At 34.6% G+C, this 57,671-nt stretch carries 43 protein-coding genes and 1 other RNA gene; 23 read left to right on the top strand and 21 right to left on the bottom strand.

Features of this window, described 5'->3' with window-relative positions; translation table 11 throughout:
• The first annotated feature begins 76 nt into the window (after positions 1-76).
• Complete coding sequence (pdxH, locus tag ACHRWY_RS25705) at positions 77-721, top strand: pyridoxamine 5'-phosphate oxidase (protein WP_395358543.1); 645 nt, start codon at positions 77-79, stop codon at positions 719-721.
• 163 nt (positions 722-884) lie between these two features.
• Positions 885-1,388 (top strand): CAP domain-containing protein, encoded by a 504-nt coding sequence (locus ACHRWY_RS25700; protein WP_395358541.1) that lies wholly within the window; start codon positions 885-887, stop codon positions 1,386-1,388.
• A gap of 127 nt (positions 1,389-1,515) precedes the next feature.
• Here ACHRWY_RS25700 and ACHRWY_RS25695 read toward each other — a convergent pair whose 3' ends face one another.
• From ACHRWY_RS25695 to ACHRWY_RS25680, 4 genes are read right to left on the bottom strand one after another with little or no spacing between them, the layout of a single operon-like run.
• Positions 1,516-3,459 (bottom strand): OmpA family protein, encoded by a 1,944-nt coding sequence (locus ACHRWY_RS25695; RefSeq protein ID WP_395358539.1) that lies wholly within the window; start codon positions 3,457-3,459, stop codon positions 1,516-1,518.
• 12 nt (positions 3,460-3,471) lie between these two features.
• Entirely contained in the window at positions 3,472-4,389 is a 918-nt protein-coding gene (locus tag ACHRWY_RS25690; RefSeq protein ID WP_395358537.1) for a type IX secretion system membrane protein PorP/SprF, read from the bottom strand.
• A 37-nt stretch (positions 4,390-4,426) separates the two neighbouring features.
• Complete coding sequence (locus ACHRWY_RS25685) at positions 4,427-11,701, bottom strand: gliding motility-associated C-terminal domain-containing protein (RefSeq protein ID WP_395358535.1); 7,275 nt, start codon at positions 11,699-11,701, stop codon at positions 4,427-4,429.
• Positions 11,702-11,737: 36 nt separating this feature from the next.
• Complete coding sequence (locus ACHRWY_RS25680; RefSeq protein WP_395358533.1) at positions 11,738-12,289, bottom strand: hypothetical protein; 552 nt, start codon at positions 12,287-12,289, stop codon at positions 11,738-11,740.
• 498 nt (positions 12,290-12,787) lie between these two features.
• Here ACHRWY_RS25680 and ACHRWY_RS25675 point away from each other — a divergent pair, with 498 nt between their 5' ends.
• The 7 genes from ACHRWY_RS25675 to ACHRWY_RS25645 all read left to right on the top strand — a co-directional run bounded on the left by ACHRWY_RS25675 (position 12,788) and on the right by ACHRWY_RS25645 (position 19,236).
• Entirely contained in the window at positions 12,788-13,273 is a 486-nt protein-coding gene (locus ACHRWY_RS25675; RefSeq protein ID WP_395358531.1) for a SixA phosphatase family protein, read from the top strand.
• A 5-nt stretch (positions 13,274-13,278) separates the two neighbouring features.
• Complete coding sequence (ppk1, locus tag ACHRWY_RS25670) at positions 13,279-15,363, top strand: polyphosphate kinase 1 (RefSeq protein WP_395358529.1); 2,085 nt, start codon at positions 13,279-13,281, stop codon at positions 15,361-15,363.
• A 29-nt stretch (positions 15,364-15,392) separates the two neighbouring features.
• Positions 15,393-16,283 (top strand): Ppx/GppA phosphatase family protein, encoded by an 891-nt coding sequence (locus tag ACHRWY_RS25665; RefSeq protein WP_395358527.1) that lies wholly within the window; start codon positions 15,393-15,395, stop codon positions 16,281-16,283.
• Positions 16,284-16,407: 124 nt separating this feature from the next.
• On the top strand, positions 16,408-16,989 hold the full coding sequence (locus ACHRWY_RS25660) for a TMEM175 family protein (protein ID WP_395358525.1): 582 nt from the start codon (positions 16,408-16,410) through the stop codon (positions 16,987-16,989).
• Positions 16,990-17,002: 13 nt separating this feature from the next.
• Entirely contained in the window at positions 17,003-17,563 is a 561-nt protein-coding gene (locus tag ACHRWY_RS25655) for a Crp/Fnr family transcriptional regulator (RefSeq protein WP_395358523.1), read from the top strand.
• A 59-nt stretch (positions 17,564-17,622) separates the two neighbouring features.
• Complete coding sequence (locus tag ACHRWY_RS25650) at positions 17,623-18,654, top strand: saccharopine dehydrogenase (protein WP_395358521.1); 1,032 nt, start codon at positions 17,623-17,625, stop codon at positions 18,652-18,654.
• Positions 18,655-18,657: 3 nt separating this feature from the next.
• Positions 18,658-19,236 (top strand): NAD(P)H-dependent oxidoreductase, encoded by a 579-nt coding sequence (locus tag ACHRWY_RS25645; RefSeq protein WP_395358519.1) that lies wholly within the window; start codon positions 18,658-18,660, stop codon positions 19,234-19,236.
• 65 nt (positions 19,237-19,301) lie between these two features.
• On the opposite strand, the gene ACHRWY_RS25640 is transcribed toward ACHRWY_RS25645, so the two are convergent.
• Both ACHRWY_RS25640 and dnaX read right to left on the bottom strand, forming a co-directional pair.
• Positions 19,302-19,676: a DNA polymerase III gene (locus tag ACHRWY_RS25640; RefSeq protein ID WP_395358517.1), complete on the bottom strand. Its 375-nt coding sequence runs from the start codon at positions 19,674-19,676 to the stop codon at positions 19,302-19,304.
• A 275-nt stretch (positions 19,677-19,951) separates the two neighbouring features.
• A complete protein-coding gene (dnaX, locus tag ACHRWY_RS25635; protein ID WP_395358515.1) occupies positions 19,952-21,037 on the bottom strand; it encodes a DNA polymerase III subunit gamma/tau in 1,086 nt (361 codons plus the stop codon).
• A gap of 256 nt (positions 21,038-21,293) precedes the next feature.
• Here dnaX and ACHRWY_RS25630 point away from each other — a divergent pair, with 256 nt between their 5' ends.
• The 3 genes from ACHRWY_RS25630 to ACHRWY_RS25620 all read left to right on the top strand — a co-directional run bounded on the left by ACHRWY_RS25630 (position 21,294) and on the right by ACHRWY_RS25620 (position 22,706).
• Positions 21,294-21,740, top strand: a complete 447-nt coding sequence (locus ACHRWY_RS25630; protein WP_395358513.1) for a nuclear transport factor 2 family protein — start codon at positions 21,294-21,296, stop codon at positions 21,738-21,740.
• 108 nt (positions 21,741-21,848) lie between these two features.
• Positions 21,849-22,328, top strand: a complete 480-nt coding sequence (locus tag ACHRWY_RS25625; RefSeq protein WP_395358511.1) for a BON domain-containing protein — start codon at positions 21,849-21,851, stop codon at positions 22,326-22,328.
• 6 nt (positions 22,329-22,334) lie between these two features.
• Positions 22,335-22,706, top strand: a complete 372-nt coding sequence (locus ACHRWY_RS25620) for a LysM peptidoglycan-binding domain-containing protein (RefSeq protein ID WP_395358509.1) — start codon at positions 22,335-22,337, stop codon at positions 22,704-22,706.
• Positions 22,707-23,103: 397 nt separating this feature from the next.
• Here the strand turns inward: ACHRWY_RS25620 and ACHRWY_RS25615 are convergent, their stop codons facing one another.
• Positions 23,104-23,397, bottom strand: a complete 294-nt coding sequence (locus tag ACHRWY_RS25615) for a hypothetical protein (RefSeq protein ID WP_395358507.1) — start codon at positions 23,395-23,397, stop codon at positions 23,104-23,106.
• Positions 23,398-23,521: 124 nt separating this feature from the next.
• Here ACHRWY_RS25615 and rnpB point away from each other — a divergent pair.
• From rnpB to ACHRWY_RS25600, 3 genes are all read left to right on the top strand, one after another.
• An RNA gene (rnpB, locus tag ACHRWY_RS25610) (RNase P RNA component class A) lies at positions 23,522-23,839 on the top strand.
• A 368-nt stretch (positions 23,840-24,207) separates the two neighbouring features.
• Positions 24,208-25,458 (top strand): cation:dicarboxylate symporter family transporter, encoded by a 1,251-nt coding sequence (locus ACHRWY_RS25605; protein WP_395358505.1) that lies wholly within the window; start codon positions 24,208-24,210, stop codon positions 25,456-25,458.
• 142 nt (positions 25,459-25,600) lie between these two features.
• Complete coding sequence (locus ACHRWY_RS25600) at positions 25,601-26,518, top strand: ketopantoate reductase family protein (protein ID WP_395358503.1); 918 nt, start codon at positions 25,601-25,603, stop codon at positions 26,516-26,518.
• Positions 26,519-26,524: 6 nt separating this feature from the next.
• Here ACHRWY_RS25600 and ACHRWY_RS25595 read toward each other — a convergent pair whose 3' ends face one another.
• Positions 26,525-26,719, bottom strand: a complete 195-nt coding sequence (locus tag ACHRWY_RS25595) for a hypothetical protein (protein ID WP_055096600.1) — start codon at positions 26,717-26,719, stop codon at positions 26,525-26,527.
• Between the two features lie 225 nt (positions 26,720-26,944).
• On the opposite strand from ACHRWY_RS25595, the gene ACHRWY_RS25590 reads away from it, so the two are divergent.
• Positions 26,945-27,493: a hypothetical protein gene (locus ACHRWY_RS25590; RefSeq protein WP_395358501.1), complete on the top strand. Its 549-nt coding sequence runs from the start codon at positions 26,945-26,947 to the stop codon at positions 27,491-27,493.
• A gap of 33 nt (positions 27,494-27,526) precedes the next feature.
• Here ACHRWY_RS25590 and ACHRWY_RS25585 read toward each other — a convergent pair whose 3' ends face one another.
• Both ACHRWY_RS25585 and ACHRWY_RS25580 read right to left on the bottom strand, forming a co-directional pair.
• On the bottom strand, positions 27,527-28,216 hold the full coding sequence (locus ACHRWY_RS25585) for a response regulator transcription factor (RefSeq protein ID WP_395358499.1): 690 nt from the start codon (positions 28,214-28,216) through the stop codon (positions 27,527-27,529).
• A gap of 13 nt (positions 28,217-28,229) precedes the next feature.
• The gene (locus ACHRWY_RS25580; protein ID WP_395358497.1) at positions 28,230-29,588 is read right to left on the bottom strand and encodes a sensor histidine kinase; all 1,359 of its coding nucleotides are present in this window, start codon (positions 29,586-29,588) and stop codon (positions 28,230-28,232) included.
• 269 nt (positions 29,589-29,857) lie between these two features.
• On the opposite strand from ACHRWY_RS25580, the gene ACHRWY_RS25575 reads away from it, so the two are divergent.
• Complete coding sequence (locus tag ACHRWY_RS25575; RefSeq protein WP_395358495.1) at positions 29,858-31,972, top strand: TonB-dependent receptor domain-containing protein; 2,115 nt, start codon at positions 29,858-29,860, stop codon at positions 31,970-31,972.
• A gap of 53 nt (positions 31,973-32,025) precedes the next feature.
• Here the strand turns inward: ACHRWY_RS25575 and ACHRWY_RS25570 are convergent, their stop codons facing one another.
• Both ACHRWY_RS25570 and ACHRWY_RS25565 read right to left on the bottom strand, forming a co-directional pair.
• Entirely contained in the window at positions 32,026-32,628 is a 603-nt protein-coding gene (locus tag ACHRWY_RS25570) for an RsmD family RNA methyltransferase (RefSeq protein WP_395358493.1), read from the bottom strand.
• The gene (locus ACHRWY_RS25565; RefSeq protein WP_395358491.1) at positions 32,625-33,446 is read right to left on the bottom strand and encodes a DUF3822 family protein; all 822 of its coding nucleotides are present in this window, start codon (positions 33,444-33,446) and stop codon (positions 32,625-32,627) included. The genes ACHRWY_RS25570 and ACHRWY_RS25565 overlap by 4 nt, the downstream gene beginning before the upstream one ends.
• 306 nt (positions 33,447-33,752) lie before the next feature.
• On the opposite strand from ACHRWY_RS25565, the gene ACHRWY_RS25560 reads away from it, so the two are divergent.
• The 3 genes from ACHRWY_RS25560 (at position 33,753) to kdsB (ending at position 36,962) form a co-directional block, all read left to right on the top strand.
• Positions 33,753-35,177 (top strand): ATP-dependent RecD-like DNA helicase, encoded by a 1,425-nt coding sequence (locus ACHRWY_RS25560; RefSeq protein WP_395358489.1) that lies wholly within the window; start codon positions 33,753-33,755, stop codon positions 35,175-35,177.
• Between the two features lie 115 nt (positions 35,178-35,292).
• Entirely contained in the window at positions 35,293-36,123 is an 831-nt protein-coding gene (gene ygiD / locus ACHRWY_RS25555) for a 4,5-DOPA dioxygenase extradiol (protein ID WP_395358487.1), read from the top strand.
• A gap of 104 nt (positions 36,124-36,227) precedes the next feature.
• Positions 36,228-36,962, top strand: a complete 735-nt coding sequence (gene kdsB, locus ACHRWY_RS25550) for a 3-deoxy-manno-octulosonate cytidylyltransferase (protein ID WP_395358485.1) — start codon at positions 36,228-36,230, stop codon at positions 36,960-36,962.
• 268 nt (positions 36,963-37,230) lie between these two features.
• On the opposite strand, the gene ACHRWY_RS25545 is transcribed toward kdsB, so the two are convergent.
• The 8 genes from ACHRWY_RS25545 to ACHRWY_RS25510 form a co-directional block, all read right to left on the bottom strand.
• Complete coding sequence (locus tag ACHRWY_RS25545) at positions 37,231-39,642, bottom strand: thiamine pyrophosphate-dependent enzyme (protein WP_395358483.1); 2,412 nt, start codon at positions 39,640-39,642, stop codon at positions 37,231-37,233.
• Positions 39,643-39,830: 188 nt separating this feature from the next.
• Positions 39,831-42,581, bottom strand: a complete 2,751-nt coding sequence (locus tag ACHRWY_RS25540; protein WP_395358570.1) for an aminopeptidase — start codon at positions 42,579-42,581, stop codon at positions 39,831-39,833.
• A gap of 303 nt (positions 42,582-42,884) precedes the next feature.
• Complete coding sequence (locus ACHRWY_RS25535; RefSeq protein WP_068845660.1) at positions 42,885-43,613, bottom strand: TIGR00730 family Rossman fold protein; 729 nt, start codon at positions 43,611-43,613, stop codon at positions 42,885-42,887.
• Between the two features lie 922 nt (positions 43,614-44,535).
• Positions 44,536-47,367 carry an excinuclease ABC subunit UvrA gene (gene uvrA / locus ACHRWY_RS25530; protein ID WP_395358481.1) on the bottom strand — a complete coding sequence of 944 codons (2,832 nt, stop codon included), beginning with the start codon at positions 47,365-47,367 and terminating at the stop codon, positions 44,536-44,538.
• 101 nt (positions 47,368-47,468) lie between these two features.
• Positions 47,469-48,422 carry a Fic family protein gene (locus ACHRWY_RS25525; RefSeq protein ID WP_395358479.1) on the bottom strand — a complete coding sequence of 318 codons (954 nt, stop codon included), beginning with the start codon at positions 48,420-48,422 and terminating at the stop codon, positions 47,469-47,471.
• A gap of 63 nt (positions 48,423-48,485) precedes the next feature.
• On the bottom strand, positions 48,486-50,270 hold the full coding sequence (locus ACHRWY_RS25520; protein WP_395358476.1) for a chloride channel protein: 1,785 nt from the start codon (positions 50,268-50,270) through the stop codon (positions 48,486-48,488).
• Positions 50,271-50,357: 87 nt separating this feature from the next.
• Positions 50,358-52,043: a gamma-glutamyltransferase gene (gene ggt, locus ACHRWY_RS25515; RefSeq protein ID WP_395358474.1), complete on the bottom strand. Its 1,686-nt coding sequence runs from the start codon at positions 52,041-52,043 to the stop codon at positions 50,358-50,360.
• Between the two features lie 41 nt (positions 52,044-52,084).
• Positions 52,085-52,669 (bottom strand): ACP phosphodiesterase, encoded by a 585-nt coding sequence (locus ACHRWY_RS25510; protein ID WP_395358472.1) that lies wholly within the window; start codon positions 52,667-52,669, stop codon positions 52,085-52,087.
• A 265-nt stretch (positions 52,670-52,934) separates the two neighbouring features.
• On the opposite strand from ACHRWY_RS25510, the gene glmM reads away from it, so the two are divergent.
• Positions 52,935-54,323, top strand: coding sequence for a phosphoglucosamine mutase (glmM, locus tag ACHRWY_RS25505; RefSeq protein WP_395358470.1), 1,389 nt, complete (start codon positions 52,935-52,937; stop codon positions 54,321-54,323).
• Positions 54,324-54,387: 64 nt separating this feature from the next.
• Here glmM and ACHRWY_RS25500 read toward each other — a convergent pair whose 3' ends face one another.
• Positions 54,388-55,275 (bottom strand): lysophospholipid acyltransferase family protein, encoded by an 888-nt coding sequence (locus tag ACHRWY_RS25500; protein WP_395358468.1) that lies wholly within the window; start codon positions 55,273-55,275, stop codon positions 54,388-54,390.
• 111 nt (positions 55,276-55,386) lie between these two features.
• Here ACHRWY_RS25500 and ACHRWY_RS25495 point away from each other — a divergent pair, with 111 nt between their 5' ends.
• Together ACHRWY_RS25495 and ACHRWY_RS25490 are read left to right on the top strand one after the other, a co-directional pair.
• Complete coding sequence (locus tag ACHRWY_RS25495) at positions 55,387-56,025, top strand: rhomboid family intramembrane serine protease (RefSeq protein WP_395358466.1); 639 nt, start codon at positions 55,387-55,389, stop codon at positions 56,023-56,025.
• A 52-nt stretch (positions 56,026-56,077) separates the two neighbouring features.
• Complete coding sequence (locus ACHRWY_RS25490; protein WP_395358464.1) at positions 56,078-56,767, top strand: SIMPL domain-containing protein; 690 nt, start codon at positions 56,078-56,080, stop codon at positions 56,765-56,767.
• Positions 56,768-57,671 lie beyond the last annotated feature (904 nt).

Here is a 57,671-nt window from a genome sequence, read left to right as displayed (position 1 = left end):
ATGAATTATAAGGGATAACAATTTATAAGGTATCCATCTAAAATCTAAGAAGTCTAACAATCTAATAATCTAAATAATGAACGATTTAAGTAATTATAGAAAGTCTTACGAGAAAAGCGAATTATTAGAAACTAATATTCCCGAAGATCCCATTAACCTTTTTAACAGATGGTTTCATGAAGTGGAAGACTTTGGCGGAAGCGGCGAAGTAAATGCAATGACGGTTTCTACTATTGGATTAGATGGTTTTCCAAAATCCCGAGTAGTGTTGTTAAAGAAATTTTCTGAAGAAGGTTTTATTTTTTATACCAATTATGATTCGGAAAAAGGAAAAGCAATTACGGCAAATCCGCATGTTTGCTTGTCTTTTTTCTGGCAGGAAATGGAGCGTCAGGTAATTATTAAAGGAATTGCTGAAAAAACTTCTGAAAATATATCAGATGGCTATTTTGATTCACGCCCTGACGGAAGTAAGTTGGGTGCTATTGTTTCGAAGCAAAGTGAAGTGATTCCGTCCAGGGCTTTTTTAGAAGAAAATCTAAAAAAACTGGAAGCAGCATTTGAAGGAAAACCAATTCCGCGACCTGAAAATTGGGGTGGTTTTTTGGTAACTCCTTTAGAAGTAGAATTCTGGCAGGGAAGACCCAATAGATTGCATGACAGAATACGTTATCAGAGTCAATCTGATTTTTCATGGAAGATCGAAAGATTATCCTCTTAATTGTAAGTTTTTTACATTTTAAATAATAAATATTATGTAGTTCATCGATTAATTTTGTAGTTTGACGATAAATTGAATATGTTTGAATAAGAAACAAAACGATTTATATAAATAAATTTAAAGGATTTGCCCCAACATCTACTTTAACAAACTGCTATTGATTATGAAAAAGATGATGCGCGCCATGATGTTCATTGTAACAATTGTTATGATGAACTCATGCTCAGCAGATAGTGCCGAGGGAACTGACAATAGTACTACAACCGAAGTCCTGATAAAAGATTACGCTTATAATGATTCGGAAATCCAAACGATGAAATTAATAAATGATTATCGGGTAAGCATTGGATTAAATGCGCTTCAAACCATAAATCATATTTCTTTTAAATGCGAAGAGCACAACAAATACATGATTCAGAACAATGTAGTTGATCATAATGATTTTACATCACGTTCCAATAATATTATTACTGTTTTAGGAGCTAAAAAGGTAGGTGAAAATGTGGCCTATAATTACAAAACTTCTGAAGCTGCCCTGAGAGCCTGGCTGGATAGTCCGGGACATAAAGAAAATATAGAAGGAGATTATACTCATTTTGGATTAGCCGTAACAACTGATGCTAAGACAGGGAAAAAATATTATACTAACATATTTGTTAAGATTTAAGAAAAATTATTGGACTGGTTGGTTTTTATTGGTCGTTGTAATTCAAAGAATTGCAACGACTTTTTTGTATAAAAAAAGCTGTCCAAATGCTCAGACAGCCTCTTAAGGTATGATAATGGCAAATTAATTATAGTGCGGTAATAATAAATTCGCTTCTTCTGTTCATTTGATGTTCTTCTTCTGTACATGGTACACCATCAGAGCATCTGTTCACCAGTTGTGTTTCTCCATAACCCTTGCCCGTTAATCTACCCGGAGCAATACCGTTTTTAACTAACCACTGAATGGTTGATTTTGCTCTTCGATTAGATAAAGCTTCATTGTATTGATAAGTCGCCCTGCTGTCAGTATGAGAGCGAATATCGAGTTTCATGGTTGGGTTGTTGTTTAAAACATCCAGTATTTTTTCAAGATCTAAAGCAGCTTCAGTTCTGATATTGGATTTATCCAGATCAAAATAGATCATTTTGATACCGAAACATTTTCCAAGATCATCACCAATAGTCACTTTACAGGTTGATTTATCCAGGGCAATAGGCAGGCTGGTTTTTCCGGTTATTTTTCCAATAGTAATGCTCACTTCTTTAGTGGTATAGTCTTGTTTTTCAGCTCGTACGTTGTATGTTTTGCCACATTCAACTGCAAAAGTATAAGCTCCGTCTGAATCTGAAATGGTGTTGCTTTTTATCCCACCCTGACTGTCATATAAAGTTACTTTTGTTCCCGGTAAAATAATGTTTGTCTCTGCATCGGTAATAATTCCGTTTAATTCCTGAATGCATTTTAGTCTTCGGGTTTCAAGGAATTTATAAATATCATCAGAGCCTTGTCCGCCATCTTTGTTGGAGCTAAAATAACCTAGTCTGGAAACCGGATCTATGATGTAAGCAAAATCATCTTTTGGAGAATTAATATCACTACCCAGATTCTGAATACCACTAACGGTTCCGTTGTCTTCAAGCTGCCCCACAAAAACATCCAGTCCGCCTAATCCGGGATGCCCGTCTGAGGCAAAATAGATTTCATTTTCACTGGTCACATACGGAAAAGTTTCCTTTCCTTCAGTATTAATAGTTTTACCTAAATTTTCGGGTGATCCAAAGCTGTCATTACTATTAATACTTACTTTATAAATATCAGATTGTCCTAATGTTCCCGGCATATCAGAGGCAAAATACAACGTTTTTTCATCGGGACTTAAGGCAGGATGAGCAGTGCTGTAATTGTCGCTGGTAAAGGGCAGCGCCATTATATTAGTCCATTTCCCGTTTTCAAGGCTGGCTTTGTATATTTTTATTAAGGTAATCTTGTTGTCATCTTTTCCTTTTTTTCCGTTTACATAATTGTTCCTTGTAAAATAAACTGTTTTGCCATCTTTTGTAAAAACCGGTGAGGATTCGTGAAATTTGGTGTTAATTTGAGATTTTATTTTGTTTACTTTAGAACTTGTATGAGTTGCAGGATCAACATCGGCAAAATAGAGATTGGTAAAATATTCACCAGTCCATTTGTGTTTGCGTTGAGAAAAATTCCCTGTATCTCTTGCCGAAGCAAAGTATATTTTGTTATCATAAACAAAAGATCCGTAATCAGAATACTTAGAATTGATTCCTGCATCTTCAATTTTATAACGTCCTGAATTGGCTTTAATCTGATCCAGGTAATTAACATCATCTTTATAAAGCTTTCCTCTTGAATCGTTTTTGTATTTGGCATTGAACTCTTGCAGGATCTTATTGGCTTTATCGGTTTGCCCTGTTGATTTTAAAGACTGTGCATATCGATAGTAATATTCAGGTTCTACATTAGTATTCATTCCAAATAATTCTCCATACCACTTGGCAGCACCATCAAACTCGGAATTAAAGTAATATGAGTTCCCTAGTTTTTTGAACATATCTTCAGATTTGTATCCTTTTTCGGCTACGCGTTCATAAGTCTTTATGGCATCGATATACGCATAACTGTCGTATTTTTTATCGGCAGTATTAATTTTTGACTGTTGCGAATAACTGTTGCATGAAAAAACAATTATAAAAGTCAGGCAAAAAAGAGAGGTATAATTTTTCATGATTATTTATTTTTAAAAGAAACGAGGGGTTGTCAGTTTACCATTGTTTTTGAAGAATTCATAACGCAGGAATATTTCGTGTGATCCTGAGTTATAATTGTTTAAGTTCGTGGTTTCACGATCATAACCATATCCTATATAAAGTCCGTCTGTGATTTGAAATCCCACCATGGCACTTAAAGAGGCACTCCATCTGTAGGCTAGTCCAACTACAAATTTATCCATGAACATGAAGTTGGCTGAAACATCTACCTGAAGAGGAGCACCTTCGACCATTTTGGTCAGTACGGCAGGTTTGAATTTGATGTATTGATATTTATCGAGATCAAATACATATCCCGCCATTAAATAATAATTGATTTTATCTTTGAAAATAGCAATATCATTATCATCGTAACGATTGGTTTCGATAAAGTTAGGTACCGATAAACCAATGTAAGCTTTATCAGAATGCCAATAGACTCCGGCTCCTACATTTGGAGAAAACTTATTGTTGAGGTCCTGAAACTGTGGATCGCCCTGATTTTCCGGATTTAGTTTGCTGATGTCCAGATTGAATAAATTGGCGGTTCCTTTAATACCAAAAGAAAGTTTAAAATCGGCAGAAGTCTGTACCGTATAAGAAAGGTCGACCGATAAATTGTTTTCATTGGTTGGACCAATTTTATCATTTACTAAAGATACACCTACTCCCAGATTACTATTGTTTATGGGCGAATTGACTGAAAAGCTACTGGTTTCCGGAGCTCCGTCTAGCCCAACCCATTGGGTACGGTATAAACCAAAAACACTTAAAGCTCCTCGTGATCCTGCATAAGCCGGATTGATATTTATGGTGTTGTACATGTATTGCGTAAATTGTGCGTCTTGTTGCGCATAACCGGCAATTGTAACCAACATAATGACGAAGAAACATAATTTTGTTCTCATAGTAGATATTATTATATTATTATTACTATCGTTTTTTTTATTTAGATAAATATAAATACCCATCTTTTTTATTGTTTTGAAGGACATTATTTCCGTCTAATGATTTGTAATTAATAATGTAGAAATAAGTTCCGTTTGGTAGTCCATCAGATTGTTTAATGGTGGTTCTTCCTCTTGATGTTCCGTCAAATGCATTGGATGTATTATTGTAATTATTAGTTTCAAAAACTAATATTCCCCAACGATTGTATATTTCGACATTATTTTCAGGATAACAAGTGGTATCATCAATATTATCTATTTTGAAAAAATCATTTATTCCGTCACCATTAGGAGAGAAAGCATTATGTACGACAACACTACCGCATGCCAATACTTTACAATCATCATTGATTTCCATAGTAAGTAGAATACTTCGAGGACAAATTTGATCGGTGATTTTATATTCAAAAGTATAAGTACCAAGTGCTAAACCAAGCGGATTAAAGTTGTTGCCTAATATACTATTGGTACCATTGGTATCTGCCCACGTTCCGTTTACAGGAGTGCCTTCCGGTAACAGTGAAAGCAAGTCTATAAGTGTAGAGTCATCATTACAGGCTTTAGCTGTAACGTTAGTAATTCCAGTTTCCGAAACGTTGCCTTTAATAGTAAAAATTTGTTTTAGTTCTGTTTTGTTGCCGGCACAATCTGTTAAAGTGTATGTTCTGGTCAGGATATAAGCATTTCCTTCGCAAGGGCTTCCACCATTATTAGAGTCGCTTATTGTAATATTTACAGTAGTACTACAGTTGTCAGCAGCATCTTTTATATCAGCAGGATGTCCTACTGGAATATCAGCTATACTGGACAAATTAGTCACATCAGCAGGAGCAGTTCCTGTGGGCGGAGTGGTATCTCTAACCGTAATAATTTGAGTATACGAAGCGGTATTTCCTGCACAATCGCTGGTAGTCCATTTGCGGGTTAGCGTATAATTGGTAGCGCATTCGTTCAAAATATTACTTTTGATTTCGCTGAAAACTATTGGTAAATTACCATTGCAGTTATCCGAAACCTCAATTGTGGCAGGCGCAGGAACAGCATTACAAGAAACAGTACGATCTGTCGGAAGATTTCCGATAAAAATTGGTTTAGACGTATCCTGAATAGTAATTACCTGGGTAAAAATATCAGAAGTATTTCCGCAATCATCTTTCACCGTCCAGGTATTGGTATAAGTTCCTGCATTCGAACAATTGGCAGAAGCTACAAAGACGCCGCTAACTTTTACAACATTCGACACATCGGAATCGCAAGAATCGGAAGCTGTTGGAAATAACGCTTGGGCGGAAGTCAAAGCTGCACTATCGCTGCATTCGATCGTTTTGTTTAAAGAAGCAATTGGAGTTGTCCATGTTGGAGCGGTTGTATCCTGAATAGTAATTACCTGAGTAAAAATATCAGAAGTATTTCCGCAATCATCTTTCACCGTCCAGGTATTGGTATAAGTTCCCGCATTCGAACAATTGGCAGAAGCTACAAAGACACCGCTAACTTTTACAACATTCGAAACATCGGAATCGCAAGAATCGGAAGCTGTTGGAAATAACGCTTGCGCGGAAGTCAAAGCTGCACTATCGCTGCATTCGATCGTTTTGTTTAAAGAAGCAATAGGAGTTGTCCATGTTGGTTTTGTATTATCTTCAATCGTAATTACCTGAGTAAAAATATCAGAAGTATTTCCGCAATCATCTTTCACCATCCAGGTATTGGTATAAGTTCCTGCATTCGAACAATTGGGAGAAGCTACAAAGACGCCGCTAACTTTTACAACATTCGACACATCGGAATCGCAAGAATCGGAAGCTGTTGGAAATAACGCTTGCGCGGAAGTCAAAGCTGTACTATCACTGCATTCGATCGTTTTGTTTAAAGAAGCAATTGGAGTTGTCCATGTAGGTTTTGTAGTATCTTCAATCGTAATTACCTGGGTAAAAATATCAGAAGTATTTCCGCAATCATCTTTCACCGTCCAGGTATTGGTATAAGTTCCTGCATTCGAACAATTGGCAGAAGCTACAAAGACACCGCTTACTTTTACAACATTCGAAACATCGGAATCGCAAGAATCGGAAGCTGTTGGAAATAACGCTTGCGCGGAAGTCAAAGCTGCACTATCGCTGCATTCAATAGTTTTGTTTAAAGAAGCAATAGGAGTTGTCCATGTTGGAGCGGTTGTATCCTGAATGGTAATTACCTGGGTAAAAATATCAGAAGTATTTCCGCAATCATCTTTCACCGTCCAGGTATTGGTATAAGTTCCCGCATTCGAACAATTGGCAGAAGCCACAAAGACGCCGCTAACTTTTACAACATTCGAAACATCGGAATCGCAAGAATCGGAAGCTGTTGGAAATAACGCTTGTGCGGAAGTCAAAGCTGCGCTATCACTACATTCAATAGTTTTGTTTAAAGAAGCAATTGGAGTTGTCCATGTTGGAGTGGTTGTATCCTGAATGGTAATTACCTGAGTGAAAGTATCAGAGGTATTTCCGCAATCATCTTTCACCGTCCAGATATTGGTATAAGTTCCCGCATTCGAACAATTGGCAGAAGCTACAAAGACGCCGCTTACTTTTACAACATTCGACACATCGGAATCGCAAGAATCGGAAGCTGTTGGAAATAACGCTTGGGCGGAAGTCAAAGCTGCGCTATCGCTGCATTCGATCGTTTTGTTTAAAGAAGCAATTGGAGTTGTCCATGTTGGTTTTGTAGTATCTTCAATCGTAATTACCTGAGTAAACGCATCAGTAATATTTCCACAATCATCTTTTGCTATCCAGGTATTAGTATATGTTCCTGCATTCGCACAAGATACAGATGGTACAAATTGACCTCCAGTTTTTGTATAGGTTACTATTGAACAATTTGCAGTAGCGGTTGGTGCTTGATTTTGAGCTGCCGTTAATCCCGCAACATCACTGCATTGCAAGGTTATGTTTAAAGAACCTGCTTGTGTAATCCAGGTAGGAATAGCAGTATCCTGAACTGTGATAACCTGAGTAAATACAGTAGACGTGTTATTGCAAATGTCAGTTGCAGTCCAGGTATTAGTGTAAGTTCCGGTACTTCCGCAACTTCCTCTTTGAAATTGTCCACTAGTTTTAGTATACGTTACATTTCCTCCACAATTGTCAGTAGCCATTGGTGCCTGATTTTGAGCAGTTGTTAATCCTGCCGTATCGCTACATTGTAAAGTAACGTTTAAGGCAGTAGAAGCAGTGGTCCAGGTTGGCGCAGTATTGTCAATAATCGAAATAACCTGAGTAAAAACAGTCGAAGTGTTCAGACACACATCTTTGGCAATCCAGGTATTGGTATACGTTCCGGAATTGGCACAAGAACCAGCTGCGAAAGTTCCGCTGGTTTTAGTATAGGTTACCGTTCCACCACAATTATCAGTAGCAACGGGTGCCTGGTTTTGGGCTGCTGTCAATCCTGCGGCATCACTACATTGTAAAGTAATGTTTAAGGCAGTAGAAGCAGTGGTCCAGGTTGGCGCAGTATTGTCAATAATAGAAATAACCTGAGTAAAAACAGTCGAAGTGTTCAAACACACATCTTTAGCAATCCAGGTATTGGTATATGTTCCGGAATTGGCACAAGAACCAGCTGCAAAAGTTCCGCTGGTTTTAGTATAGGTTACTGTTCCACCGCAATTATCAGTAGCTACTGGTGCCTGGTTTTGGGCTGCTGTCAATCCTGCGGCATCACTGCATTGTAAAGTAACATTTAAGGCAGTAGAAGCAGTAGTCCAGGTTGGCGCAGTATTGTCAATAATAGAAATGACCTGAGTAAAAACAGTCGAAGTATTCAAACACACATCTTTAGCAATCCAGGTATTGGTATACGTTCCGGAATTGGCACAAGAACCAGCTGCAAAAGTTCCGCTGGTTTTAGTATAGGTTACCGTTCCACCACAATTATCAGTAGCCACTGGTGCCTGGTTTTGGGCTGCTGTCAATCCTGCGGCATCACTGCATTGTAAAGTAACATTTAAGGCAGTAGAAGCAGTGGTCCAGGTTGGCGCAGTATTGTCAATAATCGAAATAACCTGAGTAAAAATAGTCGAAGTGTTCAAACACACATCTTTAGCAATCCAGGTATTGGTATACGTTCCGGAATTGGCACAAGAACCTGCTGCAAAAGTTCCGCTGGTTTTAGTATAGGTTACTGTTCCACCACAATTATCAGTAGCCACTGGTGCCTGGTTTTGGGCTGCTGTCAATCCTGTGGCATCACTACATTGTAAAGTAACGTTTAAGGCAGTAGAAGCAGTAGTCCATGTTGGCGCAGTATTGTCAATAATAGAAATGACCTGAGTAAAAACAGTCGAAGTATTCAGACACACATCTTTAGCAATCCAGGTATTGGTATATGTTCCGGAATTGGCACAAGAACCAGCTGCAAAAGTTCCGCTGGTTTTAGTATAGGTTACCGTTCCACCACAATTATCAGTAGCAACGGGTGCCTGGTTTTGGGCTGCTGTCAATCCTGCGGCATCACTGCATTGTAAAGTAACGTTTAAGGCAGTAGAAGCAGTAGTCCATGTTGGCGCAGTATTGTCAATAATCGAAATAACCTGAGTAAAAACAGTCGAAGTGTTCAGGCACACATCTTTTGCAATCCAGGTATTGGTATACGTTCCGGAATTGGCACAAGAACCAGCTGCGAAAGTTCCGCTGGTTTTAGTATAGGTTACCGTTCCACCACAATTATCAGTAGCCACTGGTGCCTGGTTTTGGGCTGCTGTCAATCCTGCGGCATCACTGCATTGTAAAGTAACATTTAAGGCATTTGCTGTGGTAGTCCATGTTGGCGCAGTATTGTCAATAATAGAAATAACCTGAGTAAAAACAGTCGAAGTATTCAGACACACATCTTTAGCAATCCAGGTATTGGTATACGTTCCGGAATTGGCACAAGAACCAGCTGCAAAAGTTCCGCTGGTTTTAGTATAGGTTACCGTTCCACCACAATTATCAGTGGCTACTGGTGCCTGGTTTTGGGCTGCTGTCAATCCTGCGGCATCACTACATTGTAAAGTAATGTTTAAGGCAGTAGAAGCAGTGGTCCAGGTTGGCGCAGTATTGTCAATAATAGAAATAACCTGAGTAAAAACAGTCGAAGTGTTCAAACACACATCTTTAGCAATCCAGGTATTGGTATATGTTCCGGAATTGGCACAAGAACCAGCTGCAAAAGTTCCGCTGGTTTTAGTATAGGTTACTGTTCCACCACAATTATCAGTGGCTACTGGTGCCTGGTTTTGGGCTGCTGTCAATCCTGCGGCATCACTACATTGTAAAGTAACATTTAAGGCAGTAGAAGCAGTGGTCCATGTTGGCACAGTATTGTCAATAATCGAAATAACCTGAGTAAAAACAGTCGAAGTATTCAAACACACATCTTTTGCAATCCAGGTATTGGTATACGTTCCGGAATTGGCGCAGGAACCTGCAGCGAAAGTTCCGCTGGTTTTAGTATAGGTTACCGTTCCACCACAATTATCAGTAGCAACGGGTGCCTGGTTTTGGGCTGCTGTCAATCCTGCGGCATCACTGCATTGTAAAGTAACATTTAAGGCAGTAGAAGCAGTAGTCCATGTTGGTGCGGTAGTATCCGTAATTGAGATTGTTTGTGTAGCTGTAATATTTCCACAACTTGTTGTAACTTTAAAAGTTCGGGTAACGATTGTAGGACAGGTACCTGTAGCAACATCAGAATAAGAAATGGTATATGTTCCTATAGACGCATTGTTGGGCAATGTTCCTCCGGCAGTTGTTAATTGTGCCAAAGTTATATTGGTACTTGCTGTGTTGTAGGGAAGACCTGTGATTGCTGCTGTTCCGCATCCGGAAATACTTGCGTTTGCAGGTGCAGTAAGAGCTGCAGCCGGACTAATTGAAACAGTGGAATCTGCCGAAGTTAATTCACAATTGGTAACTCCATTTTTTACTGCTACTTTATAAACACCACTAGCTGTGGCGACAAGTGTAGCAGAAGTTTGACCCGGTATTACAGCATTGTCTTTATACCAAACATAAGTAGGTGAAACCGCATTTGTAGTGGCTGTTAAAGTAGTCGATCCGCATGCGGTTAGCACTCCTGTAATGACTGGTGCGCAGGGAACAAAATAACTAGGGCTGCTAATTGCTTTAGAATCGGCGGCACAGGATGAATTTTGATAATTCAAAGTAGAAGTGCTCACAATTTGATTTCCGCAAGCAGTTCCGGTCGGAGTTAATTGATAATTTAAAGTAATCGTTTCTGAATTTAGAAAGTCAGTATTCCATGTTATAACCTGTCCTGATAATGAAGCCGTTCCTTTACTTGTTGTAATTGATCCTATAGTAAAACCGGGAATAACAGTTTCTTTAGTAATCAGACTTTGAGCAACCCATGAAATCTGAGTAGCAATCTGATTGTATATCGAAGTCAGGTTTGCACCACTTTGTGTAATGTAAGCAGCACTTCCTTGTATGCCGTCTAACGTATATTTTGCAATATTCTGATCGCTGTTGTTAGTGTTTATATTTCCGCTAATACCCCCAAAAAGACCAACAGAAAAGACCTGATTATTATAAACAACACTTGATTTTGTAGTCGTTTTGGCATTTGTAGCGGCACTGATAGCGTCAGTAACACATTGAGATGTTTTACTGATATTACAATTTGTATTTCCATTGGTACCGGTTACGTTTGTTACACCATCTGTCAGTAAAATGATAGCTCTGGCGGTGCTGCAGTCAAATCGGCCATTGGTTTCTAACTCCGTTTCAGATCTTACAATTCCTGCATAAATGTTGGTTGAATTGGTAGCCTGCAAAGCATTAATCTGATTTGTTATAAGTGTTACACCAGCTGCATTCAAATAGGTAAGCCCTATTTTTAAACTGGCAGTGGTACTGTAGGCTACTATTGCAATTCGATTTTGAGGATTTGCTTTTGCCTGCGTAAGAAATGCCAGTGCAGCATCTTTTGCATAATCCATAGAGGTTTTAAAATCTCCCGGAATAGTATTGCCCATACTGCCGGATATATCAATTGCAAGAATTACATCCGAATTTCGGGTAATTGGGTTCGCTCCTGTAATATCTACTTTTACATTCACAACACCGCAATTGCTTGCATTTGCTGTGACTGTTTTAGTAGTGGTAATGGATTGAGCCAAAACGAATGAAGATGACAGAAGAAATAATACAGCAAAGTATATTTTTTTTATATCTCGTAAATAATTGCTTAAAGAGAGTAGTAGTTTTTCCATTTTAAATTATTTTAAGGGAATAGCTGGTATATTTATTTAATCATTAACCGGATTAATGATGTAAGTATGTAAAACAGTATCAACCGCATAGTTGGTACAGTTTTTTGAGGTTGCGATAATCTGATTACAAGACCATTTTTGAATTGAAGTACCGGCAGGTACAGTAATGTGTATGTAGAAATTGACAGATTCTCCTGCATTTAGTGTTATTTCGCCAAGAGAATTTCTTTCGGAATCTATAAAATCAGTATTGATTATTACATTGCTTGTTGTAGAACTTGCGTCAGTATTAGTACAGGAAGCATTTATATTCTTACTCCTTAAAACAAAAGTATCTGTCGAAGAACTATTGTTAGTGAGTACCATTGAGTAGTAAGTTCCGTCAAGGGGAGTGCTTCTGATATTTCCATTATTTTCAACAATCAACAGCGCATTGCACGAACCGGATTGAGCAAATGATGTTGCCGCAATTAAAAAAAAGAATAAGGAAAATAGGTTTCTCTGAAAAATGTTTTTTTTGAAAGAAAAAATAAACTTACAATTGTGAACAAATTTCAATGCTTTTTCAAGAGTAGTTTTAGTTCTCATACCTTAGGTTTTTTGTTTATGATAGTGATCAAATTTTAACAGAATCAAAGTTATACAGAGTGTTTAATTTTGATTTTTTTTGTCTGTAACTAACCTAAAAACTCGTTGAAGTGTATTTTTTTTGTTAAATATTACCGAAAAAAGCATTTTTTTTTGTCATTTCTAACAAATAAAAAAGTAGTATTTTTTTTAATTTTTGATTAAAAATCTAAAAAATAGAATGTTTTAAATGATTAATAATCAGGTAATTAGTTAATTTTTTGTAAATATGTTTAAATCGACCAAGTGTCGGTTTTAAGGGATGAAGAGCATAATATTCTAAAAAAGGCAGCTTTTCTTTTTCGATGCTTTTTTGTAATATGAATTTTTTATTCTTGTTAAAATTGCCTTTAAATGTTAACAGAAATAAAAAAAGAAGACGGTTTAATATTTCTTTTGTAAATTAGAAGTTCAATTAAAATATGTGATCTCTTTAAGAGATTTCTAAACCTTTCGCTTATGAAAAATTTAATTTTAATACGTCATGCAAAATCAAGTTGGGAAGCTCCATTAAAAGATTTTGACAGACCTTTGATGAAAAGGGGAATTTTAGATGCGCATGATGTATCGGCAAATATTTCGAAATTTCTTCCTAAAACATATATTATCTGGAGCAGTACCGCAGCAAGGGCACAGGAAACGGCTCTTATTTTTGCACAAAATATATCCTATCCCATAGAAAGTATCGTTTATAAGGACGAACTTTATACTTTTGATGATAAACAACTCGAAAAGGTTATTAAATCATGTGATAATAGTTTTGAAAGCGTTATTCTTTTTGGACATAACGAGGCTATTACAAATTTTGTTAATAAATTTGGGGATGTTTTTATAGACAATGTTCCAACTTCAGGATTTGTATCATTACAATTTGAATCAGAAAGTTGGGATAGCATCCATAAAGGCAAAACTCATAAAACAATTTTCCCCAAAGATTTAAAATAAATAAAGTGTACGAACAGAAATATATCGATAGAGAAAAAAGTTGGTTAGCATTTAATGCAAGAGTGCTTCAGGAAGCCGCAGATAACACGGTTCCGCTTTTAGACAGACTGCGTTTTGTTGGAATTTTTTCAAACAATTTAGATGAGTTTTTTAGAGTTCGGTATGCTGCAATTCGTCGATTAAGCCTTTCCGGAATTTCTGGTGAAAAATACCTGGGCGGAGTTTCTGCTCACCAGTTAATTAAAGATATTACTGAAATTGTGATTCAGCAACAGTCTGAAAGCTTACGCATTTTAGGTAATATTGAAGCCGAACTCGAAGCCGAAAATATCTTTATTATAAACGAAGCTCAAATTACACCGGATCAGGAAAGTTTCCTGAAAGACTTTTTTACCCAAAGATTAAGCCCGGAACTAGTGACCATCATTTTGAATGATTTGGCCGAATTTCCAATTCTTAAAGATACTTTGGGATACCTGGCTGTTCGTTTAGAAATGAACACCAACGATGAAGTTCGTTATGCCGTTATCGAAATCCCGAAAACCATAAACAGGTTTGTTGTTCTGCCATCGCACGATGATAAACATTATGTCATTTTAATAGATGATGTTATTCGTTATAACCTGAAAAATATATTTAATATTTTCGATTATAAAAGTGTTTCGGCACATATGATCAAGATTACCCGCGATGCCCAGTTGGATATTGATAGTGATTTGAGTAAAAGCATGCTGGAGAAAATTGCAACATCAGTAAAAGACAGAAGAATAGGGGAGCCTGTTCGTTTTATTTATGATAATCTGATCGAAGAAGATACACTACATTTCTTCCTGGATAAAATGAAAATTGTAGAAACGGATAGTATAATTCCGGGTGGAAGATATCATAATCGAAGAGATTATATGAGTTTTCCGAACTTAGGAAGATACGATTTATTATACAAGCCCAATGAACCTTTACCAATTCCCGGTTTGAGTTTAGGGGGCAGTATTCTGGAAAAAATCAATAAAAAAGATTATTTATTACATGCACCATATCAATCCTTTTCATACCTGACTAAATTTTTACGTGAAGCAGCTTTAGATCCAAAAGTAACCAGTATCAAAATTACTTTATATCGATTGGCTAAGAATTCGCAAATCATTAGTTCATTGATCAATGCAGCTAAAAATGGTAAAAAAGTAACCGTTCAGATTGAACTTCAGGCACGTTTTGATGAAGCAACGAATATCTCGTATGCAGAACAAATGCAAACCGAAGGAATTGATCTTATTTTTGGAATAAAAGGACTTAAAGTACACAGCAAAATTTGCGTTATTGAAAGAGTTGAAGACGGAAAAACCCGTCGTTACGGATTCATTTCAACCGGAAATTTCAATGAATCAACAGCAAAAATTTATACAGATGTTACCCTTTTGACCTGCCATCAGGGAATTTTGAAAGACATTTCGAAAATATTCGAATTTTTTGATATCAATTACAGAGTGCACAGATACAAGCATTTAATTGTGTCGCCACATTATACGCGAACTAAATTCATAAAATTAATAGACCGTGAAATTCTGCATGCTTTAGCCGGTAGAAAAACACATATTAAATTAAAAATGAATAGTTTATCAGATTTTAAAATGATCGATAAATTATACGAAGCCAGTAATGCCGGAGTCAAAATTCAGCTTCAGGTAAGAGGAATTTGCTCATTGATTCCCGGAATCCCCGGAATGAGCGAAAATATAGAAGCCATAAGTATCGTCGATAATTATCTGGAACATTCCAGAGTTTATATTTTTGGAAATGCTGGTTTAACCGAGGTGTATATATCTTCAGCTGATTTTATGACCAGAAATCTTGATGGAAGAGTGGAGGTAACCTGTCCCATTTATGACCTCGAAATCAAAAAAGAATTAATTGATAATTTCAATATAGCATGGAAAGGGAATGTTAAAGTGAGATATCATTCCTATAAACTGGATAATAAATACAAGCCAAGAAATCATCATGCCCCATTTAGAGCTCAGCTTGAAACCTATAAATATTATCAAAATAAAATTTCGGTACTCGAACAAGTTCCACAAAAAATAGATTCATAAAATTGTAAAATTACAAATCATAAGTGAGCATGATTAATATAAGAAAACTAGCAGCAATAGATATTGGTTCAAATGCCATGAGGCTTCTGATATCGAATGTTGTAGAACAAGATGGCAAAGAGCCGCAATTTAATAAAAGTTCACTTGTTCGTGTGCCAATCCGTTTGGGACAAGATGCCTTTACGGTTGGAGAAATTTCAGAAGAAAATATAGATCGAATGGTGGATGCCATGAAAGCATTCCACCTTTTGATGAAAGTACATAAAGTAGAACGTTACATGGCTTTTGCAACCTCTGCAATGCGTGAAGCTTATAATGCAAAAGAAGTTGTAGCCCTGATTAAGAAAAAAGCCGATATTAAAATCGAAATTATTGACGGTAAAAAAGAAGCCGCTATTATTGCTTCTACTGATCTGCATCATTTATTAAAAACAGATGAAACCTATCTTTTTGTAGATGTAGGCGGCGGAAGTACAGAGTTTACACTGTTCTCTGATGGAAAATTGATCAATTCCAGATCATTTAAAGCCGGAACAGTTCGTTTATTAAATAATATGGTGCATGATGTGGTTTGGGATGAAATTGAAAAATGGATCAAAACCAACACGGCAGATTATGAAGAAGTAACCCTGATTGGTTCTGGTGGAAACATCAATAAATTATTTAAAATGTCCGGAAAACAACAGGAAAAACCATTGTCGTACATTTATATCAATTCGCAATATGCTTTCCTGAATTCCTTGACTTACGAACAGCGAATCGCCGAATTAGGACTAAACTCAGATCGTGCCGACGTTATTATTCATGCTACCAGAATTTATCTGAATGCCATGAAATGGAGTGGAGCACGTCAGATTTACGTTCCCAAAATAGGACTTTCTGACGGAATCGTAAAAGCAATGTACTACGGTAAGATTTAGTATCTAAAAAACAAACAAAATATTTTTGGAATTAGTGAAATTACTTCGTCCGTTTCCTTCGGTCGGGTCTTGGCAGCTTTTTTTAATATTTAAACCCATAGCATAAAGTAAAACTTATAGATCAATGAACAAAACCAGACTCGAAGCCTTTAGCGATGGCGTATTAGCTATTATCATAACTATTATGATCTTAGAGATCAAAGTGCCTCATGGACATGAGTTTGCCGATTTGAAACCACTTATTCCTAAGTTTTTAAGTTATGTTTTGAGTTTTATTTATGTTGGGATTTACTGGAACAACCACCATTATTTAATTCACAGTTTAAGCAAGGTCAACGGAAAGATCCTTTGGGCAAATCTGCATTTATTATTCTGGCTGTCTTTAATTCCAATAGCAACAGGCTGGATGGGAGAGCATAATTTCGCTAAAGCATCTATGACTTTGTACGGAGTTGTATTGTTGCTATCTTCAATAGCTTATTTTATTTTACAGAGAATTATAATTATTAGTGAAGGAAAAAACTCAATAATAGCCCGGGCAATTGGTAAAGATGTTAAAGGAAATGCTTCTTCTGTTTTATATATTATTGGAATAGCTTTTTCGTTTTATAACGAATGGGTTTCAGGTGCAGCTTATTTTATTGTCGCCCTGTTATGGTTAATTCCGGATAAAAGAATCGAAAGGGTTTTTGCTTCCAAAGAATAATTTTGGTTTTAATATGAAATCTGTATTTCAATCCATACAAATAATACCTCAGGCTGAATTAGATCTGTTAGAGGGTTTAATTACCACACGTAAACTCAAAAAAGGAGCGCTTTTATTGACAGAAAATCAGGTTTGTAACGAAATATATTTTATCAAAAAAGGTATTTTACGCTCCTATTTCTTTAATCATCAGGGAGATGAAATCACGAATTGCTTTGCTTTTGAAAACGAATTTATGGCGTCATTTTCAAGTTTTATAACACAAAATAATGCCGATGAAAATATTCAGGCATTAGTAGATACAGAGTTGCAGGTTATAAGCCGTGAGAGTTTAGAAAAGCTTTATAAAATAGGAATTCATTGGCAGGAAATTGGACGTAAATTAACTGAAATGGAGTATGTAACACTTCAAAAGCGAATGATTGCTTTTCAGAGATTATCCGGAACACAGCGTTACGAAGAGCTTTATCAAAACCATCAGAAATACCTTCAGCTGATTCCGCTTCAATATTTAGCTTCTTATTTAGGTGTTACTCCAAGACATTTAAGCCGTATACGTAAAGCAATTTTATAGGACATTTGTCCGGTTATAGAAAGACATCTCATCATTATTTTTGCTGAAAACAATATATAATGATGAGAAAAAATATTTTAGTAATTGGTGGAACCGGTTTAGTGGGTAAAGTGATATTGCGTATTCTTCAGGCAAGAAATCCTGCGTATAACTTGTTTGTAGGGAGTCGCCAATTAGGAAAAACTAATAACGATTTGGTTATTGATGTTAATAATCCTGAAACTTTTGATTGTATCGCACAAAATAAAATCGACCTGATCGTTTTGTGCACAAAAGATAGTGACAATGCTATTTTACAGTTTGCAATACAAAACAAACTAGATTATATTGACATTACAAAACCAACTTCTGATTTAACTGTTGCGTATGATTTAGCCAAAGCAAATAGCAAAAAAATAGCGAGCCGAATTGTTTTTAGTTCAGGGTGGATGGCTGGTATCGTGGGGAGCCTGATTGATTTTATGGAACCAGACAAACAGAAAATTCAGGAAACTAATATTTATATCTACTATTCTGTAAAAGATCAGGCAGGAAAAAGTTCAGCCAATTTTTTAGCTGAAAATATCTGTAAACCCTTTGTGGTTTATAAAAACAACCAACCCCAAAAAGTCAAACATTTTCTGGATTCCGAAAAATTTAATTACTCATTCGGAATTGGGAAGCGAAAAGCTTATAATCTGGATGTTCCGGATTTATTTATTTTGAATCAGATTGAAAAAATACCAACTGTTTCAGTTAAGATGACGTACAATTCTAAGTTTGTAACCAGTTTGATGGGGTATTTTCAATCGTTAAGGATTTTTAATATCATGTTTTTAAGAGAAAGACAATTACTTTTTGGTTCCAGTGGTAATGGAGATCAGACTGTTTTTGAGGTAATTATTAAAACGCAGGATAAAATAAAAAGAATTAGCTTGCAAAGTATTAAAGGTCAGGCTGAATTAACTGCATTTTCAACCGTTTTACATATCGAAAAAATGTTAAATGAAACTTTGAGCGGAGTTTATTTTAGTCATCAAATGCATTCGTCACAAGAAATTTACGAAGCACTAGATAATTATACTACCATTAACCTTAAAATAAGCGAATAGAAGATGAAAAAAATACTAATTATAAACGGACATCCAAATCCGTCGAGTTTTAATTTCGGTATAGCTGATATTTATAAAAAAGGCGCAATTCAATCCGGGGCAGAAGTAGAAACCATAACTATTGCAGAATTGCATTTTAATCCCAATCTGCAATTTGGTTATCAAAAAAGAACCGAATTGGAGCCTGATTTATTACACTCATGGGAGAAAATTCAAAGAGCGGATCATTTGGTCTGGATTCATCCGGTTTGGTGGGGTGGCCTGCCTGCTATTACCAAAGGATTTATAGATCGATTATTTTTACCGGGAATGGCTTTTCAGTATCGCGAAAACTCCGTTTGGTGGGACAAATTATTAAAAGGAAAAACAGCTCATATTATTACGACTTTAGATCAGCCGGGTTGGTATTACAGGTTGTTTTACGGAAGACCAAGTGTCAATCAGTTAAGAAAATCAACTTTAGAATTCTGTGGAGTAAAACCTGTAAGAGTCAGCTATATCGGAATTGTAAAAACGGCCGATGAAAAACAAAGAATAAAATGGCTTGAAAAAGTTTTTGATTTCGGACTTCGAAACAAATAAAAAAATCCTGTGAATTTTTATAGATAAAATTTAAAAAGCTACTGGTGAAAATTAGTGAAAATAAATTAAGAAGTTAAATCCAATCCAAATGTAGATCGTAAAAGGTCGAGATTTGGGTTGATTTCCATAAGACGGTTGTATCTGTCCTGGTCATTTAAGCTTCTTTTGATTTCAACAGCTTCATTTACATTAACCTGAATTGTAATGTTGTGATTGTGTAAGTGACCTTTTAAATGTCCTAAAAGACCATGAATCTGGCTTTCAAAATCCAGTTTAGAACCTTCATTTGGTAATTCAAGGGTAATAGTTGTTCCGTCTAAAGTTGGATCATTGATTAATAATAAGGCTTCCATGATTTTAAAGCCTTTATCTCCCAGACGTTGTGCGTATTTATTCCATTGCACTAACATTTCGGTCTCTGTAAAATCCTCTGTAGGCAATACAGAAGTAGGTTTTACATAAGTTTGTTTGTTTGCTTCAAGTTCTTTTTTCTTGCGAATACTTGATAAAGAAAAAGCAGAAATTTTAGGTTCGTTACTAACTTCAGGTTTTGGTGTTACCGGAGTTTCAGCAACTGTTTCAGTTTGCTCTTCAACATTCGGATTGCTGTTTTGTCCCGCGTTTGGAATTTGGGATCTGTTATTTGTATTTTCTGTTTGAGGTTTTGAAACTTCAACTATAGAATATCCGCCATTTTTATAATAAGTAGGTGGAATTATGAATTGCTCAACTTTTTTTTTTCTCCATCAAAGTTGATAGAGGCCAATTGCATTAAACATAATTCAACCAAAAGGCGTTGGTTTTGACTTAATTTGTATTTTAAATCGCAGTCATTGGCAATGTCAATCCCTTTTAGTAAAAAATCCTGTGAACATTTTTGTGCTTGTACACCATACATTTGCTGAGCTTGTTCACCTACTTCAAGCAAAGCGATTGTAGCAGGAGTTTTACTTACCAGTAAATCTCTGAAATGCGAAGCCAGACCGGCAATAAAATGATGTCCGTCAAAACCTTTTGCAAGGATATCATTGTAAGCCAATAAAAGATCCGGAATCTTATTTTCTAAAAGTAAATCGGTAATGCTGATGTAAGTTTCGTAATCTAAAACGTTTAGGTTTTCGGTTACAGCCTGACGTGTTAAGTTGGTTCCGCAATACGAAACCACACGGTCAAAAATAGACAAAGCGTCACGCATGGCACCATCTGCTTTTTGAGCAATAATGTGCAAAGCATCGTCTTCAAAATTAATTCCCTGGCTTGCTGCAACTTCTGCTAAATGTTCTTTAGCATCTTTTACAGTAATTCTTTTGAAATCAAATATCTGACAACGGGATAAAATCGTTGGAATAATTTTGTGTTTCTCTGTTGTTGCTAAAATAAAAATAGCATGTTTTGGCGGCTCTTCTAATGTTTTCAAAAAAGCATTAAAAGCTGCCGAAGACAACATATGAACCTCGTCAATAATATAGACTTTATACTGCCCGGTTTGTGGCGGGATTCGAACCTGATCAATCAGGCTGCGAATGTCATCAACAGAGTTGTTGGAAGCTGCATCTAACTCAAAGACGTTAAAAGCAAAATCTTCGTTAGGATCATCATATCCGGGCTGATTTATTTTTCGGGCCAAAATACGCGCGCAGGTTGTTTTTCCAACTCCACGTGGTCCTGTAAACAAAAGGGCAGAAGCAAGATGATTGCTATCTATGGCATTTAGCAAAGTGTTGGTAATGGCCTTCTGGCCTACAACATCCTTAAAGGTCTGTGGGCGATACTTACGGGCCGATACTACAAATTGTTCCATATTCTTTTTATTCGATAGCAAATATAGGCCGAAAATTGCCAATTCACAAATCTGAAATTCATAAATATTATAAGGAATTTTGAGTGTTTTGAATATGAGAAAGTAAGAGTCAATTTTAATATAAGTTTGACGAAATTCACGGACAAAACGAATTGTTGGGAATCAATCTGAACGTTGTTTTGTTTTAAACGCAGTCTTTAATTTAATTATATTTGAAATATTATAAAATCCATCTCATCCAAAATCCAGATTTTCTATGAAAAAATATCTACTATTCACAATTACATGCTTTTCTTTTCAGCTTCAGGCGCAAACAGCTCAGGATACACTTGATATAAAACGTGTTGCTCTGGCTTATATTGAAGCACAGCATACTCCAAATCCAAAATTGATGGAAAGCGCTTTGCATCCCAGATTAGTAAAAAGATCTGTTTTTAGAAATAAAGCGGCAAAAAAAGATTTTATCTCAGAATACTTCGCAGAGAACATGGTGATTCTGGCAGAAACTTATAATGCAAAAGGAGATAAGTTTCCTAAAAATCCCAGAAAAGAAATTAAGCTTTTAGATATTTCTGCAAGGACAGCTTCCGTTAAATTATTGGCCGATGCTTGGATCGATTATATGCACATTGTAAAAACTAATGGTGAGTGGAAAATAATAAATGTACTTTGGCAATATAATGATGTTTCACAGCATGAATAGATGGTTATTGAATAAATGGGAAAAATATAAATTTAATAATGTAATTATGTAAAATATTGATAATTAATTGGTTAATTTTATTGTTCGTTAACTAAAAAAGATATCATTATGAAAATTAAATCTATTTTATTAGGTATGGGTCTTGCTGTTTTGTTAGTGGCTTGTGCTCCTAAAGATGCAGATATTCAAAAAGAGATTGCTGCAAAAATAAGTGCTCTGCCAGGAGTAGAAGTGACTGTGGTAAAAGGTGTGGCTACTATTTCAGGTACTTGTAACGATGAGGCTGTAAAACAAAATGCAGAGAGCATTGTAAAAGGAGTTAAAGGAGTTAAAACAGTAGTGAATAACTGCGAAATTCCGGCTCCGGAACCAGTTGCTACAACAGCTCCGGTTGAAATTAATGCAGACAGCGTTTTAAATACTTCGGTAAATGAAGTAGTGAAAACCTACAAAGGTGTGACCGCTACAGTTAAGGATGGTGTAATTACACTGACCGGAGATATCAAAAGAGATCAATTGCCTAATTTGATAAAAAGTGTACAGGAATTGAAGCCTAAAAAAGTTGAAAATAAGCTAACTATAAAATAAAAGGCCATGAGTGTAAAAGATAAATACAAAGAGTTAACAGATTTGGCTAGCAATTTAGGTATAGCAAATTTGCAGGTAAGAGAGCAGGATAATGTACTGTATATTGACGGTACGGCAAAATCAGCAGAAGACAAAGAAAAACTTTGGAGTGCTTACGGAAAAATAGATCCTGATTTTAGATCGGCAGATGCAGTTATTAATATTGCGGTGGCTGAAGGGACAACTATAGAATATATCGTAAAAAGTGGTGATTCTTTATCTAAAATTGGAAAAGCACACGGCGTTTCATGGGAAGCAATCTTTGAAGCCAATAGAGATATTGTTAAAAATCCCGACCTGATTCAGGCAGGTTGGAAGCTAAAAATACCAACAGCATAATTTACTTTTATGTTGTTATTGAGAGTCCGTCTTATGACGGACTTTTTTTGTGGCTTATTGGGGAAAGATGGCAAGCGATGACACGTTTCCACTATCACGAAAATGCAGATTCATGACAGCTTTTTTGTCTTTTCGGGAAACATTTTTAACAGCAAAGAACACAAAGGATTTGCGCAAAGGCTACTCTTATTTTTGAGAAATGATGAAGATCTTTTTTAAATTTAAAGTTTGTTACAGTTAGTTGTCAGGGCCGGATTAGGTATCCGGCGATTTAAGTGATAATAACTAATAAAAAAGGAAAGTGAATTTACATAGGAATTAATCGTTTGAAAATAACAAATTAAGTATTTAGGTCGCTGAGTATAAAGTATTTTTAAACTCAGCGACTGATTGTTTGTTATCTTCCTCTTATACTCAAATCAAATAAAAACTTTGCAGTTTCCTGATCTGAGTCGGCGGAGAAGCCTGCGACATAAACGCCTTTTTTGCCTGATGTTGATTTAATTCCGTATACAACTGCCTCATCGCCAGGATCTGAATCCCCTTCGTATCGATACACATGGACAATTTCAAATTTTTCAGGATTTTTTTTAATGATGTCTGAGTTTAAATTAAAATCAAACGTAAATCCTTTTTCATTCAATTGATCTAAAGCTTTTGAAACAGTTGCGTAGTGATACATTCTAATCATGATAATTGAATTTTAAAATTATGGATTTTAAAGATAACTATTTTATAATTAAAATGTTATGAAATTGGTTCTAAAATCTAAAATTTAAAATCATTATTGTTAGTAGATAAATCGCTACTTTTGCGCCGCAGACCGCCTTATCGTCGTTCCGATTTATCGGGAGGGAGGAAAGTCCGGACACCACAGAGAAGCATAGCGGGTAACACCCGTCGGGGTTAGCAATAACTTCAGGACAAGTGCAGCAGAAAGTATGTACAGGTAATGCTGTAGTGAAAACAGGTAAACTCTATGCGGTGAAATACCAAGTATATCAGCATTTAAGGGCTTCTCGTCCGTTGTTGAAGGGTAGGTAGCTTGAGCTTATGAGTAATTGTAAGTCTAGATAAATGATAAGGCTCTGATTGATCAGAGACAGAATCCGGCTTATAGGTCTGCATTTTTTTTTTAATAGTACACCTCTTAATTGCGATTATTATTAATTTAAAAGATATGGAATAATAATTTACATTCTTACAGAATTATTGTTTCTTCCTGTTAAATAATGGGGCTCTTCGAAATCTTTTAACTATTCAGCTTCTAATTACTCTTAAATTAACCTTATTCTGTTATTTTAAAAACTTATAGAGCACGAAAACGTTGTAGTAAATAGTTTTATTTGATGAAAAATTAAATCATGAAAAAATATACTATTTTTAAAAGCGCATTCACATTCGCTCCTTGTCGTGAAGTAAATTCTTCAAAATCAGAAATTCAAATACTCACTGCTTTATTCTTTTTGAATAAAAATTGTGAAATAACTCCTCTATCTATATGAATATAACTACTCCCCAAAAAACATCTAAACCTAAAAAAGGTGTTTTGTATAGTGTAATGACCAATCTTACTTTTTGGGTGTTGATCGCTATTATTGCAGGTATCTTTCTTGGACATTTTTCACCTGAAAATGGTGTAAAAATGGAAATATTAGGAACTAAGTTTATTGCTTTAATCAAACTGTTTATCGGACCTATTATCTTTTTGACGATTGTTTTGGGGATTTCCGGAATGGGAAACCTGAAAAAAGTGGGACGAATTGGAATCAAGGCGCTCACTTATTTTGAAGTGGTTTCGACGGTGGCACTTGCGATTGGTGTTGGGGTAGCCTATTTTTTTAAACCCGGAAAAATTGATAAATCAGGATTGACCCTGGGAGATGCCAGTCAATATACAAAAGGCGCTGCCGAACATTTTTCGTGGTTGCATTTTTTCTTTTCGAATTTTACCCTGCAGGTTTTATTAGCAGCTATTATTTGTGGTATTGCGTTGAATTTTTATAAAAAAAGAGAACAAACGATTCTGGTTTTAGAACGATTTTCGAAAGTAGTTTTCCTCGGATTAAAATATGTTATGTATCTTGCTCCCATTGGTGCTTTTGGCGGAATGGCGTTCACGATTGGAAAATTTGGTTTGCAAACGCTTGTTCCCTTGGGAAAATTAATGTTGTGCGTTTATCTCACCATGGCCTTGTTTGTATTTGTAGTTTTAGGAAGTATTCTGAGATATTATAAAATTAGGATGCTTTCAATTCTGAAATATATAAAAGAAGAACTTTTATTGGTTCTTGGAACTTCCTCATCTGAAGCTGCTTTACCAAGTATAATGGTAAAACTGGAACAAATGGGGTGTAGTAAATCGGTTGTGGGATTAGTAATTCCAACGGGTTATTCTTTTAATCTTGACGGGACTTCGATTTACTTGTCAATGTCGGTAATATTTCTGGCGCAATTATATGATGTTCATTTGAATTTTTTCGAAATATTAAGTGTAATCGGAATTCTGATGATTACCTCAAAAGGTGCTGCAGGCGTTACCGGAAGCGGATTTATTGTTTTGGCTTCGACTTTAACAGCCTTGCATAAAATTCCGGTTGAAGGTCTGGCTTTTTTATTGGGAGTGGATAAATTTATGAGTGAAGCGCGTGCTATAACCAATTTGATCGGCAATACGGTGGCGACGATTATCATTTCGAAAAGTGAACGTGATTTTACAGAATTAAATTTGGATCCTGTTGTGGAGGAATAATGTTACCATCAAGTAAACACGATGAGACAGATTCGCTATTGCGAAAACACGGATTTTGACAGATTTTTTATTTTGTTTCACGTAGCTTTTGCAGACTAAAAGTGATTTTTATTGGAGTGGGGAATTTTTTTAATTGGAATTTATGAAAAGAATAGGAATCTTAGGACTCGGTGGAGTAGGTGGTTATTTCGGAGGACTTTTAGCGAAAGAGTATCACAAGTCTGATGAAATTGAAATTATCTTTATTGCCCGTGGTGCCACACAAAATGCTATTGCTGAAAACGGATTAAAAATCATAACCGATGATTCGGAAATGGTGGTTTATCCAAAGTTAGTCTCAGATCATCCCGAAGAAATTGGTGTTTTGGATTATTTAATTTGCGCTACTAAAACCTATGATATTGAGGAAAGTTTACTTAGGCTTGAAAAGTGTATTGTTCCCGAAACTACAATTCTTCCGTTATATAATGGTGTAGATGCGCCGGAACGTATCAAGGCGATATTTCCTCAAAATGATGTTTTGCAGGGTTGCGTTTACATCATTTCGATGATTACTTTGCCGGGAACGATTAAAAAAATGGGTTTTTATGAAAAACTGTTTTTTGGCTCGAAAGCAGCTTCCGTTTTAAAATTAAACGAATTGCAAAGTATTTTTCAGAAAGCTAAAATCGAAAGCTATTTAGTTGATAATATTGAAGAAACGGTTTGGGAAAAATTCATATTTATTTCGGCACTAGCTTCCGCAACTTCTTATCTCAATCACAATATTGGGCAGATTTTAAGCAATCCTGATGCTAAAGCCGTTTATGTAGAATTGCTTAATGAAATTGAATCAGTAGCGAAAGCAAAAGGCCTGAAATTGTCTGATGATATCGTAAACCAGACTATTATAAAACTAGAAAAATCGCCTAAAGAAGCGACTTCATCTATGCACAGAGATTATTTGGCGGGTAATAAAATAGAAGCATCTTCGCTGACAAAATTTGTTGTGAATGAAGGTGCCAGATATGGTGTAAAGACTCCTCTGTACGAGAAAATATCTAGTTCATTATTGTCGTAAAAAAAATTAAGCTTCGTCTTTTGTGGCGCGTACTAAACTGATTCCGGACATGAAAAATACGATGCCAAGTATACCGTAAATAATTAAGGATTTAATGTCTCGCGTTTCGCCTGATGTACCAGCAAATATTACAGCTGTGTAAATCAAACCAACGATTCCGAGAATGGTTAATAATCCTCCGAAAAATCTTTTTAGGTTCATGATGTTTGGTTTTAAAATGTTTCATTACAAATGTATTATGTAGTTTGTTTAAACTGTTATACAATTGATTCTAAAACTTATATCATTTACAGTCTTACCATTTAAATCGTAATAACTTTTTCTCAACTTACAGGTCAAATCTTTATTGTAGGAAAATGTTTTTGTTTTTAATTTGTTTGTATTGTTTTAATCTTATTTTTGATGTAACCTATTTAAAAACCAAACATGAAAAAAAATTACCTGTTCTTACTTTGTTCTGTTCTCTTTATGAATGCTGTTCAGGCGCAAGATGAAGCCCCGGTTTCTGTAGTTAAAAATCAGTTTAAGATTAATATGTTGTTTCCGGCATTTGTTTATGAGCATGGATTTGATGCTAAAAACACACTTTATTCTGAGGTAAGTTTAGGAGTTGGTTATCGCTACAGCAGTTATTATGATGAATCAAGCTGGTATATTTTTCCTACTATCAATGAACAATTTCGTCATTATTATAATTTAGAAAAAAGAGCGGGCAAAGGAAAAAGAACTGCTCGTAATTCAGGAAACTTTGTAGCGGCATCTGCTTACTATAATTTTAAGTCATTAAACACCAACGAAAAATACGGAAATTACGACCCTTCTTTTACCATAGCAGCACTGTGGGGATTTCAACGTACTTACAAAGGCAGATTCAATCTTGAGATACATTTAGGGCCCGGAGTAAATTTTGATAAATATGATACTGAATTTGTACCTGTTACTAATTTGACTTTAGGATGGGTTATCGGAAAATAATTCTTCCATAATATTTTAGAAAACCTTGATTCGTCAAGGTTTTTCTATTTTAAATTCTAACCCAATATTTCGGGTACTTTCAATTTTTATTTTTGGATCCGAATTAAAATATTTTCTAAGCCTGCTTACAAAAACATCCATACTTCGTCCTGAGAAATAATCATCTTTTTTCCATACAGACATTAAAATTTGGTCTCTCTTTAATAGCTGGTTATGGTTAAGATATAAATATTCAATAAGAGAAGCTTCCATTTCTGTGAGCTGCTGGACATGATTTTTATTATTTAGGGTCAATCTTTCATTATCAAAAATATAAGAACCAATTTCAATTATATTGTCTCCATTTAGACTTCGCTTTTGTTCGATTCTCTTTAGAATATTCTGCAAACGCAAAATGAGTTCGTCGACTTCAAAAGGCTTTATAATATAGTCGTCTGCGCCTAGTTTTAATCCAATGATCTTGTCTTCCTTTAACTTTCTTGCCGTTAAAAAAATAAATGGAATTTCAGGATTGATTGTAATTATTTTTTCGGCCAGTGAAAATCCATCCAGTTTTGGCATCATGACATCAAAAATGCAAATATCAAAAGTTTGGTTTTTAAAATAGTCCAGAGCTATCTCTCCATTTTCTGCCCAGATAACTTCAAATTGATGCAATTCTAAATATTTTTTTAAAATTCCGGCAAAATCAAAATCGTCTTCAGCTAAAAGTAATTTTTTCAAAATCATGTAATAATTAAGCTTTTAATAAAATAGTAAACTGGGTTCCTTTTCCTAAATCGCTCACAACGCTAACAGACCCCTGATGCGCTTTTATAATTTGATCGACATAATACAATCCTAAACCTAAGCCTTTTGTATTATGAAGATTGCCTTGTTCTACACGATAGAATTTTTCAAATAGAAGTGATTGTTTGTTCTTTTCAATTCCAATTCCGTCATCTTCAACACTAATGGAGAATTGATTTTGGACCATTCTTGTTTTTATCGTAATCTTATTTGAACCATATTTTACAGCATTTTCGAGAACATTTAAAAAAGCCGTTGTGAGATGGAATTTATCTAAAACCAAAATGGTTTTCTGCGTTTGAAAATCAGTTTGAAGATTGATTTTTGGATATGTAATCTCAAAATCATTCACGATTGTTAACAGAAAATCTTCTGTTTCTATTTTTTCTTTTTGCAATTCGATTCCATTTTCTGCCAAAGAATTTGCCATAACCTGATCGATTAAATTTTGTAAACGATTGTTCTGGCGCGAAATCGTATTAACAATTGCATTAAAATTTTCGTCATTATCCCTGATATCCTTTCGCTCTAATATTTTTGTTGAAATCCCTAAAGTGGTCAAAGGTGTTTTGAGTTCGTGCGTAATATTATTGATAAAATCAGTCTTAATATCGTTTACTTTTTTTTGTTTGATTAAGGCTTTTATAGCAATGACAAAAAGCGTTATCAAGGTTAATACAGAAAGTAAAGACAGCATTAAAACAAATGTCATTCGTCTTAAAATAATCATTTCCCAGTCGATTACAGACACGTACATCGAATCCTCTGTCAATAACTTGTAATTTTTATTTTCGAAAGTTCCGCTGGAAGTTCCAACATAATTTCGAACTAAAAAGGCATGGTTTAAAGAAGCCAGATTTCCGTATAATTTATTTTGAATAAAAGGCTTTTCAGAGAAAATGGTATCGGCTCTTTTGGTGTTTTGGTACAGCACAAATTTATTGAGTACAATAGCAAAATCTATTTTCAGGTTGGGTAAATCCCTTTTAAACTTACGCTGAATTTTCTGGGTTAATACATCATTATATTCGTTTTCGAGAATATATTTTTTTACATCAAATCTACTGGTTTTTCCCTGAAGATAATTTTCAGATAATTGTCTGTAAAGTGCTTCTTTCTTAGAAACAAGTACCGAATCAATATCACTGTAATTATTTGAGATTTGAGCAATTTCATTTTTGATTTCGGTATGAAACTGCGCCACTTTATAATCGTAAGTTGTTTTTACCAAATAGCATTGTACCGCTGATAAAACAATCAGGGCGACAACAGAAAAAGCGATTAATAAATTGATTCTTTGCTTCATGAGCTGTTTTTGTTATAGCACGCGAATGACGCGGATCAACTGGTTTAAATGGATGTATATCTTTAATGTGTGATGCAGGTTAAAGACTTTGTAGATTTTCTAAAATATTAAATCTGTTTAACCCGTAAAATCCCTGAGTTATTACCAATTCAAAAATAATGCTTTTATGATACAATTAGCACATTAACTCCCCATTAACCTTGAATTAACCTACGGAACCTTTTTTTAGAAGCATTTTTGCAGGATTAGAACTTTTAAATCCAGTGAAAATGAACCTTAATTTACTAGTGAAACTTTTTTTAATCCTCTTTTTGTTATTACTTTCTTTAACTGGATATGCCCAAACTGAAACTCGAAGAGACAGCCTTTCAAATAAATTAAATGAAGTTGTTGTTACCCAAAACAAGAAAACGTTTACCAATACAAATGGAAACATAAAAGTAGATGTTGCCAATTCTATTTACAATTCAATTCCGAACACGGTTGATTTATTATCGAAATTACCAACGGTTCAGGTCAGTTCAGATAAAGAAAGTATTTCAGTTGTGGGACGTGGAAATCCTTTGATTTATATCGACAATCAAAAAGTGGGAATGAACGATTTGAATGCCTTGGCTGTAGCCGATATTAAAACAATTGAAATTGTTCAGAACCCATCGTCTAAATATGAAGCAGAAGGTCGTTCTGTAATTTTGATTACAAGAAAATTTAGCAAAAAAGATAGTTTTAGAACAGAGATTTCTGAAGTTGCGTCTTTTAAGAAAAAGTACAGCAATTATCTTGGATTGAATACCAGTTTTAAAAAGAATAAAATCGAATGGAAAGCTAACTTCAATTACAATCAACTGCAACCCTGGGAAAATCATAGTATTGATTATCAGATCCCGGATGCCCAAATTACGTCTAAGTATGATGTAACTGCTTATTCGAAAAAAAGGCAATTTGTTTTTGGTGGCAGTTTGTTTTATAAGATAAACGAAGAGGATTATTTTTCGTTTAGTGTAAGTAGTAAACTTCAAAAAGATATTTTTCCTATCCATACGATAACCGATAATGAGAATAAGGATGTTATAAATCACGTAGTAACGTATAGTGATAATGACAGCAAAAAGAATTTTGTAAACTCATTTTTGAATTATACGAAAAAGATAAAAGCTATTGATATACAGATTTTTACCGGATTGCAATTTTCTAATTTCGATCAGGGATTATGGAGTCAGGTTCAAAATAATTATAACGAGACTCAATTTGAATTGGCACAAATTCGGGATCAGGAATTTAATGTGAATGTTTTTTCGGGGAAAATAGATATGGAAAAGAAGTTTAAAAATGAAATGAAATTCGAAATAGGAGGATTGTATGCTGCCGCTGATTCAAAATCAGATTCAGATATTCTTTATTATGAAAGTACTGAAAGTGAAATCAGTCATTATGATTTTAGAGAGCGAAATTTAGCAGGTTACAGTCAGCTTTCCGGAAAGATTAAAAAAGTCGATTTCTCTATTGGTTTTAGAGTAGAAAACACCAATGTAAACGGGAAATTCAAAACCGATGAAGTGCCTTTGATTGATAAAAATTACACTAATTTCTTTCCTAAAGCACAATTTTCAGTCGCCATAGACAGTACAAAAAACATTAGTATAAATTATGCAAAGAGTATTTCCAGACCTAATTATTCATCGTTAAGTCAGGGAACAACCTATATAAATCCATATTTTTTATATGCTAGAAATATTAATCTGGATCCAACAATTGTCAACGAAATTTCTTCGACATTTCAGTATGATAATAAATCAGTTAAATTCACATATTATCAAAATACAAATCCGGTTTATAATAGTTTCTTCTTTGATAAGGAGCTGAATATAATGACTTTTAAAGATGTGAATTTTGACAGGGAATCTGCTTTTGTTCTCGATTTCGAATTGCCTTTTACTTATAAATTCTGGACCATAACAAATTCTTTAGTTTTTGTTTCAGAGAAGATCGAAGATGCTTCGGCGGTATTTTTATCTTCAAAACCATATGCATATTATTACTCAAACAGCGAATTTAAACTTCCAAAAGGATATACGGCAGTTCTTGGTTTTAGGGGAGTTACGAAACAAAACAAAGGAGTTTTTGAGAGAAATGCCAGAGCAATGCTGGATATGTCAGTTTCGAAAACCTTCTTTAAAAACTGGAATTGCACGCTGAACTTCAGTAACGTATTTAAAAAGATAGATGAAGAAGAGGTTTTTACGATTAATAATATCAGTTCAAAAGCAAGATATTTGGTTGATGACCGGGAGATTTCAATTTCAGTTAAATATTCTTTTGGAAAGGTAAAAGAAACCGAATTTAAAGGAAAAAACATGGAGGAGAGCTCCGATCGCGTGAGATAAAAAATAAAATCCCCTGAAACTTTCAAGGGATTTTGTTGTGATTTATAAAAAGACTAACCTTCGTCTTCCTCTGTAGCTTTATCAAGTTTAATGCTCAGTTCCTCTTCGTCATCCGTTGAGTTGAGTTCAAAGAAACTAAAAAATGAACCACCGTAATTTTTCTGAAAAGAGAAATTGCTTAAATGTTCCATTTTAGTGTATTTAGAATGTTCAATGATCATCATTCCGTCTTCGTGAAGCAATTCTCTTTCAAATACCGTCAGGACTATTTTTTCAAATGCAGTCTGATCTAAACCGTAAGGCGGATCGGCAAAAATAATATCATAAGAGGTTTTGCAGTTTTCCAGAAATTTGTAAACATCACTTTTCGTTGCGGCGATGTCAAAATCATATTCTGATGAAACTTGTTTGATGAATTTTACGCATCCAAAATCGCCATCGACTGATGTAATTGGAGCACTTCCGCGTGAAGCGAATTCAAAACTAATATTTCCTGTTCCCGAAAATAAATCCAAAACCTTTAAGCTGTCAAAACTAAAATGGTTATTCAAAACATTAAATAATGCTTCTTTACTCATGTCAGTAGTAGGTCTTACAGGAAGGTTTTTTGGCGGAAAAATTCGGCGTCCTTTGTATTTTCCTGAAATGATTCTCATGATTGAAATAAGATATAATGTTTTTGATTTTGTGCAGTTGAAAAGCTGTTTTTTTGTTGTAATGTGCTTACATCCAAAAATGAAATATGACGAATGTATTTATAAGCAATCGCATAGAACGGATCGTTTTGATGTATTGTACCTAATAATTCAAGCGGAAAACTTTCCGGGTTTAAACTCAATTGTTCAGCTGTGAAAAGCAAATAATAAAGAAAGTCTTCGGGTGTGTGATACTCAAAAGAATTGAACAATAACAATTTTTGATTCTGTACTACGATAACCTCAAAATGATTTGGATTGAAATTCACCACCATTTTTTTCTGGTCGTTGTTTTTTGAACTTTCAAGAATTTTCTCGACCAGAATACTGTTGACATGTTTGTAATCGAATGAACCCACTGTATCAATTAAAAAATTATTGATATTGATGTACGGGATATAAACCGAATTCATATCATAATTTGAAATTTGATCGAAAGTAAAAAAATCAGTTTCAAAAACTTTTGTTGTGTATTGTAAATAGCTGCCTAAGAAATTTTCGTCGAACAAAGCAGTTGGTACAAAAGTCGAAAGATTGTTGTTATGAATGACCAAGATTTCGTCGTAAGTATCTTTTAATTCAGGATAATTTTTAAAAGCGCTGCTGTATAATTCTTCAATTTTAGATGCTTTTTGTGTAGTATCAAAATTGACTTCATTAAATGTTGTAATGGTATTATTTAAGGTATCAAAACAACAAAATGAAAAACCATTCAGGGAAACCTGAATTGAAAGCTTTTTGTAATTTTTGGAAGTGATGTTAGTATTTTGCAATGACATATTGATTTACAATTCGTTACCTGTTTTACAAGAAAGAATTTAAGGCGATTACAAACTTACAAATTAAAAAGGAACAATTACAATTGCAATTTCGAAAAACAGTTTTAATTGGATCTTAAAACAAGGTTAAATTTTCTTTATCCTATAAAGCATATAAGTGATTTGAAATTTAGTTTTTAGCTGAAATCAGATTGAATGCGAAAAGTGGGGCAGGCAAGATTTGAACTTACAGTACTTATATGGTGGGAAAAGATTAAATTGTCATTACCGTTAAAAAGCCCGTACTTTGTATTTCAATTTTTCCCTATGAATTCATCACTTTTTTACGGCGTTTTACAAAAACGATTTCCATTTGCGCCCACTTATAAACAGGATATTTTTTTTCAAAAAATCGCTATTTTCTTAACAGATACACATAACGATACCATTTTTGTATTAAAAGGATACGCAGGAACCGGAAAAACGACTGTAATTTCGACAATCGTAAACAACTTAGGGGATATCAATAAGAAGTTTGTTTTATTGGCGCCAACTGGTCGTGCGGCAAAAGTAATAGCCAATTATTCGAATACGCCTGCTTTTACGATTCATAAAAAAATATATTTTCCTAAAAAATCGGCTGGTGGAGGCGTAGCTTTTACCAGACAGTTAAACAAACATAAAAACACCATTTTTATCGTTGATGAGGCTTCGATGATTTCAGACAGCAACTCTGATTCGAAATTGTATGATAACGGATCCCTTTTAGACGATTTGATCTCTTACGTATATTCTGGAAACAATTGCAAAATGATTCTTTTGGGAGATACGGCACAGTTGCCACCAGTGAATTTAGATATCAGTCCTGCACTTGATGTGCAAACGTTAGGTATTCATTATAACAAAGAAATTGAGCATATCGAATTGGACGAGGTGATGCGTCAGGAAGAGAGTTCCGGGATTTTATTTAATGCTACTGAATTGCGTGAATTGCTAAAAGACAGTTTTATTACAGAGTTCAAATTCAATGTAAAAAAATTTAAGGATATCGTTCGGTTAACTGATGGGTATGATATTCAGGATGCGATTAATTCAGCTTACAGCAATTACAGTATTGAAGATACGGCTTTTATTGTGCGTTCCAATAAAAGGGCCAATCAGTACAACGAACAAATTAGAACCAGAATATTGTTTAAGGAAAGTGAGCTTTCAGTAGGCGATTTTTTAATGGTGGTTAAGAATAATTATTTCTGGTTAAAAGAAACCGATGAAGCCGGATTTATTGCCAACGGTGATATTATCGAGGTTTTAGAACTTTTTGGAATCAAGGAATTATACGGTTTTAACTTCGCAAAAGTAAAGATCAGAATGGTCGATTATCCCGATCAGAAACCTTTTGAAACAGTATTGTTATTAGATACCATTAAAAGTGAATCTCCGTCTTTGACCTACGAAGAGTCAAATCGTTTGTACGAAGAGGTGATGAAAGATTATGAAAGTGAAAGTACAAAATATAAAAAGTTTCAAAAGGTAAAAGAAAACGAATATTTTAACGGATTACAAGTCAAATTCTCATACGCCATTACTTGTCATAAATCGCAGGGAGGACAATGGAATACGGTTTTTATAGAACAACCCTACTTACCAAACGGAATCGATCGCGATTACATCAGATGGCTGTATACGGCTATGACACGTGCCAAAAATAAATTATATTTGATAGGATTCAAGGACGACAGTTTTGAAGAGTAAAAACACTAATTGCACAAATTAACACGAATTATTTTTTTAGATTTACCATTAGTGAAATCTGTGACTCGGGCGACAACGAACAGACGCAGAAAATTCGTGTTTATAACTATTTACAATGACAACACTAAACGACTTACATTCGATTTCTTCTACGTTTTCGAATACCGATAAAATGCCGGTTTTATTTTTAGGACACGGCAGCCCAATGAATGCCATAGAAGAAAATCAGTTTGTGGCCGGTTTCCGGGATCTGGCTAAAACATTACCGCAACCTAATGCGATTTTATGTATATCAGCGCATTGGTTTACAAATGGAACTAAGGTAACTTCGATGCAAATGCCAAGGACCATTCATGATTTTGGAGGTTTTCCGCAAGCCTTATTTGATGTGCAGTATCCCGCAAAAGGAAGCCCTGAACTGGCATTTGAAACCAAGAAAATACTAGAACCTGTTCTTGTAGATTTAGATGAACATTGGGGATTGGATCACGGTGCGTGGAGTGTAATTAAGCATTTATATCCGGAAGCAAATGTTCCGGTGATTCAGTTAAGTATTGATTATACGAAGTCGGGACAATATCATTTTGAGTTGGCGCAGAAGTTACAATCATTACGTCATAAAGGAGTTTTAATTATCGGAAGCGGAAACATCGTTCACAATCTGCGTCTGGTTGATTTTAGAAATTTTGATAAAGACAATTACGGTTACGATTGGGCAATTGAAGCACGTGAAACCATCAATCATTATTTGTTAGATGGGAATTTTCAACCCTTGATTGATTTCGAAAAAATGAACAAAGCCATTCAATTAGCGATTCCAACACCGGATCATTATTTGCCTTTGCTGTATACTTTAGGCTTAAAAGAAAAATCAGAAGAACTGGATTTGTTTAATGACAAATTATTAGCCGGTTCTTTAAGTATGACTTCGGTTAAAATTATGTAATAAAATGTTTTGAATCTATGTGATATCTTTGCACACTTGGTGTTATAGTTGTGCCACACAGCTTCATAGAGAATAAAAAAAATAGAAAATTAAAGATATTGAGAATGAAAATAATAGCTGTAATTCCGGCGCGATATGCATCAACACGTTTTCCTGCAAAATTAATGCAGGATCTTGGGGGTAAAACGGTAATTTTAAGAACATATGAAGCAACAGTTGCAACAAAATTATTCGATGATGTATTTGTGGTAACTGATTCCGATTTGATATTTGATGAAATTGTAAACCAGGGCGGAAAAGCCATTATGAGTATCAGGGAACATGAATCCGGAAGTGATCGCATTGCTGAAGCTGTTTCAAATCTGGATGTTGATATTGTGGTGAATGTACAAGGTGATGAGCCTTTTACAGAAGCCGGGCCTTTAGAGCAGGTCTTATCCGTATTTAAAAATGATAAAGACAAAAATATTGATTTGGCTTCGCTAATGCGTGAAATTACAGATGAAGAGGAAATCAATAACCCGAATAATGTAAAAGTAGTGGTGGATCAATCGCAGTTTGCATTATATTTTTCAAGATCAGTAATTCCGTATCCGAGAGATAAAGATGCCGGAGTTCGTTATTTTCAGCATATCGGAATTTACGCTTTTAGAAAACAAGCATTATTAGACTTTTACAGCCTTCCTATGAAATCTTTGGAAGCTTCTGAAAAACTGGAACAGCTAAGGTATCTGGAATTCGGAAAACGCATTAAAATGGTTGAAACAACGCATGTTGGAATTGGAATTGATACAGCTGAAGATTTAGAGAAGGCGAGGGCTATTTTGGGAGCTAAGTAGTTACGAACTGGTACAGGGATCACGCAAAATTGCAACTATAGTCATAGATTTAGACAGATTTTAAAACTAAGTCTTCTGTAAAGTAATTCTTTTTCATATAAAGACAACTTTTTTTCATTCTGAGGAACGAAGAATTGCACAATAAACTCCGTATAGAATGTCGGTAATCTTTGTCGGTTCACCTGTTTGATTCTTCGTTTCTCAGAATAAAAAAGCTCCAAATCAATTGATTTGGAGCTTTTTTTATATTTAAAATCAGACTAAACTCTTAGTATAAACTAGGAAATTTAGAAGGATTAACCTCATTTATCATGCTGTAAACTTTTTCGAAAATATCTTCGGCAGAAGGTTTAGAGAAATAATCGCCATCCGTTCCGTAAGCAGGCCTGTGTGCTTTTGCGGCAAGAGTTTGTGGTTTACTGTCTAAATGATGATAAGCATCTTGCTCTTCAAGAATTTGTTGTAAAATGAAAGCTGAAGCTCCACCCGGAACATCTTCGTCTATTACTAAAAGACGGTTCGTCTTAGCGATGCTTTTTACAATATCTTTATTGATGTCAAACGGAAGCAGGGACTGAATATCGATAACTTCACAATCAATGCCTAGATCTAATAATTCAGTTGCAGCCTGCTCTACCAGTCTTAAAGTTGATCCGTACGAAACTAAAGTAATATCTGAACCTTCTTTTAGGGTTTCAACAACACCAATTGGGGTTTTGAATTCACCAAAATTCAAAGGTGTTTTTTCTTTTAAACGGTAACCATTTAAACATTCAATTACCAAAGCAGGTTCATCAGTCTCTAAAAGAGCGTTGTAAAATCCTGCTGCTTGTGTCATGTTTCTGGGAACCAGAACATGAATACCACGAATGGCATTGATAATCATTCCCATTGGGGAACCAGAGTGCCAGATACCTTCTAATCGGTGTCCGCGGGTTCTGATAATTAATGGTGCTTTTTGTTTGCCTACAGTTCTGTATTGCAATGTTGCCAAATCATCACTCATGATTTGAATGGCATATAGTAAATAATCTAAATACTGAATTTCGGCAATAGGGCGTAAACCTCTTAAGGCCATTCCAATTCCTTGTCCAATAATAGTTGCTTCACGAATACCAACATCGGCAACACGAAGCTCACCATATTTTTCCTGCATGCCTTCTAGCCCCTGGTTTACATCGCCAATGTTTCCGACATCTTCACCAAAAATTAAGGTTTCAGGATATTTCGTAAATAAAGCATCGAAATTGTCACGCAAAATCATACGTCCGTCTAAATCAGCTTTTGCATTATCAGCATATTCAGGAAGTACCTTTTCTACTGAAAAAACATTTTGATTCGATTCAGAATGTAGATTACTACTAAAATTTTCCTGTGTTAAACTAATGAAATTGGTGATCCATTGAGACAAAATAACTTTGCTGTTGGGAACTTCGATAAAACGCAATATTTTTCGGGCATGAACCAGTAATTCCTTTTTTAATGGTGCTTTTATTGCACTTAGTTCTGAAATATATTTTCTGATTCTGTCTTTATGGTTGATACTTGCTTCAGCAATTTGTTCCAATAAAGCCAATAGATTTTTTTGATCTTCAATAATTGGATTGATAAAGGAATTCCAGGCGTCTTTTTTAGCTTCAAGAACTTCTTTTTTCAATTCAGATTCAATTTCGGCTAATTCTTCCGGTGATGCTATGTTAATGGCAACCATCCATAAACGCATCTGGCGGATACAATCAAAATCTCTCTCCCAAGCCAGTCTTTCTCCGCTTTTATAACGTTCGTGCGAACCAGAAGTAGAGTGACCCTGTGGCTGTGTTAATTCGTTTACGTGAATTAAAACCGGAATATGTTCTTCTCTGGCAATAGCTCCGGCTCTTTCGTAGGTAGAAACCAATTCGGCATAATCCCAGCCTTTAACCCTAAAAATTTCATACCCTTTTGAATCTTCATCGCGTTGGTATCCTTTAAGGATTTCAGAAATATTTTCTTTAGTGGTTTGATGTTTGGCATGAACAGAAATTCCGTATTCATCATCCCAAACGCTCATGATCATCGGAACTTGTAAAACTCCGGCAGCGTTGATGGTTTCAAAAAACAAACCTTCTGATGTACTTGCATTTCCTATAGTTCCCCAGGCTACTTCATTTCCATTTACAGAAAATTTATCTTTAACAGTAATTCCGTCAACGTTTCTGTAAATTTTAGAAGCCTGAGCCAATCCTAATAATCTTGGCATTTGTCCTGCAGTAGGTGATATATCGGAACTTGAATTTTTTTGTTTTGTAAGGTCTTTCCAGGAACCATCTTCGTTCAAACTGTGCGTTACAAAATGTCCGCCCATTTGTCTTCCGGCAGACATTGGATCAAAATCTAAATCTGTGTGGCCATATAAACCTGCGAAAAATTGCTTTGGAGTCAACTCACCAATAGCCATCATAAAAGTCTGATCGCGATAGTATCCTGAGCGGAAATCCCCGTTTTTAAAGGCTTTTGCCATAGCAAGCTGTGGCACCTCTTTTCCGTCACCGAAAATTCCAAATTTGGCCTTTCCTGTTAAAACTTCCTTACGACCTAAAAGGCTACATTCGCGGCTGGTTACTGCAATTCTGTAGTCATTCAATACCTCAGTTTTGAAATCTTCAAATGTTAATGTAGTATTGCTTTTTTCTTTTATCATAATCTTGAGGGTCATGGTTTAGACTGCGAAATTACTTAAAAACAATCAATAATCATAATTCTTTAAAATAAATATAATTTAATTATCTGTATTTAAAATCAAAAAACTATGGGTTTTATTTATGTTATTTGTATTTAAAAATGAAATTTAATGATAATATCGCATGTTTTTGTTTAAAATTTATTTGATTAGAACCATTTTCTGGTGAAAAGATTAACTAATGTTTTTGGAGACAAAGTAATCACAAATCGAATTTTTTCGTTGTATTTATTTTGAGAAATCTCCCAGCCGTTATTCGAATAAACCGGAAAATAAAGTTCAAAATAGTCCGGAACTAAATTTAACCGAATGCCACTGTCGTATACAAAATTCTCGCTTTGACGTTTACTTTTCATAAAACCAATATCGCCATAAGCTTCAATCCAGTTCCAGATAGAATAACTGGCATTTAATGTTGTCATCCATTGATTGGCATAGGATGGCTCTAGTTTTGACTTAAAACCTCCTTCGGCCATAACAAATTGCTGACTGAAAAAACCGGTACTTTCAGATCTTCCATAAAAATTATAATCAAACATATAATCTGTTGGACGATCTAAACCAAAACTAAAATAATCTGAATTTGTTGTGTTGTACAAAAAGCTTCCGGCGTATAACCTTAAATTTAATTTATGATTGTTTTCAAATAATCTTCTGTATTCTATTTCTCCGGCAAGTTTTCCAAAATCTCCGGAAAACTGAACATCAGTCATAAAGTTGAAATGATTTATTAATTCCGTTTTAGTATTCATGTACCGGGCATTAAAAACAGAATAATTTGGTTTTGAATTATCCGTTATAAATTGACTTGCTTCACGGTTTACAATAACCTGGCGAAACATAATCAATTGCTTTCTGTTGTCCCTGAAATTTTCTTCGCGTATCCTAAACTGAACCATCGGGTTCAATCTTAAATAAGCAGCATCTGGCGCATAGTGAAAATAATTCTGACTGATAGAATATCGTACATTATAAAGCGTACTGTTTCGATAATATTCGCTCCACGAAAAAGCGGATGAACCGGAAATTGTTCCCGCATTTAGGGAATAAGCCGGATTAATATCAAATGTAAAAGGTTTATCCAGAATCGTTTTATTGTGAAAACGTATTCCTGGCGTAAAACCATCATATAAATTGTAGGTAAGTGTAGGAATGTATAAAATCTGGTTGTAATAAGGATCTTCAAGATCTTTAGCGAAATTAAATTTTATCGGGCGATTGGTAATTACCAGATTTTTAAGTGATTTCCAGTTGTTTCTTTGGTTGTACTCCGGAACTTCATTCTCATAATTGAGTACTATTTTATCCGCATTTTTTCTCTCAAACTCATAAATAGAATCAGCCTTTTTGGGTTCAATCCATGTTTTAAAAACAACTTCATTTTTCTTAATTCCGTAAACCGGAATTGGCACATAAATACCCGTTTTGTTTTTTATAGAAAATTGTACACTGTCTTTTGTTCTGGAAACATTTGTAAATTTATAATCAATAATATCTCTGGAATCTATAATAGTTTTAAAAAACCAATCGATATTTTTTGGGCTGTTTTTGGTCAGGATTTTTTCGAAATCGTATCGATTTGTTTGCTGGTTTTTATTCAGGTTATAAAATTCCTGTACACTTTCAGGAACAATATTATGATTTAAATAATCATCTAAGTAACTAAGACTTAAACCCGCACGATATTTACTGGCAATTTGCTCGTTGAATTTTATTAAAATGTTTTTTGGGTCACCAAGAGGCTGATCCAGGTTTTTTCGGGCCATTAACATATAATAATAGCTGTATTGCTCATTAAATGTCAAATTTGTAATGCTGTAACTTTTAAAGAGTTTCATGTCCGAAAGTCGTCCAAGCATCTTTTGGTCTAAATGGTTTTCTTCCATAAAATGCATCATCGCATAAATCTGAATTCCGTCATAAACCCAATTGTCTCTTCTGGGATCTAAATGTAAACTGTTTTTTAAATAATTGTTCAGATACGTTTTTAAGAACGTAATTTCAAAGACAAAATCATCTGAAAACGGGCTAATAAAAGAAGGCAGCTGATTAAGCCCGTAAAACGGATTTCGATCATAATCTACTTGCGAAACCGTAATTTTTTGATGTGGGTATTTTCCAATAAAAGTGTCTGCAAAATCCACCACTCTGTTAATGATAATGGCCTTTTGGATTTCGCTTATTTTTTTGTTCTTAAGATTCGTAAGCACTTCTAAGGAGCCATTATCATAGCTTTTAAAACTATTTTGCTTTTCTATGAACAAATTAAAATCTGTTCTGTTTTTACCGGATAAAGATAAAGTTTTGAAAGAAGGTGTTGTGGCATCTTCTGAAATCAGATTCAAATCAGAGGTTACAGTATATTGATTTGGAATTTTTATTTCAATTTCATAATCTGTACCGGCATTTGCGATATCATCCAAATTGAAATTGTTGTATTTCATAAAGCGATGATTTTCGAAACGAGCCGGGCTAATAAACCAGTTTTTTAGGTTCATGCCGCCATTTTGATCAAAACCGTAACGCGTAAATTTGTCACTCGGAATTTTAGAAATATAAGTTAAATGCAAATCGATTTTTTCACCCGGACGTAATTTTCTGTTTAGTTTCACAACGATATAATCCGGATCTTTCTCGGTTCTTTGCCATTCAAGAGCAGTATAATCAGAATCCGTTAGATTTAAAATGGTTGTATTTCCTCTTTCTGCAGCTTTCGCTAAATGAAAACCTCTGTAAAACTCATCTGAGAATCTTTTTGCCAAGGGTGTATTTTTATCAGAGAAAGCGTTGTTCCAGTCATTTAAAACAATAGAAATCAAAGAATCGTTTGAGGTGTTGTAATACGTAATATCCTGTTTTACATTCAGTGTTTTAAGTTCAAGATTGACCGCCACTTCCATCTTAGACTGATGTTGCGCATATTGTTTTACTGAACTGAGTAAAACAAAAACAAAAAATATAATTTTATAAAATGATTTCAAGGATGGCTTAAAAATTAAGGGATATACTTAAATTACGAGCATAAAGTTGTTTTGGTTTTTTGTAAAAATACTATAAAAAAAGCTGTTTTAAAAAACAGCTTTCATTTTTTTGTAAGATTTAATGTAGTTTCACTATATAAGTTATAGAAATAAATTTAAGTTTAATGATTTATAGAGCAGGCTTAAATGAATTTAATATCACTGATATGGTGAGAATATATTTTAGAAATTAGGACTTAAATCATATTTCTTGTAAAATTTATCTAATACATCAACAACTTCATCCTCAGTATCAACGATTTTAAATAAGTTTAAATCTTCCGGGCTAACCGTATGCATTTTTTCTACTAAAACTGTTTTTACCCATTCAATCAAACCAGACCAGAATTCAACACCAACCAGAATAATAGGGAATTTTCCAATTTTCTTGGTTTGGATTAATGTAATAGCTTCAAACATTTCGTCTAAAGTTCCAAAGCCTCCCGGCATTACCACAAAACCTTGCGAATATTTAACGAACATTACTTTTCTCACAAAGAAATAATCGAAATTCAGGTTTTTATCGTGGTCAATATAAGGATTAAAGTGTTGTTCAAAAGGCAATTCGATGTTTAATCCAACCGAAGTTCCGCCTCCTAAATGTGCTCCTTTGTTACCAGCTTCCATGATTCCGGGACCACCTCCTGTGATTACACCGTAACCTGCTTTACTGATTTTATAAGCAATTTTTTCTGCCAGTAAATAGTATTTATCATCTGGTTTTGTTCTCGCCGAACCAAAAATAGATACACAAGGGCCAATACGTCCCATGCTTTCGTAACCGTTTACAAACTCAGCCATGATTTTAAAAATCGCCCAGCTATCGTTTGTTCTAATTTCATTCCACGTTTTTTGTTTCAAACGGTCCTGAATTACTTTGTCCTCATCATTATCAAAATCTTCTAATCTCATTTTAGGTATTTTAATTATTTATATTTTTATTTAAGTTGTGTCTTTTTTAAAATTTTCATCCTCAGTATATTAGATGTAAGGAGCTGTTTCCTGCTGTCCGCTATATCTTTTGTGGTGAACCCCACCACAAAAGGATGCCGCTCCCATCAGGGCTAGGGTATTAGTTTTTAATTGAACTTTTGTTTTTAACCCATAAAAAATTGTCAAAATCAAAAACTTTGACAAAAAGGGCGCACTAAATTACTGCTTTTTTCGAGAATTGTTACAGAAATGGGGATTTATTAATTTAAATGTAACATTTCTAAAGCTGTATTTTTGGTTGTGGATTCATTATCAGAAGATTAAAACAGAATGCCTAATGATGATTTATTTTCTTCAAATGTAATTATATCTTAGATCCAAATTGACGGATTATTTTTGGAACATCTAAACGTTGTTGCCATATACTTCGTCCTTTGGGAACTTATATTGTCTTGTTTATATTTTAAAAGGATTTGAAAATGGACTTAAATTATTATACTCTGGAATTCCAAATTTCCGGATTTCGACTAGTATGATAGATTGCAAAAATTTCGACTAAAGAATACTTTTTATTAATTGTACAATGAATATAAATGGAAACTTTTTAATAAGCATGCAACGAACATCTTTGTATCAAACCGTACAAATACAAGGTTGTATTTTTAAAGAGTTAATTTGAGATTTGACTTTTTTTAATTCTATGTAAAACTCTTTTTTGATGTTCAATAGGAATTTCAATGTCATCTTTTCAAATTTCACCATTAAGTTTTAATTTTTCTGATGGAGATAATTGCTTTACAACTTTTAATAACTCCTGAAATCTGGATGTACTTTCAAACTTAAAGTGGTTATAATGATATTTTTATAAATATTTAAGCCATTATCTTTATAAAATCAAATACTAAATTAGCTCTTTCTTCAAAAACTTAGCCGTATAGCTTTTTTTATTTTTTGCTACTTCTTCCGGAGTTCCTTTTGCGATTAATTGTCCACCACCTTTTCCGCCTTCAGGACCAATGTCAATGATGTAATCGGCAAGTTTAATAACGTCCATATTATGTTCAATAACCAGAATCGTATTTCCTTTATCAACCAGTTTGTTAATGACTTCCATTAATACTCTAATATCTTCAAAATGTAATCCTGTAGTTGGTTCATCTAAGATGTAAAATGTATTTCCGGTATCTTTTTTAGACAATTCTCCGGCAAGTTTTATACGCTGTGCCTCACCACCGGAAAGTGTTGTACTTTGTTGACCAAGTGTGATATATCCTAAGCCAACATCTTGAATCGTTTTTACTTTTCTGTAAATCTTCGGAATGTTTTCAAAAAACGGAACTGCTTCATCAACCGTCATATTCAGCACATCCGAAATAGATTTTCCTTTATATCGAATTTCTAAAGTTTCCCTGTTAAAACGTTTCCCCTGACAGGTTTCGCATTCTACATACACATCAGGTAAAAAGTTCATTTCGATGGTTCTGACTCCGGAGCCTTCGCAAGTTTCACAACGTCCGCCTTTTACATTAAAACTAAAACGTCCGGCTTTATAACCACGAATCATACTTTCAGAAGTCATCGTAAACAGATTTCTGATTTCGGTAAAAACCTCGGTATAAGTAGCGGGATTTGAACGTGGTGTTCTTCCAATCGGACTTTGGTCAATGTCGATTACTTTGTCAATATGTTCTAAGCCTTCAATCTTTTTATAAGGTTGCGGCTTTTTAACACCATTAAAATAATAAGCATTCAGAATAGGATAGAGGGTTTCGTTGATCAAAGTCGATTTTCCGCTTCCTGAAACTCCTGTAACACAAATTAATTGGCCTAAAGGTATTTCGATTGAAACATTTTTCAGGTTATTTCCTGTTGCTCCGGTTAGTTTTAAAAATTTACCATTTCCTTTGCGGCGTTCTTTCGGAATCTCTAGTTTCCTGGTACCGTTCAAATATTGAGCAGTGATGGTATTTGATTTTAAAGTTTCTGCCGGAGTTCCAATACTGATAATTTCTCCTCCGTATTTTCCTGCTTTCGGACCTATATCAATTACATAATCGGCCGTTTCAATCATGTCTTTATCATGTTCAACTACAATAACAGAGTTTCCAATATCGCGTAATTGTTCCAGAGATTTAATTAATTTTTCATTGTCTCTTTGGTGTAAACCAATACTTGGCTCGTCGAGAATATATAAAACGCCTACCAATTGTGAACCAATTTGCGTTGCAAGACGAATACGTTGTGCCTCCCCACCCGAAAGTGATTTTGAACTTCGGCTTAAAGCCAGATAATTCAAACCAACATTCATCAGGAAGTTGAGGCGATCTTTAATTTCTTTGACAACTTCTGATGCGATCAGGAGCTGTTTGTCTGTTAAGTGATTATTTAAATCCTGAAACCAGGCTGTCAAATCAGAGATATCCATATCACATAATTCAGTGATGTTTTTTCCATTGACCCTAAAAAACTGAGCTTCTTTTTTCAGGCGGGAACCTTCACAAACCGGACAGTTAATTTCGTCCATGAAATCTTTTGCCCAACGTTTTATAGTTGTTGAAGCGCTTTCGTCGTATTGATTTTTGATGAAATGTGAAATTCCTTCAAAATCTATTTTATAATCTCGGGTAACGCCTAAATCTTTAGAATTTACGGTGAATTTCTCTTTTCCCCCCTGTAAAATCATGTTCAGGGCTTCTTCCGGGATTTTCTCAATCGGATCTGTTATTTTAAAACCAAATTTTTCTCCAATAACTTCTAATTGCTTGAAGATCCAGGACGATTTGTATTCACCAAGCGGGGCAAAACCGCCACTTTTTATCGATAATTTAGGATTTGGAATAATCTTTTTTACATTGATTTCGTGCACTGTTCCCAATCCGTTACAATGTGGACAAGCTCCTTTTGGAGAGTTGAACGAAAATAAATTCGGTTCAGGGTTTTGGTATGAAATCCCTGTCGTAGGGCACATCAGGTTTCTACTGAAATAACGAACTTCATTGGTGTCCTGATCAAGAATCATCAGTACATTTTCGCCATGATGCATAGCTGTATTAATGCTTTCGGCCAAACGTTTTTGATTATCCTCCGTATTTTCAATCAACATTCTGTCGACTACAATTTCAATATCATGCGTTTTATAACGATCCAGTTTCATTCCTGAAACTAAATCCTGAACTTCACCGTTGACACGAACTTTCAGGAATCCTTGTTTGGTAATTTGTTGAAATAATTCAGCATAATGACCTTTTCTCGCTCTAATAATCGGAGCAAGGATATTGATGCGTTTTCCATTAAAATCCTGAATGATCAGATCTTTAATCTGGTCATCAGAATACGAAACCATTTTTTCGCCCGTATTATAACTGTATGCATCAGCACCTCGCGCATAAAGCAGTCGAAGAAAATCGTATATTTCAGTAATAGTTCCCACGGTAGAACGAGGACTTTTACTGGTTGTTTTTTGTTCAATCGCAATAACAGGCGAAAGTCCGTCGATTTTATCAACATCAGGACGTTCCAGGCCACCAAGAAACTGTCTGGCATAAGCCGAAAAAGTTTCTACGTAACGACGTTGTCCTTCGGCATAAATGGTATCAAATGCCAAAGAGGATTTTCCCGAACCCGATAAACCAGTAATGACTACCAGTTTCTCACGCGGAATAGAAATATCTATATTTTTAAGATTATGAACTCTTGCACCAAGAACTTCAATAGTATTGTCTTTTTCTAACATAATTTTGAGCAAAACGCAAAGTTACCACTTTGATTTGTTCTTTTTGTGCTCGATAGCAAAACTTTATGTTACAATTAGTAACAAAATAACGCTAGTATGAACTAGCGTTTTCTTTTTCGGGTTGCCATATATTCTTCGATGGCTTCTTTGGTCGTATACCAGTTTCTGCCTTCTTTGTAAGCATCAATTTTCCCGGTTCTGGCCAGTAAACTAACGTATTCCTGACCGTAGGGAGTTTCAGGCTCACTTACAATATTTTGTATGGGCTGATAGTCATAAGTGCTTCCCGGCATTGAACTTAAATAGATGTTGAGTGTTCTTTCTAAAGCCTGACACATCAAAAGTGTTAATTTTTGATACTTGCCATTGTTGGCCTGATTAAGTGCCTCGTAGTATTTTTTTCTGTCATTTTTAAGAATAATAGCAGGCGGAAAACCACAACGCATCAATAATAAATTCATACTTAAACGCACAGTACGGCCATTTCCATCAAAAAATGGATGAATCCAGACTAATTTATGATGGTAAATCGTAGCCAGCTCAATATCGTTTAAACCTAAAGGATTTTTAGTAATAAAGTCAATTAATTCATCAAGATAATCTGAAACTTTATTGGCATTGGGAGGCATAAAATTAGCTCCCGAAATACGAACACCACCATTGCGTAAACGTCCTGCAAAATCATCTTCTATAGAACGTAAAACCAATCCATGAATCGATAAAATATCAATACTGCGAAGTTGGTAATGATCATCAACAATAGAATATAGATAATCAATTGCCTTATCGTGATTGTGCGTTTCGAAGTGTTCCCGAAGTGATTTCCCTTTAATTGTAATTCCTTCCTGGATGACCATTTGGGTTTCACGTAAACTCATGGTATTTCCTTCAATACTATTAGAATTGTAAGTCCATTCGAGAGATAAGCTTTCGCGAATTTTATGCAAAGCAATATTGGGCAATGGTCTGCTGTTTTGCAAATCAAGCTTTTTTTGGTACAATCGATCAAATGTTGATTGAAATTCTTCTCTGTATGTTAAGTCTATATCCCACATAATCCTACAAAAATACTTCTTAATATCGGATAATACAAATAATTTATCTATCCGATATTAAGATTATTCAATGGTCATGGAACGGAGTTTCATTCTATAGGCTTCGAGGGCTATAGATTTGGAAATGAATCCATAATACTTTTCATTTCGGATAACAGGAAGAAATGCCGATTTAGATTGTTCGAATTTGCTCATTACGATTTCCATACTGTCAAAAGATGTAATAGTGGCAGCAGGGGTTTTCATAACATCTTTAATAAGGGTGTATTTTACGCGATAAGCATTGAAAATAATTTCCCGAATATCATTAAAATGAACTATACCAACTAACTCTTTTTCATTATTTACCACAGCAAAAACGACCTGGTTGGAGTGCGAAATAAGATCTACCAGTTTAGTTAAATGATCATCTGGATGAACCGTTAAGTAATCGCACTGAATAATGGTATCGATATCCAAAGTGGAAAGGATGTTTGAATCTTTATTACTTGTAAAAGCATGTCCTTTTTTCGCCAGATTTTTTACGTCAAGTGAATATTTTTCAAAACGTTTCGAAATTGCAAAACTTATTGAAGAAACGATCATAAGCGGAATCATCAATCCGTAACCACCGGTAATTTCTGCAATTAAGAATATAGCAGTAAGCGGCGCATGAAACAACCCGCTCAAAATACCCGCCATTCCAACCATTGTAAAATTACTAATAGGTAATTTTGATAAACCAATCAGACTGATGAATTTCGAGAAAAAATAACCTAAATACGATCCGAGAAACAATGATGGCGCAAAATTCCCTCCATTTCCTCCACTTCCAAGGGTTAATCCTGAAGCAAAGACTTTTACCATCATTGTACATCCAACAAAAAGTAATAAAACCCACTGATTGTTTCTGAAATCTGCAAATAAAGTATTGTCCAGTAATTGTCCGGGATCACTTTCAGACAAAGTTTTGATACTTTCATAACCTTCTCCAAAAAGAGTGGGAAAAATAAAGATCAGTAAGGCCAATAGCGAAGAACCAATCAGTGCTTTTTTATAAGGACTCCATTTTGATTTAGAAAAATAATGCTCGACTTTTTGAAAATTTCGGGCATAGTAAACAGCAATAAACCCTGTCAATACACCTAAAAGAATATAAAATGGAATATTGTGAAAGTTAAAAACTTCTTGCTTTTTAAACGATAATAAAATAGTTTCATCTAATACAATAGCAGAAACTAAAGCACCAGTCGCGGCCGAAATCATAATGGGAGTAAAGGCAGAAATACTAACGTCGACCAATAGAACTTCGATGGCAAATAACACACCGGCAATTGGAGCATTAAAAGCTGCTGAAATTCCTGCCGCGACGCCGCAACCAATTAGTAAAGTCCGGTCTTTATAGGGTAATTTATAATTTTGGGCAAAATTAGAACCAAATGCAGCCCCTGTAATTACAATTGGGCTTTCAAGACCTGCAGAACCTCCTAAACCAACCGTTAAAGAGCTGGTTACAATTTGTGCGTACATTTGTTTTTTTGGAATAATGCTGGCCTTTTTTGCAACGGCATACAAAATTTGGGAAGTCCCTTTTTCAATGCTTCCGTTTAAAACTCTTTTAACGACAAAAACCGTCAGTACAATCCCGATGATTGGAAGAATACTGTTAATAAAGCTTAACTTTAAAATTCCATTGATATAAGTAGCAAAAGAAAATACGCTATGGGCAAAAGTCTTCAGAATAATTACAGCCAAAGAACATGAAATCCCAATTAAAACACTTGATAAAAAAATAAACTGCTTTGGAGTCATTAATGATTGTGCCAAAGCAATTATGCTTTCTAGTTTTCTAAAATATTTTTTTAGCATTCTGTCTGTAAAAAGTTAGGGATAATGCAAATTTAGCCTATAACAATCGAATTCGTATAATTTTTAATGCAAATCTTTAAATTTAATTTAAAAACCAACGGCAGTATCATCCCCGCGATAATCTGCACCACCTTCAAGGCTTTTGTTTGGTAAAACCAAAATACAGTCTAATTTGCCAATTACAGGTGTTGTTTTTTCATTAATCAAATACCCTTTTGCTTTAAGTTTATCAATTGTGGTGTTGCTAAAGGCGTTGGGCTCGAATGTAATTAGGTCCGGTAACCATTGATGATGAAAGCGCGGTGCATTTACAGCTTCCTGCATGCTTAAATTATACTCATAAACATTTAAAATTGCCTGTAAAACCGAAGTTATAATGGTCGATCCCCCTGGTGATCCCACAACCATGAATAAACTTCCGTTTTTCTCCACAATTGTTGGCGTCATCGAACTTAACATTCGTTTTTGTGGTGCGATGCTATTGGCTTCGTTTCCAACCAGACCAAACATATTTGGCGACCCCGGTTTAGCACTGAAATCATCCATTTCATTGTTTAAAAAGAAACCTAATTCATCACAATAATATTTTGATCCAAAACCATCATTTATGGTTGTAGTTGCTGCAACGGCATTTCCCTGTGCATCTACAATTGAATAATGTGTTGTTTCAGTACTTTCGTTATAAGTTACTTTTCCTTCTTTTATTTCAGATGATAAACTCGCTTTTTCAGGATTAAAAGTTGACATTCGGTCTTTTAAATAAGAATCAGATAAAAGTCCGGTAATTGGAATCTTGACAAAATCAGGGTCACCTAAAAACTGACTTCTATCAGCATACGCCCTTCTTTCGGCTTCTACAATAACCTGAATTGATTGTTCTGAATTATGGCCCATTTTTGATAAATAAAAAGGAGAAATCATCTTCATGATTTGAGCGAGACAAATTCCTCCACTACTAGGAGGTGACATTGAAGTAATTTTTAATTCTTTATAATTAAATTGTAATGGTTTTCTCCATTGCGCTTCATAACTTGCCAAATCTTTAAGCGTAATAATACCACCTTTTTTCTGAAGATATTCTACAAGAACTTTAGCCGTTTTACCTTTATAAAACTCATCTTTTCCGTTTTTTAATATGCGTTTTAAGGTGCTGGCTAAAGCGGGGTATTTTATAGTGTCATTTTCTTTAAATTTTCCTGCCATCAATGTATTTGGGCCATTCACTTTTACAATTGCATCGTGATAGGATTCCAATTGCTTTTGTTGTTTCTGGGTTACAATAACGCCTTTTTCAGCAAGAGCAATAACAGGTTTTAGAATTTCCGACATGGGTAAAGATCCTAATTTCTTATGAACAGCAAAAACTCCGGCTACTGTTCCGGGAACTCCAATTGCCAAAGCTGTTTCAGTACTTTTACCCTTTATTACATTTCCCTCTTTATCCAGAAACATATCTTTTGTTGCTGCTAATGGAGCTTTTTCACGATAATCTAAAGAGCCGACTTCGCCATTTGCTTTTCGGTAAACCATAAAACCACCGCCACCAATATTTCCCGCATACGGATAAGCAACTGCCAATGCTAACTCAGTACCTACCATGGCATCAAAAGCATTTCCTCCTTTTTTCATAATTTCAACTCCAATTTTAGAAGCTTCTGCACGTGCCGAAACGACCATGGCTTTTGTGGCTACTAATCCGGTTGGTTTTACAGGATCTTGTTGTGCAAAACTGTAAATAGAAATAAAGCTAAATAAAAAGGCTATTTTTTTCATAAAGAGTATCGTCTTTTATTTTTTATAGAATCTGGCTGATTTTATAAAGTGAGTAATTTTTGTTTGGAGTGTTGTTTCAGATCCTCGAAAAATAAAGTAAATTCTTGTTCAAATTCAGTATAGAATTCTACTAATTCGTTACTTGCAAACTGCATTTTGGACATGTTTTTAGATCGTTGGTCCATTCGGGTTAAAACGTAATGGATTCCTTCTACGGTCTGATAACTTAAAAGCCAGTTTTGCTTGACCATATAAGGCATTAAATTCTGTGTTTTTTCACTTAAAATAGGATAGTTTTCGTGCAATGATTTGTAAAATCGATCAATAAACTTTTCTAATTTTTCATCTGAATATTTCTCCCAGTTTTTAGCTAAAAAATGATCGTAGATAATATCAACGATCACACCGGCGTAGTGATGGTATTTTTCATGTAAGCGCTTGGTACTTTGTCTGAAAATATCATGCGAATCGGTATAAGTATCTATCGATCGATGCAAAATAATGCCTTTTTGAACTTCTTCAGGAAAATGCTCAAACTGTTTCCCGCGAATTCCATCGGCCATAAAATTGCCAATTTTGATTAAGTCATTATCTCCGGACAAATAGATGTGGGCTAGGAAATTCATTTTTTTGAGTTGCTAAGGTTCTAATATACTAAGTTTGCTGTAGTAAAACGTACTAAGGTTTTTAAATAGCTAATTCAATAAGTTTATTTTAGTAAAAGTATGAAAACTTTTTGATATGGTTTTATTGAGTAAGACAGCTTCTAAAGTTAATATGATTAAAATCCCTGTAGCTTTTTTTATGATATTTTAAAAATCTTAGGGTCTTGGCTACTAAGAACCTTAGTAACTTTTCTATATTTGTAACTGGTAACCATAACTCACAAAAATGACTTTAATAAAATCGATATCAGGGATACGCGGAACAATTGGAGGAAAAGTAGGAGATAATCTGACTCCTGTTGATGCTGTAAAATTTGCATCGGCATACGGTACTTTTCTGAAAAATAATACTTCAAAAGAAAAACTAACAGTGGTAATTGGTCGTGATGCCAGAATTTCAGGGCCAATGATTCATAATTTGGTAGTGAATACCTTAATAGGTCTTGGAATTAATGTAATTGATCTTGGGCTTTCTACAACGCCAACTGTAGAAGTGGCCGTTCCGTTAGAAAAAGCAGATGGAGGAATTATTTTAACAGCTTCTCATAACCCAAAGCAATGGAATGCCTTAAAATTGCTAAATGCTAAGGGGGAATTTTTAAGCGGAGAAGAAGGAGCTAAAATTCTTGATATTGCCGAAGCTGAAGCTTTCGATTTTTCAGATGTAGATAATTTAGGTGAAATAACAGTGAATGATGCTTATATGGATATTCACATCGACGAGGTTTTAAATTTGCCTTTAGTAGATGTTGAAGCGGTAAAAGCAGCAAAATTTAAAGTAGTGGTTGATGGGGTAAATTCTTCGGGCGGGATTATTATTCCAAGATTGTTAGAATTAATGGGTGTTGAAGTAGTGAAATTGTACTGCGAACCAAACGGACATTTTCCTCATAATCCGGAACCTTTAAAAGAGCATTTAACAGATATTTCAGCATTAGTAGTAAAGGAAAAAGCCCATTTAGGAGTTGTCGTGGATCCGGATGTGGATCGTTTGGCTTTTATCAGTGAAGATGGGGAAATGTTTGGTGAAGAATATACTTTGGTAGCTTGTGCTGACTATGTTTTAAGTAAAACTCCGGGGAACACAGTTTCTAATATGTCCTCTTCTCGTGCTTTGCGCGATGTTACAGTTGCTCATGGCGGAAAATATGAAGCCAGTGCAGTTGGAGAAGTGAATGTGGTGGAGTTAATGAAAAAAAATAATGCTATTATAGGCGGTGAAGGGAATGGAGGAATTATTTATCCTGAATCTCATTACGGAAGAGATAGTTTGGTGGGGGTTGCCTTATTCCTGACACATCTGGCCAATAAAAAAATATCAGTTTCGGCATTGAGAGCTTCGTATCCGGAGTATTATATGAGCAAAAATAAAATAGAACTAACACCTCAGATTGATGTCGATGCGATTTTGGTTGCTATGACTGAGAAGTATAAAAACGAAGATATTACTACAATCGATGGTGTAAAAATTGATTTTGCTACAGAATGGGTGCATTTAAGAAAATCAAACACTGAGCCCATCATTAGAATTTATACTGAAGCTCCATCTCAGGAAAAAGCTGATGTTTTGGCACTTCGAATTATGGATGAAATAAAAGCAATAGCCGGAATTTAATTTTAGTAATTCAAACATAAAAAAAAACACCTCTTTCATTGAATTTTGAAAGAGGTGTTTTTTTTTATGAAGTTTGGATGTTTTCAACGCGATGTTTCCATCTTTTGTGTGTCCATAAATAATACTCGGGAGCTTCGTAAATTTGTTTTTCAACTTCTCTCAGGTATTTTTCTGTAATGTCAAAATTTTTATAATCGTTAGGATTATCTGCAATAGATACGAAAGTTGCTTCATAATAACCTCTGGCTACTTTATTGACTTTTACAAAAATAACACTCAAATCGTATTTTTTGGCCAGCATTTCAGCACCTGTATGTACAGGAACCTCAATACCCATAAATTTCATCGAATGAAAAATTCGATCTAATTTAGGTGACTGATCGCTTGCTAATCCATACATGCTTAATATTCCATTACGCTGGTTTTTGGCCATAGTTGGAATTGCTAATCTGGTTTCGACCAATTCAGTATTGTATTTTGAGCGTATTTTACGTACCAGTTTATCAAAATAAGGATTTGCCACCTTTTTATAAACAGCAATTCCTTTAAAAGCAAGTTTTGGATTAATAGTCAAAAGCCATTCGTAACTTGCATAATGTGACGCGACAAGAATAACGCTTTTGCCTTTTTTGGCATATTCATTAACAAGTTCAAGATTGGTAATGCGAAATCGCTTGTCCATTTCTTCAGGCGAAATACTCATCGTTTTAATCGTTTCCAGAAACATATCGCACATGTGGCTGTAAAATTTCTTCTCGATTTTTTTGAGTTCTTCTTTATTTAAGTTGGGCAGGGTAAGTGTAAGGTTTTCACGAACTACTTTTCTTCTGTAACCAATTATGTAATATACAATAAAATATACGCAATCTGATAAACAGTAAAATAATCGAAATGGAAGTATAGAGATAAGCCAGAGTAAAGGATAGGCTAGTATATAAACGAGAAATTGCATTTAATTTTTTTTTACAAATATAAAGTAAAAATGAATAACACCGATATTTTGCTTAGGCACTAACATATGTTTAAGAATGACTATATTTACAACTCACATTAAATGTTTTTTATGAATACCATTTTAGTTGGGATTATAGTTGCCAATGCTTTGATTAGTTATAAGGGTTTTAATGATATTTCATTTTTTAGAAAATACGAATTTCATGTAGGAAGTATTCGTTCCGGAGAACAAATCAGAATGCTTTCATCGGGTTTTTTGCATGTTGATATTATGCACTTGGCTTTTAATATGTTGACCCTTTGGTTTTTTGCACCGGACGTAATAAATTACTTAGGTACAATTTCTTTTGTTTTGATTTATTTTGGAAGTTTAATTTTTGGAAATTTGCTTACCATGTTGTTCCATAAGAATGATTACAGTTATCGTGCTGTTGGGGCTTCGGGGGCTGTGACAGGTGTTTTGTATTCAGCGATATTGCTAAATCCGGATAAAGAGATAGGATTATATTTTCTTATTTGGCTCCCGGGTTATGTTTTTGCAATTTTGTATTTGTTGTATTCTATATATGGAATGAAAGCGAAAAATGATAATATTGGACATACAGCACATTTTGGAGGTGCAATAGGTGGTTACCTGATTACTTTAATAAAGGATCCGGCATTATTTTATGATCATACTTTTATTGTTGTTTTGTTATTAATTCCAATTTTGATACTTTTTGTAATGGCAAAATTGGGTAAATTGTAACACTGGCACAACTTTTGAAAGTCCATTATCAAATAACTTAAATATAACAAAAATGAAGAAAGTAGTATTATTTTTAACAATCATGTTTATGACTATGTCTTACGGCCAGGAAACCAAACAAATTCCTCAAATCAATGTAAATGGAGAAGGAAAAGTAAAAGTAGCACCTGATCAGGTTTGTATTTCAGCGACTGTTGAAACAAAAGGGAATAATGCTAAAGATGTCAAAAAACAAAATGATGAAAAAATCGATGCGGTTTTGAAATTTATTAAAAAATCAAATGTTCCAACAGCAGATTTTAAAACAAAACAAGTAGCTCTTAATCCACAATACGATTATGAGAAAAAGAAAACCAGTTACAATGCTACTCAGACAATAGAAATTGTATTAAAAGATTTATCTAAATATGATGAACTAATGGAAGGGCTTGTACAGCAAGGTATAAATCGTATAGACAGAGTTTCTTTTGAAACTTCTAAATTAGCTCAAATTGAAACTGAAGCTCGTAAATTGGCAATAAAAGAGGCTAAACTAAAAGCGGAAGATTACGTTTCGGTTTTAGGACAAAAAGTGGGTAAAGCTTATACTATTTCTGATAATACTCAGGTGTATCGTCCGCAGCCAATGTATGCAGCTATGAAATCGATGGCTATGGATTCAGCTGGCGCTTCAAATGAAACTTTAGCAATTGGAGAAATTGAAGTTATTGCAAACGTTAGTGTGAGTTTTATTTTAGACTAAACGATAGCAATTCAAAATAGTAAAATCCAAATCCCAACTTAAAAATTGGGATTTGGATTTTTTTTTATTTAAACCTTTTTAAATTTGAGTTTCTTCTTCTCGTTATTGTCTTTTTTAGAATAAGGTAAAAAGGCCGGACAAAAAGCAAGTCGGAATAAAAAAGATAAAGAATTAGTTAAACAGACGAAGTGAACTTATGGTCACTACTATGGAGTAGTGGTTGAGTAGCAAGATTTGTGCTTCCTTACTATGTTGCAAGAAAACGACCTTCGCGTTTTTTTTATATACATATAATAGTATAGGTATGATCTTTATTCGCAATTATAATATTGTATTAAAATTGGAGCCAGATATTCAATATTTGATACAGGATTATTAAATAGCTTCGCCATTCAGGCAGCTATATTGCGAAAGAAACGTATTAAATGAGAAAATTCTTTAATTAGTAAAAAATAATTTAAATTTAAATACTGAATTATCAATGAGTTAATGTGAAATTTCGAAAAACATTGAAAAAAGTGCGGTGAAAAGTATTGTAAATGTGGAAACATTGTGTACATTTGCACCCCGCAAAACACGGAAAGTTCATTGATAGATTGGTAGGGTTTAGGAGAAAAAAGAAAAGAGATTTTCTTTAAAAAAAACTTCAAAAAACATTTGCCAGTTAGAAATAAGTTTTCTACTTTTGCACCCGCTTTGAGAAACAAGCGAAACAAAAAGAAATACACGTTCGTAGACATATTGAATTGACAGCCGCTTTAACAGAGATGTTAAGGCAAAGAATAAAGAGTAAGATAATCGAGAGATTGAAAAGAACCGATAGAGACTGATTCGAATAACAATAGCTTGAGTAATCAAGCAAACAATATACGATGAAGAGTTTGATCCTGGCTCAGGATGAACG

It is taken from the genome of Flavobacterium sp. FlaQc-48, assembly GCF_044007335.1.
Taxonomy (GTDB): Bacteria; Bacteroidota; Bacteroidia; order Flavobacteriales; family Flavobacteriaceae; genus Flavobacterium.
This window is presented reverse-complemented; position numbering and strand designations above follow the sequence as displayed.

Coding starts and splice junctions, on each gene's coding strand:
- ACHRWY_RS25605 (WP_395358505.1), top strand. CDS start 24,208: ATGAATATAACTACTCCCCAAAAAACATCTAAACCTAAAAAAGGTGTT.
- ACHRWY_RS25685 (WP_395358535.1), bottom strand. CDS start 11,701: ATGGAAAAACTACTACTCTCTTTAAGCAATTATTTACGAGATATAAAA.
- pdxH (WP_395358543.1), top strand. CDS start 77: ATGAACGATTTAAGTAATTATAGAAAGTCTTACGAGAAAAGCGAATTA.
- ggt (WP_395358474.1), bottom strand. CDS start 52,043: ATGAAAAAAATAGCCTTTTTATTTAGCTTTATTTCTATTTACAGTTTT.
- ACHRWY_RS25645 (WP_395358519.1), top strand. CDS start 18,658: ATGAAAAAAATACTAATTATAAACGGACATCCAAATCCGTCGAGTTTT.
- ACHRWY_RS25665 (WP_395358527.1), top strand. CDS start 15,393: ATGATTAATATAAGAAAACTAGCAGCAATAGATATTGGTTCAAATGCC.
- ACHRWY_RS25615 (WP_395358507.1), bottom strand. CDS start 23,397: ATGATTAGAATGTATCACTACGCAACTGTTTCAAAAGCTTTAGATCAA.
- dnaX (WP_395358515.1), bottom strand. CDS start 21,037: ATGGAACAATTTGTAGTATCGGCCCGTAAGTATCGCCCACAGACCTTT.
- ACHRWY_RS25540 (WP_395358570.1), bottom strand. CDS start 42,581: ATGGAAGTGGCGGTCAATCTTGAACTTAAAACACTGAATGTAAAACAG.
- ACHRWY_RS25595 (WP_055096600.1), bottom strand. CDS start 26,719: ATGAACCTAAAAAGATTTTTCGGAGGATTATTAACCATTCTCGGAATC.
- ACHRWY_RS25695 (WP_395358539.1), bottom strand. CDS start 3,459: ATGAAAAATTATACCTCTCTTTTTTGCCTGACTTTTATAATTGTTTTT.
- ACHRWY_RS25560 (WP_395358489.1), top strand. CDS start 33,753: ATGAATTCATCACTTTTTTACGGCGTTTTACAAAAACGATTTCCATTT.
- ACHRWY_RS25620 (WP_395358509.1), top strand. CDS start 22,335: ATGAGTGTAAAAGATAAATACAAAGAGTTAACAGATTTGGCTAGCAAT.
- ACHRWY_RS25520 (WP_395358476.1), bottom strand. CDS start 50,270: ATGCTAAAAAAATATTTTAGAAAACTAGAAAGCATAATTGCTTTGGCA.
- ACHRWY_RS25590 (WP_395358501.1), top strand. CDS start 26,945: ATGAAAAAAAATTACCTGTTCTTACTTTGTTCTGTTCTCTTTATGAAT.
- ACHRWY_RS25630 (WP_395358513.1), top strand. CDS start 21,294: ATGAAAAAATATCTACTATTCACAATTACATGCTTTTCTTTTCAGCTT.
- ACHRWY_RS25535 (WP_068845660.1), bottom strand. CDS start 43,613: ATGAGATTAGAAGATTTTGATAATGATGAGGACAAAGTAATTCAGGAC.
- ACHRWY_RS25570 (WP_395358493.1), bottom strand. CDS start 32,628: ATGAGAATCATTTCAGGAAAATACAAAGGACGCCGAATTTTTCCGCCA.
- kdsB (WP_395358485.1), top strand. CDS start 36,228: ATGAAAATAATAGCTGTAATTCCGGCGCGATATGCATCAACACGTTTT.
- ACHRWY_RS25680 (WP_395358533.1), bottom strand. CDS start 12,289: ATGAGAACTAAAACTACTCTTGAAAAAGCATTGAAATTTGTTCACAAT.
- ACHRWY_RS25510 (WP_395358472.1), bottom strand. CDS start 52,669: ATGAATTTCCTAGCCCACATCTATTTGTCCGGAGATAATGACTTAATC.
- ACHRWY_RS25575 (WP_395358495.1), top strand. CDS start 29,858: ATGAACCTTAATTTACTAGTGAAACTTTTTTTAATCCTCTTTTTGTTA.
- ACHRWY_RS25650 (WP_395358521.1), top strand. CDS start 17,623: ATGATGAGAAAAAATATTTTAGTAATTGGTGGAACCGGTTTAGTGGGT.
- ygiD (WP_395358487.1), top strand. CDS start 35,293: ATGACAACACTAAACGACTTACATTCGATTTCTTCTACGTTTTCGAAT.
- ACHRWY_RS25675 (WP_395358531.1), top strand. CDS start 12,788: ATGAAAAATTTAATTTTAATACGTCATGCAAAATCAAGTTGGGAAGCT.
- ACHRWY_RS25600 (WP_395358503.1), top strand. CDS start 25,601: ATGAAAAGAATAGGAATCTTAGGACTCGGTGGAGTAGGTGGTTATTTC.
- ACHRWY_RS25545 (WP_395358483.1), bottom strand. CDS start 39,642: ATGATAAAAGAAAAAAGCAATACTACATTAACATTTGAAGATTTCAAA.
- glmM (WP_395358470.1), top strand. CDS start 52,935: ATGACTTTAATAAAATCGATATCAGGGATACGCGGAACAATTGGAGGA.
- ACHRWY_RS25660 (WP_395358525.1), top strand. CDS start 16,408: ATGAACAAAACCAGACTCGAAGCCTTTAGCGATGGCGTATTAGCTATT.
- ACHRWY_RS25655 (WP_395358523.1), top strand. CDS start 17,003: ATGAAATCTGTATTTCAATCCATACAAATAATACCTCAGGCTGAATTA.
- ACHRWY_RS25580 (WP_395358497.1), bottom strand. CDS start 29,588: ATGAAGCAAAGAATCAATTTATTAATCGCTTTTTCTGTTGTCGCCCTG.
- ACHRWY_RS25690 (WP_395358537.1), bottom strand. CDS start 4,389: ATGAGAACAAAATTATGTTTCTTCGTCATTATGTTGGTTACAATTGCC.
- ACHRWY_RS25495 (WP_395358466.1), top strand. CDS start 55,387: ATGAATACCATTTTAGTTGGGATTATAGTTGCCAATGCTTTGATTAGT.
- ACHRWY_RS25700 (WP_395358541.1), top strand. CDS start 885: ATGAAAAAGATGATGCGCGCCATGATGTTCATTGTAACAATTGTTATG.
- ACHRWY_RS25525 (WP_395358479.1), bottom strand. CDS start 48,422: ATGTGGGATATAGACTTAACATACAGAGAAGAATTTCAATCAACATTT.
- ACHRWY_RS25625 (WP_395358511.1), top strand. CDS start 21,849: ATGAAAATTAAATCTATTTTATTAGGTATGGGTCTTGCTGTTTTGTTA.
- ACHRWY_RS25565 (WP_395358491.1), bottom strand. CDS start 33,446: ATGTCATTGCAAAATACTAACATCACTTCCAAAAATTACAAAAAGCTT.
- ACHRWY_RS25500 (WP_395358468.1), bottom strand. CDS start 55,275: ATGCAATTTCTCGTTTATATACTAGCCTATCCTTTACTCTGGCTTATC.
- uvrA (WP_395358481.1), bottom strand. CDS start 47,367: ATGTTAGAAAAAGACAATACTATTGAAGTTCTTGGTGCAAGAGTTCAT.
- ACHRWY_RS25490 (WP_395358464.1), top strand. CDS start 56,078: ATGAAGAAAGTAGTATTATTTTTAACAATCATGTTTATGACTATGTCT.